Source organism: Pantoea sp. UBA6567 (genome assembly GCF_002434165.1).
Lineage (GTDB): Bacteria > Pseudomonadota > Gammaproteobacteria > Enterobacterales > Enterobacteriaceae > Pantoea > Pantoea eucrina.
The window spans coordinates 1-56,847 of record NZ_DJJN01000006.1 but is presented as its reverse complement, the minus strand read 5'-3'; the positions used below and the strand labels follow the sequence as shown (position 1 = coordinate 56,847).

Here is a 56,847-nt window from a genome sequence, read left to right as displayed (position 1 = left end):
TCGCCGGCCGGAAACAGCTTTTCATCGGGTTTTTCAGTCGGATAATCAAATGCGGGGATCTTTTTCAGGCTGTTCAGCGGCGCATCACCGCGCGCGGCAGGAGCGCTATGGCACTCTGGCATCCCCTGCTGCAGCCGTTTTACAAACGCTTTGCTGAACGGCGTGAAGACTTTGAACGTCGTATTATTGCCGGTCTGCACGCTACCCGGCGGCAGCAGCAGGCTGTCATCAAATCCCTGACAGGTAATACCCTGCTCATCCAGCTGTTTTTCGACGGCAGCGTCGCGCTCGCGCTCGTTAATTTCATACTGATAGTTGTAAAACAGCGCATCCACCCGATGCGTTTTGCAGAAGTCGCTCAGGTAATTAACCGAAGCAGCAAAATCATCGCACTGATGAAAATGCAGCGGAATGCCGCGTTCCGCCAGCGCCTGCTGCAGCTCACACAGGTTCTGATGAATAAAGGTCGCCTGTTTTGCTGACATGCTGTGCTGCCGCCACTGTTTCGGCGTGGCGATAAACAGCGCCATGACGTCAGCCTTTTTATCATGACACGCTGCAGCCAGCGCGCTGTTATCGTTAATACGCAGATCGTTGCGCAGCCAGAGCAGGTGTGTGGTCATGGGGCCTTGTCCTTATTGTCCGTAACGCAGGCGCAGTGCTTCCGGGTAGGGATCGAAATAGCGCTGCTGCGCCAGCCAGGGATGCGGATACTCAGCCATGTAGTGTTTCAGCATAGTAATAGGGGCCAGCAGCGGCTGAACGCCACAGCGATAGCGATCGATCAGCTGCGCCAGTTCCTGACGCTGAGGAGAGCTGAGTTTTGGCCGGAAATAGCCCTGTACATGCATCAGCACATTAGTATGATTGCGGCGCGATGCGCGATGCGACATTAGCTGCATCAGCCGGTTACGGTACTCAAACGCATACTCTTCCAGCGACGCCCATTTATCCATAGCGGCCACAAAGCGTCCCAGTTCGCGATAGGCATCCTGCGCGTGCGACAGCAGCAGCAGTTTGTACCGGCTGTGAAAGGCGATCAGTTTGTGCCGCGTCAGTCCGCTGCGCCACATTTCGTTGAACTCATGCAGCGCAAATACGCGCCCGGTGAAGTTTTCGCGCAGAACCGGATCGTGCAGGCGGCCATCCTCTTCCAGCGGCAGCCAGGGCATCTCCTGCTGTAAAAAAGAGGTAAAGATGCCGATGCCCGATTTGCGATTATTGTTTGTGGCAGGATCGTAAACGCGCACCCGCTCCAGACCGCAGCTGGGTGATTTGGCGCAGAGAATATAGCCGCAAAGATGGTGCAGCGATTTGACGCGCTCCGCTGACCAGCTGCGCATTTCGCTGGTGACTTCCTGATTGTCATCTTTGCTGAAACAGATATGGATCTGATCGTCGCCTTGCTTCACCAGCCTCAATGCCGGACGCGGTGTGGGCAGGCCGATAGCCATCTCAGGACAGACGGGCTCGTAGCGCACAAATTGCGCGAGTTCGTCCGTTGCAAAGGCAAAACGCTTGTGGCCGCCATCAAATCGGACGCTATCCCCGAGCAGGCAGGCACTGATGCCGACAGGAATTTTCTCGCTCATACTTGTACAACCTCCAGAATCTTGTAGAGGTTTAAGTGTAGCGCAAATGACGATGAATGGCAGGATGTAGCAGGCGCTATAAGGAAAATTTTGTCAAAAAAAGCGGCCGCTTCGGGTAAAAGCGTCCGCCTCAGTCAGAAAAACTCTGTTACCAGTAAATACCGCCAGCGATTTCGGACTGCGCCAGCCATACCGGCTTGGTACTGGTTTTGCACCAGATGCGGTGCAGGTAGCTATAAAAACGCGCACGATCGCGGCGGAATAGCATAAAAGGAAGCGCCGCAACGCCTGCAATCAGCACCAGCGTGCGCCGTATAACGATTTTTGGCAGTGAATAGCGTTTATCCATTGCGTTCCTCCTGAGCAATCTGTTGTAAAGTGTGATCTGCCGCAAATATTACTCCTGGCTGCTCACTTTTGCTACTCATCAGACCACTTATTCTGAACTTTTTTTGACCATTTTTCCGCTTCACAGAATGGCGTTACAACAGTGTGAATAACGGGTTATTTTATTGGGGTAAATCGCTGCGCGGACGCCGCTGCGGTTTATTGCTAAAGTAGAGAAAACCGTGTCGCAGGAGCCCACGTGACAACCATTTTGATTGTGGAAGATGAAAAAGAGATCCGCCGTTTTGTACGCCTGGCGTTAGAGAGCGAAGGCATAAAAATTGTCGAAGCTGAACAGCTGCAGCGTGGTCTGATTGAAGCGGCAACGCGCAAGCCCGATCTGGCGATCCTCGATCTCGGCCTGCCTGACGGTGATGGCATCGCGTTTATTCGTGAAGTACGCCAGTGGAGCACTATGCCGGTTATTGTGCTTTCAGCCCGCAGTGACGAGCAGGATAAGATCGCAGCGCTGGACGCGGGTGCGGATGATTATCTGACAAAACCGTTTGGCATTGGCGAACTGCTGGCCAGGGTGCGGGTGGCTTTACGTCGTCATCAGGGCAGTCAGCCCGATGCGCGCGTGCTGTTTGGTGAAGTCTGCGTTGACCTGGCTGCACGCCGTATCACCCGCAGCGGTCAGGAAGTGCATCTGACGCCAACCGAGTTTCGCCTGCTCAGTCTGCTGCTGAATAACGCCGGCAAGGTGCTGACGCAGCGCCAGCTGCTGAATCAGGTCTGGGGCCCCAATGCGGTGGAACACAGCCACTATCTGCGCATCTATATGGGCCACCTGCGTCAGAAGCTCGAAGAAAACCCGACGCAGCCTGCTCACCTGCTGACGGAAACCGGTATCGGCTACCGTTTTATGCCATAAAAAAAGGCCGCAGCAGCGGCCCTTTTCACGGTATCACCCTCAGGCGTTCTTCAGAACTTCGCTGACAATTTCCACCGCTTCTTTCTCAATCAGCTCGCGATGCTCAGCGCCAAGGAAGCTTTCGCAGTAAATCTTGTAAGCATCTTCAGTGCCGGACGGACGCGCGGCAAACCAGCCGTTCTCCGTCATGACTTTCAGTCCGCCAATAGATGCGCCGTTACCCGGAGCAGCCGTCAGGCGTGCGGTAATCGGATCGCCCGCCAGCGTATCAGCGCTGACCATCTCTGGTGACAGCTTTGACAGCGCGGCTTTCTGTGCCGAGGTCGCAGACGCCTGCAGACGATTGTAGCTTGGCGCACCAAAGCGCTCCGCCAGCTCATCATAGTGCTGCTGCGGATTTTTACCGGTCACCGCCGTGATTTCAGCGGCCAGCAGGCAGAGAATAATGCCATCTTTATCCGTTGACCAGGCTGAACCATCAAAACGCAGGAAGGAAGCCCCCGCGCTCTCTTCGCCGCCAAAGCCAAAGCTGCCGTCGAACAGGCCATCAACGAACCACTTAAAGCCCACCGGTACTTCTACCAGCTTGCGCCCGATATCATTAACCACGCGGTCGATCATCGCACTGGAGACCAGCGTTTTGCCCACGGCAACATCACTACCCCACTGCGGACGATGCTGGAAAAGATAGTTGATAGCGACGGCCAGGTAGTGGTTTGGATTCATCAGGCCAGCTGGCGTGACAATACCGTGACGGTCATAATCGGGATCGTTGCCGAAGGCCAGATCAAACTTGTCTTTATACGCCAGCAGACCCGCCATCGCGCACTCTGATGAACAGTCCATGCGCACCACGCCATCTTTATCCAGATGCATGAAGCGGAAGGTCTGGTCGATAGCGTCATTAACGATGGTCAGATCGAGGTTGTAATGCTCAGCGATACGCTGCCAGTAAGCCATACCTGAGCCGCCAAGCGGATCTACGCCAATTTTCAGTCCCGCTTTCTGAATCGCCGGGAAGTCGATAACCTGCGCCAGTCCTTCAACATAAGGCTGAATCAGATCCTGCTCAACAATGTGGCCGCTCTGCCACGCCTGATCCAGCGGCAGACGTTTCACATCCTGCAGACCGCCTTTGATCAACTGGTTAGCGCGATCTTCCACCACTTTTGTGACGTTGGTATCAGCCGGCCCACCGTTTGGCGGATTGTATTTAATGCCGCCATCTTCCGGTGGATTGTGTGAAGGGGTGATCACAATGCCGTCAGCCTGCGCGCCGCCGCGTTTGTTATGCTCCAGAATAGCATTGGAGATAGCGGGCGTTGGCGTGTAGCCGTTATCCTGCTGCACGATGACATCCACACCGTTCGCCGCCAGCACTTCCAGTACTGACAGAATAGCGGGCTCAGAGAGCGCGTGCGTATCTTTGCCCACGTAGCATGGACCCGTAATACCGTTCTTTTTGCGCTCTTCGGCGATCGCCTGTGCGATAGCCAGAATGTGCTCTTCATTGAAGCTGTGACGTCCCGCGCTGCCGCGGTGGCCAGATGTGCCAAATTTCACCGCATGGTCCGGGTTAGCCGCATCCGGCTTCAGGACGTAATACTGCGAGGTTAATTGTGCAACGTTAATCAAATCGCTCTGCTGGGCAGGCTGCCCGGCACGGGGGTGATTGGCCATTGGCGCTTCTCCCTGACGCTTCAGTTTAAATGGTGCCGCAAACTTTCTCTGTCAGCTCCGGAGGGAACTGCATAGCCAGCATGATGTGCTCCACCATGCTGCATTTACGGCCTGTATTGGTGTTTGTGATGACCCAGTAAGGTGTACCTGGCACATGCTTAGGTTTGGTATGCGTGCCATTTTGCAGCAGCGTATGCTCATCACCGGCAAAATAGACGCGCGTACGTCCCTGCAGCGATGCGGTAGCATCGGCAAATGCATCAGGATCGAGACGATAGAGCGTTGACAAAATCAGCATAAAGCGGTTAACCGCTTTTTTCTGCTCGGCATACTCATCTGACAGCATCAGCTCGCGCATGGCACGCACGCGGTCCTGCGGACGCGCTTCAGGCTCTGCTGCTGCTGTCGCCTCTTTTACCGGGGCCGTTACTGCTGGCGCTGCTGCAGCGCGCGAGCTGGCGGTAAATTTCAGCATGCGACGCAGTATGTCTGAGGCGCTTTCACCGATGTGCTGCGTGTGGCTGGCAATATAACGGTAGAGTTCTTCGTCAACTTCAATCGTTTTCATCTTATTCCGTACGAGTCTGGCAACTAGCAGAATCCCGCATTCTGCAACGCCCTTACCGGTAGCGGGCACGCAGAGAGCCTGGGATCTGACATATTGATTATAAAGTTAAATCCGCAATAGCTGATAGCGCTGGCAACGTTTACGGGCAAAAGTCAGAATATGCCCTAATACCTGGCGACCGCCACCCGGACAGGTAGAATCATGATACCCTAACCCACGCTCTCAACTGTAAGAACTTTAGCCATGATTTTGAATGCCCGTCTGCAAACTGCACAATCTGATTCTCACAGCGCACCGGTTTTGCTTATCCATGGCCTGTTCGGCAGCCTGGATAACCTTGGCGGGCTGGCGCGTGGCGTAGCCGATGCGCGTACTACGCTGCAGGTGGATGTGCGCAACCACGGTTTATCGGCGCGCAGCAACAGCATGAGCTATGCTGCAATGGCGCAGGATATGGTTGATACACTGGATGCGCAGCAGATCACGCAGGTTGATGTGATTGGCCACTCGATGGGGGGCAAAATCGCTATGGCACTGAGTGCGCTGGCGCCTGAACGCGTTGGCAAGCTGGTGCTGATTGATATCGCTCCCGTTGACTATCAGACGCGCCGGCACGATGAGATCTTTGCGGCGATTCGCGCGGTATCCGCCGCCGGCGTGACGCGCCGCAGTGAAGCCGCAGCGGTGATGCGACAGTTTATCCCTGAAGAGGGGATCATTCAGTTTATCCTGAAGTCCTTTGCTGAAGGAGAATGGCGGTTCAACGTGCCGGTATTATGGGATAACTACGCGACGATATCGGGCTGGGAACCTATTCCCGCCTCGGCTCATCCGGCGCTGTTTATTCGCGGCGGCGACTCTCCTTATCTGGATAATCACTATCGGGCCGCGCTGCTGGCCCAGTTTCCTGAGGCGCGGGCGCAGGTCATTGCCGGTGCCGGGCACTGGGTGCATGCAGAGAAGCCTGATGCCGTGTTACGTGCCGTGCGGCGCTTTTTTACGCTCTGAAAGCAAAAGCTTACTGCGCTATGTTTAAGATTGGCGTCACGTCTGACGCTGGAGTATGATGTCGCGCTAAAATTTTGCCACGGTGGTCAGACACTGTGGCTGGCCGATAATGTGTTTAATCGCGCGGCGCCGTTCGCGCCCACTCAGTTTCGCAAATCATGGCAAAAGAACAGACAGACCGTACCACGCTTGATCTCTTTGCAGACGAGCGACGACCGGGCCGCCCGAAAACCAGCCCGCTGTCGCGCGATGAGCAGCTGCGCATTAATAAGCGCAATCAGCTTAAACGCGATAAGGTTCGTGGGCTACGGCGCGTGGAGCTCAAAATGTCCGGCGAAGCGGTTGACGCGCTCAATACGCTGGCTGAGCAGCAAAATATCAGCCGCAGCGAGCTGATTGAGCAGATGCTGCTGACGCAGCTCAAACTCATATAATTTATGCAGACCGCACACTGGAACACAAACTCTGCGCTTTGCGCGTTCCGCGCTTTTTCAGGGTCTGCTATCATTCGCTTATCTGTATAGTCTGTTGACTTACTCTCACATTCAGGATTTAAGAGGCTACCTAACCCATGGCAATCGTAGGCATTTTCTTCGGCAGCGATACCGGCAACACTGAAAACATTGCAAAGATGATCCAGAAACAACTGGGTAAAGATGTCGCCGAAGTGCATGACATTGCTAAGAGCACGAAAGAAGATCTGGAAGCGTTTGATATTCTGCTGCTGGGTATTCCTACCTGGTATTATGGTGAGGCGCAGTGCGACTGGGATGACTTTTTCCCGACGCTGGAAGAGATTGACTTCAATGGCAAGCTGGTTGCGCTGTTTGGCTGTGGCGACCAGGAAGATTATGCCGAGTACTTCTGCGATGCGCTGGGTACGATTCGCGACATTATTGAGCCAAATGGCGCAATCATCGTGGGCCACTGGCCTGTTGAAGGTTACCACTTTGAAGCCTCTAAAGGTCTGGCCGATGAGAAGCATTTCCTCGGGCTCGCCATCGATGAAGATCGTCAGCCAGAGCTGACGAATGCGCGCGTCGAGGGCTGGGTGAAGCAGATTTTTGATGAGCTGCAGCTTAAAGAAATTATTGAGGCATAATGTGTTGCCGTTACCCGATGCAGGCACGGTTAACATCGGGTAACGGAATTGCCTATAAAAATAATAGCTACGCTTTTTTAACTTTTCCCTGCAATTCTGTAGAATACCCGCAACGGTTAACGGCTTATTCCTCTGTCAGCAGGCTGAGGCTGAGTGAACTGAGAACCCAGCACTGTATAATCCCGCCGGCGACAGCAAGAGCGTTACTCCCGCCTCTGGTGATTTCTTTAGCATTTGCCTGGTTTCTATTCGCCTGCCCCGGTTCTATAATGAGACGCAAATGAGAATGCGCGTTAACCACACATTCAAGGCTGTTAAGCCGCAAATGACTAGCAAAGTAACAGGACAATATCCGCATGACTGACAACAATTCCGCATTGAAAAAGGCTGGCCTGAAAGTCACGCTGCCCAGATTAAAGATTCTGGAAGTGCTTCAGGAACCCCAGTGCCATCACGTCAGTGCGGAAGATTTGTACAAACGCCTGATCGATATGGGCGAAGAGATTGGTCTGGCCACGGTATATCGCGTTCTGAACCAGTTTGACGACGCGGGCATTGTAACCCGTCATAACTTCGAAGGCGGCAAGTCCGTTTTTGAATTAACGCAGCAGCAGCATCACGATCATCTTATCTGCCTGGACTGCGGTAAAGTGATTGAGTTCAGCGATGAGTCGATCGAAACGCGCCAGCGCGAAATCGCGACCCGCCACGGCATTAAGCTTACTAACCATAGCCTCTATCTGTATGGTCACTGCGAAGTGGGTGACTGCCGGGAAGATGAAACGCTGCATAACGATAAATAACGTCAGCTACGCTGCAAAATAAAAAAACCGGTGCAGGCACCGGTTTTTTTGTTGCTGCAGTTCAGGCGACCAGTGTCTCCTGCAGATAGCGCCAGCGCGGATTTTCCGTTGTGCAGTCCAGCACCGCCAGCGAAATACGGCTGTGGCTCTCGCCGTTCAGTATCTGCAGTTCGCGATACTGAATGGTGACCTCTTTTTGCTGCTCAGAAATGATTGCATGTTCGCTGGTCGCGATGCGCATTCCTTCACGCTGTCCGCACAGGCGGCGAAAAAGATCTTCAACGTCATTCAGATTCAGCTGTCTGCCCTGTGGCGTAACCATCCGGAAATCAGGATGGAAATGCGACAGCAGCAGCCCCATGGTATCGTTGCTGACATCCGCATGATTAAAAATACGTTCAATGAGCTGATGTAAAACCACAACGCTATGTTTGGCTTCCTGAGCGAGGCTTGTCATTATTTTTCCCTTTTTGCTAGCCACAGACCAAGTCCGGAGTGCGCATAGCCTACCTGAAAAAAAGGATTTAACACGGTCAAATGCGTTAATTTTTTTAAAGTCAGACAAGTCGTAAACCCGCATACCAGCTCGATTTTATTTAACGCAGAATAAATGGTTGCCGGGGAGCAAAAGAGGATAATAAAAAAGGGCGAATACTCGCCCTTATATAATTTTATGATGCCGGAAGCGGTTATTATTCGCTGCCGATCTTCGCCCAGGTATCACGCAGGCCTACCGTGCGGTTAAATACCAGCGCTGATGGCTGCGAGTAGACGCTGTCCGCGCAGAAGTAGCCCTCACGCTCGAACTGGTATGGCGAGGTTGCTGCCGCTTCGCGCAGTCCTGGCTCCACAAAGCCCTGCTTGATCTGCAGCGAGTCCGGATTCAGGGTCGCGAGGAAATCCTCTGCCGCGCCCGGGTTAGGCACGCTGAACAGACGATCATAGAGGCGGAACTCAGCGGGCAGCGCATGAATTGCGGAGACCCAGTGGATCACCCCTTTTACTTTGCGGCCATCAGCCGGGTCTTTGCTCAGCGTATCCACATCGCAGGTTGCATAGATGCAGGTGATGTTGCCCGCCTCATCTTTTGCCACGCGCTCAGCGCGAATCACATAAGCGTTACGCAGGCGCACTTCTTTACCCAGTACCAGACGCTTATACTGCTTGTTAGCTTCTTCACGGAAATCTGCGCGATCGATCCACACTTCGCGGCTGAAAGGCACGTCGCGCGTTCCCATCTCCGGCCGGTTAGGATGGTTTGGCATGGTGATGATCTCATCATGCCCGGCAGGCAGGTTTTCAATCACGACTTTAAGCGGGTCGAGCACGGCCATAGCACGCGGCGCATTTTCGTTGAGGTCGTCACGAATGCATGACTCCAGCGAAGCCATCTCAACGATATTGTCCTGTTTGGTGATACCGATGCGGCGGCAGAACTCACGAATTGATGCCGCGCTGTAACCACGACGGCGCAGGCCTGAAACGGTCAGCATGCGCGGATCGTCCCAGCCTTCAACCCGCTTCTCGCTCACCAGCTGCGTCAGCTTGCGCTTCGACATCACCGCATATTCCAGATTCAGGCGCGAAAATTCATACTGCCGCGGATGCACCGGAATCGTGATGTTATCCAGCACCCAGTCATACAGGCGACGGTTATCCTGAAACTCCAGCGTACAGAGCGAATGCGTGATCCCTTCCAGCGCATCGGAGATGCAGTGCGTGAAATCGTACATCGGATAGATGCACCACTTGTTACCGGTCTGATGGTGCTCGGCAAACTTAATGCGGTAGAGCACCGGATCGCGCATCACAATAAAGCTGGAAGCCATATCGATTTTGGCACGCAGGCACGCCTTACCCTCTTCAAAGCCACCATCGCGCATTTTCCGGAACAGCGCCAGGTTCTCTTCGACGCTGCGATCGCGATACGGGCTGTTTTTGCCCGGCGCCGTCAGCGTGCCGCGATACTCGCGGATCTGCTCGGGTGACAGTTCGTCAACGTACGCCAGTCCTTTGTTGATCAGCTCGACAGCATAATTAAACAGCTGATCAAAATAGTCGGATGAGTAACGAATGTTGCCGCTCCACTCAAAGCCCAGCCATTGCACATCATTTTTGATCGACTCGACGAACTCCATATCCTCTTTAACCGGATTGGTATCATCGAAACGCAGATTGCATTCCCCCTGATAATCCTGTGCGATTCCAAAGTTCAGGCAGATCGATTTTGCATGGCCAATATGCAGATAACCATTGGGCTCTGGCGGGAAACGGGTATGCACACTACTGTGCTTACCGCTCGCCAAATCTTCGTCGATGATCTGACGAATAAAGTTCGTTGGGCGGGCTTCAGCCTCACTCATCTCAAAATCCTCAAACAATAACGGGTGATTTTACCTCGAAGTAATGGAGTATGATCCACAAAGCGCTGAAGGGAAACAACCGTTTGTTGGCGCTTTTAAAACAAAAAAGGCAGGAATCGCTTCCTGCCTTATCGGTTAGACGCCCGGGGTTAGTTTTTCACCTCATAGAGCGGCGTTTCGCCGGCAACGACCGTGCCGGTTGCCAGCAGCGTAAGACCTGCGAAGTCGTCGCTGTTGCTGACCACCACCGGACTGATCATCGAGCGCGCGTGAGCGTTCAGATAGTCCAGATCCATCTCCAGGATCGGCTCGCCAGCGGTAACGGTCGCGCCCTCTTCCACCAGCCGGGTAAAACCGCGCCCTGCCAGCGCAACGGTGTCCAGCCCCATATGCACCACTATCTCAACGCCGCTCTCTGTTTCCAGACAGAAGGCGTGATTGGTATTGAAGATTTTCACTATGGTACCGGCAATCGGTGCCACCACGCGGCTATCCGACGGCTGAATAGCCAGGCCATCACCTACCGCTTTGCTGGCGAACGCTTCATCCGGCACCTTATCCAGCGCCACTACATGACCTGATACCGGTGCCAGCAGCGTGGCAATCGCCTTATGTGTAGCCGCGGGCGCAGGCGCTGCTGCTGCCACAACCGGTTTAGCCACAGGCGCAGCGCTGGCGGCCGCCACCGGGCCTTTGGTCAATACGGACTTCATCGCAGTAGCGATACTCTCCGCCTGCGTACCCACAATAATCTGCACGCTCTGCTTATTAAGACGAATAACGCCTGAAGCGCCGATACGTTTTGCCACACCTTCGCTGACCTGTGCGGAATCTTTCACGTTCAGGCGCAGGCGCGTGATACAGGCATCAATATGCGTCAGGTTTTCAGAGCCGCCGACGGCAGCAATATAGCGACGCGCCAGCGATTCAGTCGCCGTTTCACCGCTACTTTCAGGCGTGACATTCACATCATAACCATCGGTTTCATCATCCGCTGCCAGCTCGCGGCCCGGCGTCAGCAGATTAAATTTGCGGATAGTGAAACGGAAGACGACGTAATAGATCACGAAGAAGACCAGGCCCTGCGGGATCAGCATCCACCAGTGCACCGCCAGCGGGTTACGCGACGAGAGCACCATATCTACCAGGCCGGCGCTGAAGCCAAAGCCGGCAATCCACTGCATGCTGGCCGCAATAAACACGGAAATACCGGTGAGTACCGCGTGGATCACATAGAGCACCGGGGCCACGAACATAAAGGAGAATTCCAGCGGCTCAGTGATACCGGTAAAGAATGCGGCAAAAGCGGCTGCCAGCATAATGCCGCCCACTTTTGCCCGATTCTCAGGACGCGAGCAGTGATAGATAGCCAGTGCCGCACCCGGCAGGCCAAACATCATGATCGGGAAGAAGCCTGCCTGGTAGCGACCCGTAATACCCGGAATGCCGCTGCCGTTAGCAATAGACTGCGCGCCGCCGAGGAATTTTGGAATGTCGTTAATACCCGCAACATCAAACCAGAACACGGAATTGAGCGCGTGGTGCAGGCCAACCGGGATCAGCAGTCGGTTAAAGAAGGCGTATACCCCCGCCCCGACAGAACCCAGTTTCTGGATATGTTCCCCAAAGCTTACCAGACCACCGAAGATCACCGGCCAGACGTACATCAGGATAAACGCCACGACAATCATCAGGAAGGAGACCAGAATCGGTACCAGGCGACGCCCGCTGAAGAAAGAGAGCGCTTTAGGCAGTTCGACATGGCTGAAGCGGTTATACATCTCCGCCGAAAGGATACCCACCATGATACCGACAAACTGGTTTTCAATTTTGCCAAACGCCGCAGGCACCTGCTCAAGCGGCATTTTCTGGATCATAGCGACTGCAGCAGGCGAACAGAGCGTGGTCACCACAAGAAAGCCAACAAAGCCGGTCAGGGCCGCTGCGCCATCTTTATCCTTAGACATACCGTACGCGACACCAATCGCAAACAGTACCGACATATGGTCGATAATCGCGGAGCCTGACTTTATCAGCAGTGCTGCCAGTGCGTTACCTGCCCCCCAGCTGTCGGGATCGATCCAGTAGCCTACCCCCATCAGGATAGCGGCCGCCGGCAGCGTGGCCACCGGCACCATCAGCGCACGGCCGACTTTTTGTAAATAGCCTAATATACTCACCTTGTTCTCCCCCTATGAGACTGGCGTATCCCCTGGTACGGGTTGGTTTTATTATCCCGGCACCTGGCGTGTTGATAAGACGATTCTCTGCGAGATGCAGTGTAAAGATAAATTAATTCGCCTCGCAAATTAAAACCGCTCCAGTTGTGACTTTTATCACCTTAATAGCCAATATAAGTCGCTTAATACTGGTCACTGCCACAAACTTATTTTATGATAAAAAATATCAACCGCTCTTTTTCGCTGTAGCTTGCTGATAAACGCGTTAACCTCATTCACACTTGATCACGGCTGCTACAGCATATTCTTTTTATCTGTTTAACCGAGGTGCACTATGAGACTGATTCCGCTGGCTACACCTGCTCAGGTTGGCAAATGGGCAGCCCGCCATATCGTCAACCGGATTAACGCCTTTAACCCAGGCCCTGAGCGTCCCTTTGTTCTGGGATTGCCTACGGGCGGCACGCCGCTGGAAGCTTACAAGCATCTGATTGAGATGCACAAAGCGGGCCAGGTCAGCTTTAAGCATGTTGTCACATTCAATATGGATGAGTATGTCGGTCTGCCGAAAGCGCACCCGGAAAGCTATCACAGCTTTATGTATCGCAACTTTTTCGATCACGTTGATATTCCGTCAGAAAACATCAATCTTCTGAATGGCAATGCGGAAGATATTGACGCAGAATGTCGCCAGTATGAAGAGAAGATTCGTGCGTTTGGTAAAATCCACCTGTTTATGGGTGGTGTAGGCAATGATGGCCATATTGCGTTTAATGAACCCGCCTCCTCGCTCTCATCGCGTACACGTATAAAAACGCTGACGCATGATACGCGTGTCGCTAATTCACGCTTTTTCGATGGCGATGTCAGCCAGGTCCCTAAATATGCGCTGACCGTTGGCGTGGGTACGCTGCTTGATGCCGAAGAGGTAATGATCCTGGTGACAGGCCACGTCAAAGCGCTGGCGCTTCAGGCCGCGGTAGAAGGCAACGTAAACCATATGTGGACCATCAGCTGTCTGCAGCTGCATCCAAAAGCGGTTGTGGTATGTGATGAGCCAGCGACAATGGAACTGAAAATTAAAACGGTAAAATATTTCCGCGAGCTTGAAGCGGAAAATATGCAGGGCGTCTGAGAGCACGATGTAGAAGCCTGCTGTCGTTGACAGCTGGCGCAGCCGGGAGAGAGATAATGTACGCATTAGTAAACGGTCGGATTTTTACCGGCTATGACATTCTGGACGATCACGCGGTAGTTATCGCGGACGGTATTATTGATCGGGTTTGCCCGCGCGCCATGCTGGATGCAGCGCTACCGCAACAGGATATGGCCGGCGCGTTTATCGCTCCCGGCTTTATCGACCTGCAGCTCAACGGCTGCGGCGGTGTGCAATTCAACGATTCGCCTGAAGCGCTGAGCGTGGAAACGCTGGAGATAATGCAGCGTGCTAATGAAAAGTCAGGCTGTACCAGCTTTCTTCCAACGCTGATTACCAGCAGTGATGAACTGATGAAGCAGGCGGTGGAAACCATGCGCGCCTGGCTGACAACGCGCCAGAATCAGGCGCTGGGTTTGCACCTTGAAGGTCCGTGGCTCAACCGGGAGAAAAAAGGAACGCACAATCCGGCTCTGATACGCCAGCCCGATCCCGCACTGGTCGACTACCTTTGTGCCAACGCGGATGTCATTACTAAAGTCACGCTGGCGCCTGAACAGGCAGGCAGCGAGGTTATTCGTCAGCTCAGCGCAGCCGGTATCATCGTTTCTGCCGGTCACTCTAATGCGACCTATGCCGAGGCAAAAGCCGGCTTCAGCGCCGGCATTACCTTTGCGACCCATCTTTATAATGCGATGAGTCCTTTTAGCGGCCGTGAACCTGGACTGGTCGGTGCGCTGTTTGATTCGCCTGATGTATACTGCGGCATCATTGCAGATGGCTTACATGTCAATTACGCTAACGTGCGCATGGCAAAACGTCTCAAAGGCGAACGGCTGATTCTGGTTACTGACGCGACTGCGCCGGCAGGTGCTGCGATTGATAAATTCATTTTTGCAGGTAAAACAATATACTATCGCAATGGTCTGTGCGTGGATGAGCATGGAACCCTGAGCGGTTCAGCACTGACAATGATTGAAGCAGTGCAGAACAGCGTAGAGTATTGCGGCATTGCCCTGGATGAGGCGTTACGTATGGCAACGCTTTATCCGGCAAGAGCCATGGGCGTGGAGAAACAGCTGGGCACGGTAGCAGCAGGAAAAGCCGCCAACCTCACTGTTTTTACCCGCGATTATCAAATCATCAAGACGTTCGTCAATGGAGAGAGCGTCCTCAGCGAGTAAGCATTGAATGACCACTGGCGGCCAGACTCAAATAGGAAATGTCGATCTTGTCAAACAACTCAATAGCGCAGCCGTTTATCGGTTGATCGATCAACAGGGGCCGATCTCGCGCATTCAGATTGCCGATCTCAGCCAGCTTGCGCCCGCCAGTGTCACTAAAATTACCCGTCAGCTGATTGAACGCGGTTTGATCAAAGAGGTCGAGCAGCAGGCCTCTACCGGCGGTCGCCGCGCCATCTCCATTATCACGGAAACCCGTCATTTCCATACCATCGGAGTCCGTCTCGGACGCAACGACGCCACGCTTACCCTGTTTGATCTAAGCGGCAAATCGCTGGCGCAGGAAGATTATCCGCTACCGGAGCGCACGCAGGAGACGCTGGAGAACGCGCTGTTTAACGCTATCAGCGCGTTTATCAACGTGCATCAGCGGAAAATTCATGAGCTGATCGCTATTGCCGTGATCCTGCCCGGGCTGGTCGATCCGGTTAAAGGGATTATCCGCTATATGCCGCACATTGCCGTCAGCCACTGGCCGCTGGTTGCCAGCCTGCAGCAGCGGTTCAGCGTGACCAGCTTTGTAGGGCATGATATCCGCAGTCTGGCGCTGGCTGAGCACTACTTCGGTGCAAGCCGCGACTGCGCTGACTCGATTCTGGTGCGGCTGCATCGTGGAACCGGTGCCGGCATTATTGCTAACGGACAGATTTTTCTCGGCAGTAACGGTAACGTGGGTGAAATTGGCCATATCCAGGTCGATCCGTTAGGCGAACGCTGCCACTGCGGCAACTTCGGCTGTCTGGAAACCATCGCCGCAAATGGCGCGATTGAAAACCGCGTACGCCATCTGCTGAATCAGGGATATCCAAGTACGCTGTCGCTGGATAACTGCCTGATGCCACAAATCTGTCACGCTGCTAATCAGGGCGACGCGCTGGCGTGTGAAGTGATTGAGTATGTGGGGCGTTATCTCGGCAAAGCGATTGCCATTGCAATCAACCTTTTTAACCCGCAAAAGGTGGTGCTGGCGGGCGAAATCACCGACGCCGACAAAGTGTTGTTTCCCGCCATCGAGAGCTGTATCAATACGCAGGTGCTGCGTGAGTTTCGTAAAAACCTGCCGGTGGTGCGCTCACAGCTGGATCATCGCTCCGCGATTGGGGCGTTTGCGCTGGCAAAACGCGCTATGCTGAATGGCATTCTGCTGCAGCATCTGCTGGAAGATTAATTGTAACCTGCCTGAGCAGGCCTGACGGGATCTTGTATGACCATTAAAAGCGTAATCTGTGATATCGATGGCGTGTTGATGCATGACAACACGGCCGTGAAAGGGGCTAATGAATTTCTGCAGCGTATCCTGGAAAAAGGCATGCCGCTGGTCGTGCTGACTAACTATCCGTCGCAGACTGCTCAGGATCTGGCCAACCGTTTCTCCAACGCCGGCGTCGACATTCCTGACTCGGTGTTTTATACCTCAGCCATGGCCACCGCTGATTTCCTGCGGCGTCAGGAGGGGAAAAAAGCGTATGTGATCGGAGAAGGTGCGCTGGTTCATGAACTCTACAACGCCGGCTTTACCATTACTGACGTCAATCCTGATTTTGTTATCGTCGGTGAAACCCGCTCGTTTAACTGGGATATGATGCATAAAGCCGCGTTTTTTGTGGCTAACGGCGCGCGCTTTATTGCGACCAATCCGGATACCCACGCGCGTGGATTTATTCCCGCCTGCGGCGCCCTCTGTGCCGGTATCGAAACCATTTCGGGCCGTAAGCCTTTTTATGTTGGCAAGCCCAGCCCCTACATTATGCGGGCGGCGCTGAACAAAATGCATGCGCACTCTGAAGAGACAGTGATCGTGGGTGATAACCTGCGCACCGATATTCTGGCGGGCTTCCAGGCGGGACTGGAAACTATTCTGGTGCTCTCTGGTGTTTCCACCCTGAGCGATATCGACGCAATGCCATTCCGACCCGACTGGATTTTCCCTTCCGTCGCCGATATCGATCTGTTCTGACCGGCGCCGTGCACCTGCTGACGCCCTGCCCACCTGCCGGTGTGCGGGGCGTTACTGTTTTTGGCGCCTGATGATAAAAAGAGCTAAACCGGCAAATTATTAGATATCATCTAAAAAAATAGCCTTTATTTTGGTGTATATTCAATTTATTCACCTGTGCAACACTCTATTTATCATAAAAACGTTATTTTGCTTGCGCAACCACCATCAATTAGCGCATTTTCTTATACATCACGCAGCGCAGGCTGCCGGACAAATGCAAAATAACATCGCCACAGGGTGAGATCAGGAGTCAGTTATGTGTTCGATTTTTGGTGTGCTGGATCTGAAAAGCGATCCTGTTGAACTGCGCAAGAAAGCGCTGGAGTCTTCCCGTCTGATGCGTCACCGCGGCCCGGACTGGTCCGGGGTGTTTGCAGATGATAAGGCTATCCTGGTGCATGAGCGCCTCTCAATCGTTGACGTTAACAACGGCGCGCAGCCGCTGTATAACGCTGACCACACCCACGTACTGGCCGTGAACGGCGAAATTTATAACCATCAGGCGCTGCGCGCTGAGCTGAGCGATCGTTATGCGTTTCAGACCGGCTCCGACTGCGAAGTGATTCTGGCGCTCTATCAGGAAAAAGGCGTCGATTTCCTTGATGACCTGCAGGGTATGTTCGCTTTCATCCTGTGGGACAGCGTTAAACAGCAGTACCTGATTGGTCGCGATCATATCGGTATCATTCCGCTCTATATGGGCAATGATGAGCACGGTAACCTTTACGTGGCGTCTGAAATGAAAGCGCTGGTTCCGGTCTGCCGCTCTATTAAAGAATTCCCGCCGGGAAGCTTCCTCTCCAGCACTGATGGTGAAATCCGTCGTTACTGGCAGCGCGACTGGATGGATTTTGCAGCGGTTGCGCAGAACACCACCGATGCTGCAGGCCTGAAACATGCGCTGGAAGAGTCAGTAAAAAGCCATCTGATGTCTGATGTCCCTTACGGCGTGCTGCTCTCAGGCGGACTGGACTCTTCAATCATTTCGGCCGTTACCAAGCGTTTTGCGGCTAAACGGGTGGAAGATGCTGATAAGAGCGACGCCTGGTGGCCACAGCTGCACTCGTTTGCTGTGGGCCTGGAGGGTTCACCCGATCTGAAAGCTGCGCAGGCGGTCGCCGATCATCTCGGTACCGTACACCACGAAATTCATTTCACGGTACAGGAAGGCCTGGACGCGATCCGTGACGTGATTTACCACATCGAAACGTATGATGTCACCACGATTCGCGCCTCAACGCCGATGTATCTGATGTCACGCAAAATCAAGGCGATGGGTATCAAGATGGTGCTTTCTGGTGAGGGCGCAGATGAAGTATTTGGCGGCTATCTCTACTTCCATAAAGCACCAAACGCCCGTGAGTTCCATGAGGAGAACGTGCGTAAGCTGCTGGCGCTGCATATGTTTGACTGCGCGCGTGCGAACAAAGCGATGTCAGCCTGGGGCGTAGAGGCACGCGTGCCGTTCCTGGATAAAAAATTCCTGGATGTGGCAATGCGCATCAACCCGGAAGATAAACTGTGCGGCAGCAACGGGAAGATGGAAAAGCACATTCTGCGTGAATGCTTCTCATCGTATCTGCCGGAGAGCGTGGCGTGGCGTCAAAAAGAGCAATTTTCTGATGGGGTCGGTTACAGCTGGATCGATACGCTGAAAGAAGTGGCGGCGAAGCAGGTCAGCGATCAGCAGCTGGCAACCGCACATTTCCGCTTCCCGCACAACACGCCTGGCTCAAAAGAAGCGTATCTCTATCGCGAAATCTTTGAGGAGCTGTTCCCGCTGCCGAGCGCAGCAGAGTGCGTGCCTGGCGGACCTTCTGTGGCCTGCTCTTCTGCTAAAGCGATTGAGTGGGATGAGGCGTTCAAATCCATGGACGATCCTTCCGGCCGTGCCGTTGGCGTACATCAGTCCGCTTACAAATAAGCGCATCGCCGGATAGAGTAAGGGACCCGCTGCGGTCCCTTTTTAGTTGCAACTGACGCGGATGTGATCGAAAATTGCTGAATAAAGCGCCAGCCTGGTTACAAGCCAGACAAACAGGCGCCGCAAGGTAAAAAACGGCAAAAAAACTGTTGACGCTACAAAGCTCAATACGCATAATGCGCCCCGCAACGCCGTTGAAGGTAACGCGAAAAAAGATGGCTACGTAGCTCAGTCGGTTAGAGCACATCACTCATAATGATGGGGTCACAGGTTCGATTCCCGTCGTAGCCACCATCTTTTTTGCGGGAGTGGCGAAATTGGTAGACGCACCAGATTTAGGTTCTGGCGCCGCAAGGTGTGCGAGTTCAAGTCTCGCCTCCCGCACCATTTCAGTCTTCGGCAGCCGGATGGGGTATCGCCAAGCGGTAAGGCACCGGTTTTTGATACCGGCATTCCCTGGTTCGAATCCAGGTACCCCAGCCAATCCGATATGTTTTCGTGGATACGCGTTAACAGATGGGATATCGCCAAGCGGTAAGGCACCGGTTTTTGATACCGGCATTCCCTGGTTCGAATCCAGGTATCCCAGCCAGCATCGGGAAAAGCAGTAAAGCAGTATTATGGCTACGTAGCTCAGTCGGTTAGAGCACATCACTCATAATGATGGGGTCACAGGTTCGATTCCCGTCGTAGCCACCAGATAATTGGGGTGTCGCCAAGCGGTAAGGCACTGGTTTCTGATACCAGCATTCCGGGGTTCGAATCCCTGCACCCCAGCCATACAAAGACAATTTGATCAAACACCTATTGGGGTGTCGCCAAGCGGTAAGGCACTGGTTTCTGATACCAGCATTCCGGGGTTCGAATCCCTGCACCCCAGCCAAATTGCACAACAGGCCCGCTTTTGCGGGATTTGTTGTTTCTGACGTTCTGAAACGGCAGGGCTTTCTGCCAGCGCGCCGCGCCAGCAGTAAGCGTGGGTGAGGTCAGAGTCCCAGCGCGTAGCGCAGCGCACGACGCTTCAGGCCGCCGGCACGCTCTGCCGCCATCAACCCCAGATTACGCGCCAGGCGCAGCGGCGGCAGTGAGTTGCTGAACGCAAAATAGAACAGATCCATGCCACCCTGCATCAGCAGATTATCGCGATAGCGTTCACGCTGATAGCGCTGCAGCACCGCCATTCCTGACCACGTCTGCGCCTGACTGCGCGCCTCAGTCAGCACGGTAATCAGCGCATCCACGTCGCGATAGCCCAGGTTAACGCCCTGCCCCGCCAGCGGATTAATCGTATGCGCAGCATCGCCCACCAGCGCCAGCCCCGGCATGACGTAGCGCGTGGCATGACGCCGGACCAGGGGAAACGACGCCGCGCTCTTTATCTGAAAACGGCCGAGACGAGCCGGGAAATTCAGCTTTACCTCTTTCTCCAGCTGGCTCAGCGGCAGCGCCTGCAGCTGACGGATACGCGCGGGTGCGTCATACCACACCAGCGATGCATGCTGGTCAAAAAGCGGCAGAAAAGCTCGCGGCCCCTGCGGCGTAAACTGCTGCCAGGTAGCATCACCCGCCGGATGCTCACACTCGGTACTGATAAGCATGCAGGATTGCGCATAGTTCCAGCCGTGCACGCCAATGCCTGCCAGCTGCCGCACCCGCGAGTTAGCGCCATCCGCGCCAACCACCAGCCGGGCATCAAGCGGTGCGCCCTGGTCCAGGGTGATGTGCCAGCCGCCGCTATGCGGCTGCAGATCCTGCAGCGTTGCCGGGCACAGCAGCGCGACGCCATCCTGCTGCATCTGCTCCCACAGCGCCCGCTGCAACACGCGGTTTTCTACCATATAGCCAAGCACCGGCAGCCCCAGCGATGCTGCATCAAACGTGACGTGCGCGCTCTGCCACTCCCAGGTTTCCAGTTTGCGATAGGGCGCACTGCGCATCGTCTCTACGCGCGCCCAGGCGCCCAGCTGCTGCAGTAACGCAACTGAAGAAGCACCAATCGCGGAGATGCGGATATCAGGCTCGCAGCTGCTATCAAACGGCTCAGGTTCTGCACGCTCAATGACAGCGACGCGGAACTGCTGCTGCGCCAGCCCGCACGCCAGCGCCGCCCCCACCATGCCACCTCCGACGATGACCACGTCATACTGTCTCTCCTGCATCAATCCTCACCTTTCCTGTTGCCCTGACGCCCCACGGCGTTTGCTGATAAACAAAGTGTACCGGAAATCATCCGGAAGGGGGCTGAGCCGCTGCCACATCTTTTTGTGTCCGCGCTGCCTGCAGCAGCCTGGCTGTCACGCTGGTGCGCGAAGTATGACAGGTACGCTGGTCACATCCCCCCCAAAGCATTACACTATGCCCCCTGCACTTCCCTGCTCAGATTCAATGGCTGGTTCAATGACCAAAAAACTGCATATCAAAACCTGGGGCTGTCAGATGAATGAGTATGATTCATCCAAGATGGCTGACCTGCTGAACAGCACGCACGGCTACACTCTGACGGAGGAAGCCGAAGACGCAGATGTTCTGCTGCTTAATACCTGCTCTATCCGTGAGAAAGCGCAGGAGAAAGTCTTTCACCTGTTAGGGCGCTGGAAAAAGCTCAAAGCGGCCAATCCCGATCTTATCATCGGCGTGGGCGGCTGCGTGGCGTCGCAGGAAGGCGATAAACTGCGCCAGCGTGCACAGTGTGTTGATATCGTCTTTGGACCACAGACGCTGCATCGCCTGCCGGAAATGATCAATCAGGTACGGGGGAATAAAAGCCCGGTAGTTGACGTCAGCTTCCCGGAAATTGAAAAATTTGACCGTCTGCCGGAACCGCGCGCTGAAGGCCCGACGGCTTTTGTCTCCATCATGGAAGGCTGCAATAAATATTGCACTTTCTGCGTGGTGCCGTATACCCGCGGCGAAGAAGTCAGCCGTCCCTGCGACGATATCCTGCTGGAAATCGCCCAGCTGGCCGCTCAGGGTGTGCGCGAGGTTAACCTGCTGGGTCAGAACGTCAACGCCTATCGCGGCGCGACCTTTGATGACCAGATCTGCACGTTTGCTGAGCTGCTGCGCCTCGTCGCCGCCATTGATGGTATCGACCGCATCCGCTTTACCACCAGCCATCCGATTGAGTTCACCGATGACATCATTGATGTCTATCGTGATACGCCAGAGCTGGTGAGCTTCCTGCATCTGCCGGTCCAGAGCGGCGCTGACCGTATTCTGACGCTGATGAAGCGGGCGCACACTGCGCTGGAGTACAAAGCGATTATTCGCAAGCTGCGCGCAGCACGTCCTGATATCGAAATCAGCTCTGATTTTATCATCGGTTTCCCGGGTGAAACTCAGCACGACTTCGAACAGACCATGAAGCTGATCCACGACGTTAACTTTGACACCAGCTACAGCTTTATCTACTCCGCCCGTCCGGGTACGCCTGCGGCTGACCTGCCAGACGACGTGCCGGAAGAGGAGAAAAAGCAGCGCCTTTATATTCTGCAGGATCGTATCCAGCAGCAGGCGATGGCGATCAGCCGCCGTATGGTGGGTACCGTTCAGCGTATTCTGGTTGAGGGTACATCACGTAAAAATGTGATGGAACTGACCGGCCGTACTGAAAATAACCGCGTGGTAAACTTTGAAGGCTCGGTGAACATGATTGGCAAATTTGTCGATGTTGAAATCGTTGATGTCTATGCCAACTCACTGCGCGGCGTGGTCGTACGCACTGAAGATCGCATGGGACTGCGCGTGGCGCAGAGTCCGGCGGCCGTCATTGCCCGTACCCGCAAAGAGGATGAAACCGGCGTCGGCCTGTATCAACCCTGACAGTTAATCACTGTGCGGCAGCACGCAGCGTGCTGCCGCCTGTTTCATCCGCCACCCCTTGCATTCTGCAGCGGTCGCCCAAATATCTTTCCCTGCGCTTGCGTCCTGGTGCTGTCCCATAAATAATTTTGTCATACGCTTATGACGCGCACGCGCGGCATCCATACACCTTTTCAACTGGCCCTGTGTGACCCAAAGGATTCAATTGAATATCGAAACTCGTGAAATCGCCCTGGAACCCGCCGATAACCAGCGTCTGATGAGCCTGTGCGGTCCGTTTGATGACAATGTGAAGCAGCTGGAACGCCGTCTGGGCATCGAAATCAACCGCCGCGACAACCATTTCAAACTGGCGGGCCGCGCGCTCAGCGTGGAGGCCGCCGCGCATATTCTGCGTACGCTGTACGTGGATACTGCCCCGGTACGCGGCCATATTCCGGATATCGAACCGGATCACATCCATCTGGCCATTAAAGAGAGCCGGGTGCTGGAGCAGACCGCTGAAAGTGTGCCGGAGTATGGCAAAGCGGTAAACATTAAAACCAAACGCGGTGTGATTAAGCCGCGCACGCCGAATCAGGCGCAGTACATCGCCAACATCCTCGACCACGATATCACCTTTGGTATCGGCCCGGCGGGTACCGGTAAAACCTATCTTGCGGTTGCCGCCGCGGTTGATGCGCTGGAGCGCCAGGAGATTCGTCGTATCCTGCTGACCCGCCCGGCGGTAGAAGCGGGTGAAAAACTGGGCTTTCTGCCTGGCGATCTGAGCCAGAAGGTTGATCCCTATCTGCGCCCGCTTTATGACGCGCTGTTTGAGATGCTCGGCTTTGAACGGGTTGAGAAGCTGATGGAGCGCAACGTGATTGAGGTCGCACCGCTCGCCTATATGCGCGGTCGTACGCTGAATGATGCGTTTGTGATCCTTGATGAAAGCCAGAACACCACCATTGAACAGATGAAGATGTTCCTGACGCGCATCGGCTTTAACTCCAAAGCGGTGATCACCGGTGACGTGACGCAGATTGACCTGCCGCGCAGCACCAAGTCGGGTCTGCGCCACGCGATTGAAGTGCTGGCTGACGTCGAAGAGATCAGCTTTAACTTCTTCCACAGCGAAGATGTGGTACGCCATCCGGTAGTGGCACGTATTGTGAACGCTTATGAAGCCTGGGAAGAGGCGGATCAGAAGCGTCGTGATAAACTGGCGGAAGAGCGTAAACGGGAGTCGCTGGCCGCACAGGCTGTGCACTCCACACCACCACAGGAGCCGTCATGAGTACGGTAGTACTGGATTTACAGCAGGCCTGCGCCGACGCGCACGGCCTGCCGGAAGAAACCGCTTTTCAGCGCTGGCTGGAAGCGGCCGTTACCCCCTTTCAGCCAGAAAGTGAGGTCACGATTCGCCTGGTTGATGAAGCGGAGAGTCACGAGCTAAACCTGACTTATCGCGGCAAAGACAAGCCGACCAACGTGCTCTCTTTTCCTTTTGAAGCGCCGCCAGGAATTGAGCTGCCGCTGCTGGGTGATTTAATTATCTGTCGCCAGGTGGTTGAGCAGGAAGCGGCTGAACAGGGTAAAAGCACTGAAGCACACTGGGCACACATGGTCGTACACGGCACGCTGCATCTGCTGGGCTATGACCATATTGAAGACAGTGAAGCCGAAGAGATGGAGGCGCTGGAGACTGAGATAATGCTTGCTCTTGGTTATCCTGACCCGTACATTTCGGAGAAAGAAGACGCCTGAGCCGTGGGTTCAGGCTACTGTGCTGCCGGCGGGACGCGGGCAGCTATCCTTATCTAACAGCGAGATCGTAATTAAAACGCCATGAGCGACGACCATTCTCAAAACAACGACGCCCCCAGTAGTAAAAAGGGCTTCTTTTCCCTGCTGCTTAGCCAGCTGTTTCACGGTGAACCTAAAAATCGTGATGAACTGCTGGGTCTGATCCGTGATTCTGAACAAAAAGAGCTGATTGACCAGGATACCCGCGACATGCTGGAAGGGGTGCTCGACATCGCCGAACAGCGCGTACGCGATATCATGATCCCACGCTCACAGATGATCACCCTGAAGCGCAATCAGAGTCTGGAAGAGTGCCTGGCCGTGATTATTGAATCTGCGCACTCCCGTTTTCCGGTCATCAGCGAAGATAAAGATCACGTTGAAGGCATTCTGATGGCGAAAGATCTGCTGCCGTTTATGAGCAGCAGCGCTGAGCCCTTCAGTATGGAAAAGGTGCTGCGTCCTGCGGTAGTGGTGCCGGAAAGCAAGCGCGTTGACCGCATGCTGAAAGAGTTCCGCTCGCAGCGCTATCATATGGCGATTGTTATTGATGAATTTGGTGGCGTATCTGGCCTGGTGACCATCGAAGATATTCTGGAGCTGATTGTCGGCGAAATCGAAGATGAGTATGACGACGAAGAAGATCGCGACATCCGTCAGCTGAATCGCCATACCTACACGTTACGCGCGCTGACGCCGATTGAAGATTTCAACGAGGCGTTCGGCACCGATTTCAGCGATGACGAAGTGGATACGATTGGCGGTCTGGTTATGCAGGGCTTTGGCCACCTTCCGGCTCGCGGCGAGAGTATCACTATTGATGGCTACCACTTCAAAGTCGCTATGGCGGACAGCCGTCGTATTATTCAGGTGCATGTGAAAATTCCGGAAGATTCTCCACAACCGCAACTCGAAGACGAATAACTTTATGGCATCTGCCTCTCTTTTTTCCCGCCAGCGGGTGCGTCTGCTGCTGGCGCTGATAGCGGGTGCCACCGGCACCCTCGCCTTTTCTCCTTACGATTTCTGGCCTGCGGCGCTTATCTCCCTGGCGGGTTTGCAGGTATTACTGCTAAACCGTCGTCCTGCCCAGGCTGCAGCGCTTGGCTTTACATGGGGCTTTGGCCTGTTTGGCAGCGGCATTAACTGGGTCTATGTCAGCATCGCTACCTTTGGCGGTATGCCCGGGCCGGTAAACGTCTTTCTGGTGCTGCTGCTGGCAGCATATCTGGCGCTCTATCCGCTGCTGTTTGCCGTGGTGCTCAACCGCTTCTGGCCGCGCGCTACTCTATGGCGGCTGGCGCTGGCGGCGCCGGCGTTATGGCAAATCAGTGAGTTTCTGCGCGGCTGGGTCCTGACGGGTTTCCCCTGGCTGCAGTTTGGCTACAGCCAGATTGACGGTCCGCTGAAAGGTATTGCGCCGCTTGCGGGCGTAGAGACCATTACCTTCCTGCTGATGATGATTGCCGGCCTGCTGGTCTTTGCCCTGCATCAGCGCAGTCTGAAAAGCCTGATTGTTGCCGCAGCCCTGCTGCTGCTGCCGTGGCCGCTGCGTATGCTGCACTGGTATCAGCCGCTGCCGGCACGCAGTGTGGACGTGGCGATGGTACAGGGTAATATCCCGCAATCGATGAAGTGGGATCCGCAGCAGCTGCGCGACACGCTGCGCGTCTATACCAGCTACAGTCAGCCCTATATCGGCAGTGCGCCGCTGATTATCTGGCCTGAATCAGCTATTACCGATCTTGAAAGTAACCAGCAGCCCTTTTTACAGGCGCTGGACGCGGAACTGCGCGCGCGCGGCAGCAGTTTGATCACCGGCATTGTTGACTCACGCGTTGAGGGTGATAACCGCTATCACGACTATAACTCCGTCATCGTGCTCGGTGGCAAACAGCCTTATAACTACCAGAGCCGTAACCGCTATCAGAAAAATCACCTGGTGCCGTTCGGCGAGTTTGTGCCGCTGGAGAGCCTGCTTCGTCCGCTGGCGCCGTTCTTCGATCTGCCCATGTCCTCTTTCAGCCGCGGTGCTTACATCCAGCCACAGCTGAACGTGGCGGGTTATAACCTCACCAGCGCCATCTGCTATGAAATCGTTCTGGGCGAACAGGTACGTGCCAACTTCCGGCCAGATACCAACTTCCTGCTGACGGTTTCAAATGATGCCTGGTTCGGCCACTCGATCGGTCCGTGGCAGCATTTTCAGATGGCGCGCATGCGTGCGCTTGAACTGGGACGCCCGCTGCTGCGCTCGACAAACAATGGCGTTACGGCCGTGGTCAACGCCGACGGCGACGTTGAAAAGATGATCCCGCAGTTTACCCGCCGGGTACTGGAGGCGCGCGTAACGCCTGCTGCAGGCGAAACGCCCTATGCGCGCAGCGGTATCTGGCCGGTCTGGTTACTGACGCTGGCAGCGATCACCGCCGCCATTGCACGCCGGCGCGTCTGACGCTCGCGTCTCCCTGAAAGCGAAGCCACGGCTTCGCTTTTTTTTTCTTTCCGCTGAAACATTCTCCTGCAATGCTGCGTAATGTGGCACGAAGCTTGCTGTTAACCATAACGACAGCGGCGAATCCCGGCAGCAGGCTTGCTGTCATGAATTTCACGCACTGTTAACGGGCATGATTGCGCACTGAAACAGCGCAAGGCAGCTATATTGCCTTGTAATGGTGCGGAGCGGCTCGCAAAAAACAAACTTTTTTGTTTCATTGCGTTAACATTTCGCTATGTTAGTCCCCTATCCTGCGCGCAGTTGCGCTAAAGGATTATTAAAAAAGCAGCAGGACACACAGACATAACATCACGCTCTGCGCAGTTTTATTCTGCGCGACATTCACACGAAGGAGTTGGAACATGCAAATGCGCAAAGTGGCCTTATCACTTCTGCTGTTGGGAGCAGCAGCGGGCGCGGCTCAGGCAGAAGATTTCACCGGCACGCTGAAAAAGATTAACGACAGCGGCGTTATTGTCGTCGGCCATCGTGAGTCATCCGTTCCCTTTTCTTATTATGACAACCAGCAAAAAGTCGTCGGCTATTCGCAGGACTACTCCAGCGCCATTGTGGCAGCGATCAAAACCAGACTGAATAAACCCGATCTGCAGATCAAGATGCTGCCAATTACCTCGCAGAACCGTATTCCTCTGCTGCAGAACGGCACTTACGATTTTGAATGTGGTTCCACGACAAACAACGTTGAGCGTCAGCAGCAGGCGGCCTTCTCTGACACCATCTTCATCATCGGCACCCGCTTACTGGTGAAAAAAGGCGGTGACATTAAAGATTTCACCGATCTGAAAGGCAAAACGGTTGTGGTCACCTCCGGTACCACCTCTGAAATTCTGCTGCGCAAGCTGAATGATGAGAAAAAGCTCGATATGCGCATTATCAGCGCTAAAGATCATGGCGATTCGTTCCGCACGCTGGAAACCGGACGTGCCGTCGCCTTTATGATGGATGATGCCCTGCTGGCCGGTGAGCGCGCCAAGGCGAAAAAGCCTGATAACTGGGAGATTACGGGTACCGCGCAATCCAAAGAGGCTTACGGCTGCATGCTGCGTAAAGACGATCCACAGTTCAAACAGCTGCTGGATGAAACCATTGCTAAGGCACAGACCTCCGGTGAAGCGACCAAATGGTTTGATAAATGGTTTAAACAGCCTATTCCGCCAAAAAACCTCAATCTGAATTTTGAACTCTCCTCCGATATGCAGGCCCTGTTTAAATCACCTAACGACAAGGCGCTGTAACGTAACAACGATAACAAGGGCGGCCAGGCTGCCCTCCTGATTGCTGAACATGCGGTACGGACAGACAGACTGCTGCGGGTCGTTCCCCTGCGGCAGGAAAAAAGAGACCGCTCAACAATCTTATGGGTAGCCTGGCTACCCTTTTTTACCGGAGCTCGTTATGGGTATCGACTGGAACTGGGGCATCTTTTTACAGCAGGCTCCGTTCGGCAATACGACCTACCTTGGCTGGCTGTGGTCCGGATTTCAGGTGACCGTCGCGGTCTCCTGCTGCGCCTGGATTATCGCCTTCCTGGTGGGATCGCTGTTTGGCATTCTGCGTACCGTACCGAATCGCCTGCTGGCTGCGATTGGCACCTGCTATGTAGAGCTGTTTCGTAATATCCCGCTGATTGTGCAGTTTTTCTTCTGGTATCTGGTGGCGCCGGAACTGGTTGGTGAGAAGCTCGGCATGTGGTTTAAGGCGGAGCTTGATCCAAACATTCAGTTCTTCCTCTCCTCCATGATCTGTCTCGGACTTTTTACCGCAGCGCGCGTCTGCGAGCAGGTGCGGGCGGCGATTCAGTCGCTGCCGCGCGGACAGAAAAATGCCGGACTGGCTATGGGGCTGACGCTGCCACAAACCTATCGTTATGTGCTGCTGCCTAACGCCTACCGGGTGATTGTGCCGCCGATGACCTCGGAAATGCTGAACCTGGTCAAGAACTCCGCCATCGCCTCCACGATTGGCCTGGTCGACCTGGCTGCCCAGGCGGGCAAGCTGCTCGACTACTCGGCGCACGCCTATGAGTCCTTTACTGCGATTACGCTCGCCTATGTCGGCATCAATCTGGTGATTATGCTGGTCATGGGTCTGGTAGAACGCAAAATTCGCCTGCCCGGCAACCTGGGAGGGAAATAATGTACGATTTTGACTGGAGCTCTATTCCGCCCAGCCTGCCCTACCTGCTTAATGGCATGGTGATTACGCTTAAAATTACCGCCGTCGCGGTGGTGTTCGGCATTATCTGGGGCACCATTCTGGCCGTTATGCGCCTCTCAACGTTTGCCCCGGTACGCTGGTTTGCAAAACTCTACGTCAACCTGTTCCGTTCAGTCCCTTTGGTGATGGTACTGCTGTGGTTCTATCTGGTTGTGCCGAGTTTTCTGCAGCAGGTGCTGGGCCTGTCGCCGCAGACGGATATTCGTCTTATCTCTGCCATGGTGGCCTTTGCGCTGTTTGAGGCTGCTTATTATTCGGAGATTATTCGCGCCGGTATCCAGAGCATCTCTCGCGGACAATCAAATGCCGCACTGGCGCTCGGCATGACGCAGTGGCAATCAATGAAGCTGATTATTCTGCCGCAGGCGTTTCGCGCCATGGTGCCACTGCTGCTTACTCAGGGCATTGTGCTGTTCCAGGATACCTCACTGGTCTATGTACTGAGCCTGGCTGATTTTTTCCGCACCGCCTCTACCATTGGCGAGCGCGATGGTACCCAGGTAGAAATGGTTCTGTTTGCCGGTCTGGTCTATTTCGCGATCAGCCTGAGCGCGTCGTTGCTGGTTAGCTATCTGAAAAGAAAAAGGACAGTTTAAATGATTAGCCTGAAAAATGTTTCTAAGTGGTATGGGCACTTTCAGGTGCTGACCGACTGCTCAACCGAGGTAAAAAAAGGAGAAGTGGTGGTGGTCTGCGGGCCCTCGGGCTCGGGCAAATCCACGCTGATTAAAACCGTCAACGGACTGGAGCCGGTTCAGCAGGGCAGCATTCAGGTCAACGGCACTGAAGTGAACAATAAAAAGACTAATCTGGCCAAACTGCGCAGTCAGGTCGGCATGGTGTTTCAGCACTTTGAGCTGTTTCCTCATCTGAGCATTATCGATAACCTGGTGCTGGCGCAGGTAAAAGTACTGAAGCGCGATAAAACGGCGGCGCGAGATAAAGGACAAGCCCTGCTGAAGCGCGTGGGGCTCTCTGCCCACGCGGAGAAGTTTCCGGGGCAGCTTTCAGGAGGCCAGCAACAGCGTGTGGCCATCGCCCGTGCGCTCTGCATGGACCCGATCGCCATGCTGTTTGATGAGCCCACCTCCGCGCTCGATCCGGAGATGATCAATGAAGTGCTGGATGTCATGGTTGAACTGGCAAACGAAGGCATGACGATGATGGTGGTGACGCACGAAATGGGCTTTGCGCGTAAGGTGGCTAATCGCGTTATCTTTATGGATGAAGGAAAAATTGTCGAAGATACCCGCAAAGATGACTTCTTTAATAATCCGCAGTCCGGGCGCGCGAAAGAGTTCCTGGCAAAAATTCTGCACTAACCGCTGAACCATGCGCGCCGCCTGCACACACGCAGCGGCGCGCTGTTAACGCAATCTGTCAGGGTTCAAACGGCTGGCGCTGAAACTGATCGTGATTGCACTCAGGGCAGCGCGTCAGGCTTTCAGGCGTATAGATAGCGCGCGTAAAGCCGCAGTTTTCGCACACCAGATTACCCAGCCCCACCACCTCACCGCTCTGATAAACGCCGTGATGATGCAGGTCTTTAAACACCTCACGCCACTCCAGCTGACTCTTATCTGTGATATCCGCCAGCTCTTTCCACAGGCTCTCACGGATCACACGTAAAAAGACCGAATCTTCCAGCGCGCTCTCCGCTTCGGGATAGCTGCGGGAGAATTCGTAAAGATCGCGTCGCACCGCCCGCATTACTTCATCCACTTCAGAAGATGAGAGACTCTCGTCGGTCAGCAGATCCTGACGCGCTTCCGCGACCAGCGCGTCGATATCGCGTTCACCGTGCTCCAGTCGCTGGGTTAACGTTGCTACCGTGGTTCGATACGCCTGCGCCACGTTATTCATTTTATTCTCCTTTCTGCTGTGAGGGCTGCTGTAAGTTTAGCCGCTTTATCGCAAAAGCTCTGACGGTCATCGCGGAAATTGCAAAAGCGCGGAAGCCGCAACGCATTCCGCAGAAAAGCGGCGGAGAGGGACGGTGAAATGTTGTTGAGGGCGGGGCTTATGGGTATGCTATGCGGATCATAAGTAGACAAACCCGGCCTGTCCGATGCGGCGGTCAAGCCATCAGGCGACGATGTCAGCGGCTCTGCTGCTGCAACAGACGGTCCGGGAAAACGATTTTTACTAAGGATCACAGGCAGCCATGCAAGAGCAATACCGCCCGGAAGAGATAGAATCCCGCGTCCAGCAGCACTGGGACGAAAATGAAACCTTCAAAGTCACCGAGCAGGAAGGCAAAGAGAAATATTACTGCCTGTCGATGCTGCCCTATCCTTCTGGCCGCCTGCACATGGGCCACGTGCGTAACTACACCATTGGCGATGTTATTGCCCGCTATCAGCGCATGCTGGGCAAAAACGTCCTGCAGCCGATTGGCTGGGACGCTTTCGGTCTGCCCGCTGAAGGCGCTGCGGTAAAAAATAATACTGCGCCGGCGCCATGGACCTACGACAACATCAACTACATGAAGAACCAGCTGAAGCTGCTGGGCTTTGGCTACGACTGGAGCCGTGAACTGGCGACCTGTCAGCCAGAGTACTATCGCTGGGAACAGTGGTTCTTCACCAAACTTTACGAAAAAGGCCTGGTGTACAAAAAGACCTCGGCGGTGAACTGGTGCCCGAACGATCAGACCGTGCTGGCTAATGAGCAGGTAATCGATGGCTGCTGCTGGCGCTGCGACACCAAAGTTGAGCGCAAAGAGATCCCGCAGTGGTTTATCAAAATCACCGACTACGCTGAAGAACTGCTTAACGACCTCGACAAGCTGGATGAGTGGCCGGAGCAGGTTAAAACCATGCAGCGCAACTGGATCGGCCGTTCAGAAGGGGTTGAAATCACCTTTGACGTTGCGCACAGCGACGAAAAGGTCACGGTTTACACCACCCGTCCCGACACCTTTATGGGCGCGACCTACGTCGCCGTGGCGGCGGGTCATCCGCTGGCGCGACAGGCTGCCGCAGGCAATCCGGTGCTGGCCGATTTCATTGCCGAGTGCAGTACGACTAAAGTCGCAGAAGCGGATATGGCCACGATGGAGAAAAAAGGCATGGCGACCGGCCTGTCTGCTATCCATCCGCTGACCGGTGAAGCCATTCCGGTATGGGTCGCGAACTTTGTACTGATGGAATATGGCACCGGTGCGGTGATGGCGGTACCTGGTCATGACCAGCGCGACTGGGAGTTTGCGACTAAATATGGCCTGAACATCAAGCCTGTTATCCGCAACCTTGATGGCACAGAACCCGATCTGAGCAGCGGTGCCATGACCGAAAAAGGCACGCTGTTTAATTCCGGTGAGTTTGACGGTCTGGATCACCAGGCGGGCTTTAACGCAATCGCCGACGCGCTGACGGCAAAAGGCGTTGGCGTACGCAAAGTTAACTACCGTCTGCGCGACTGGGGCGTTTCGCGTCAGCGCTACTGGGGTGCACCTATTCCGATGGTCACGCTGGAAGATGGCACGGTCGTCCCTGCGCCAGAAGATCAGCTGCCGGTTATCCTGCCGGAAGATGTGGTCATGGATGGTATCACCAGCCCGATCAAAGCGGACCCGGAGTGGGCTAAAACTACCGTGAATGGTCAGCCAGCACTGCGCGAAACTGATACCTTTGACACCTTTATGGAATCTTCCTGGTACTACGCGCGCTATACCTGCGCTAACTACAACGAAGGCATGCTGGATCCGGCGGCGGCCAACTACTGGCTGCCGGTAGACCAGTACGTAGGCGGTATCGAACACGCCATAATGCACCTGATGTACTTCCGCTTCTATCACAAGCTGCTGCGTGACGCGGGCCTGGTTAACTCCGATGAGCCAGCAAAACGCCTGCTGTGTCAGGGCATGGTGCTGGCGGACGCGTTCTACTATGTTGGCGTTAACGGCGAGCGCAACTGGGTCTCTCCGGTTGATGTTACCGTTGAGCGCGATGATAAAGGACGTATTACCAAAGCAGTGGACAATCAGGGCCGCGACGTTATCTACGCCGGCATGAGCAAAATGTCGAAGTCGAAAAACAACGGCATCGATCCACAGCTGATGGTTGAGCGTTACGGCGCCGATACCGTACGCCTGTTTATGATGTTTGCATCGCCGGCAGATATGACCCTGGAGTGGCAGGAGTCTGGTGTGGAAGGCGCTAACCGCTTCCTGAAACGCGTCTGGAAACTGGCTTACGATCACGTAGCGAAAGGCGCAACTGTCGCGCTGGATGTCAGCGCACTGAATGATGAACAGAAAGCGCTGCGTCGCGATCTGCATAAAACCATTGCGAAAGTCGCAGATGACATTGGTCGTCGCCAGACCTTTAACACCGCTATCGCTGCTATCATGGAGCTGATGAACAAGCTGCTGCGCGCGCCGCAGGAGAGCGAACAGGATCGCGCACTGATGCAGGAAGCGCTGGTCGCCGTTACGCGCCTGCTCTATCCGTTCACGCCGCACGCCAGCTATGTCCTGTGGCAGGCGCTGGGTGGCGAAGGCAGCATTGATAATGCGCCGTGGCCGGTAGCGGATGAAGCCGCAATGGTCGACGATTCAATGCTGGTTGTCGTTCAGGTTAACGGTAAAGTACGCGGTAAAGTCACCGTGGCAGCAGATGCCACTCAGGAGCAGGTGCAGGCGCGAGCCGCACAGGAGCCACTGGTGGCAAAATATCTGGACGGCGTCACCCTGCGAAAAGTGATTTATGTCCCTGGCAAACTGCTTAACCTGGTCGTGGGTTAAGTTCAGGAGGAACTGTGCGACAACTAGTTATCAGGCTGTTTGTCCTGTTTGCGGTGCTGGTCACCGCAGGCTGTGGATTTCATCCGCGCGGCACCACTCAGGTGCCACCGGAGATGAAAACGCTGATTGTACAGAGTGGCGATCCTTACGGCCCGCTGGCGCGCACCGTGCGTCAGCAGCTGCGCATCAACGATGTAAACATCATTGAGGACAGCAAAGAGGCCAGCGCAACCTACCCGACGCTGCGTCTGGGAGGCGTGCGGCAGGCGCGTGACACGGCTTCAGTGTTTATCAGCGGTACCACGGCAGAATATTCGCTGGTGATGACGCTGACCGCACAGGTCGTGCTGCCCGGCAAAGGGATTTACCCTATCAGCACCACGGTCTACCGCTCGTTCTTCGACAACCCTAACGCCGCACTGGCAAAGGATGCGGAACAGGATATGATCCTGCAGGAGATGCGTCAGCGTGGAGCAGAGCAGCTGGTGCGTAAACTGCTGACGGTCCATGCCGCGCAGCTCAATAATAAAGAGACGCTGCCGGAGCCGGAGATCATCGCCCCGGGTTCTGATTCACCGGAAGTGCCCTCCTCTTCCGCCACCAGTCTGCAATGATCAGGATTTATCCTGAGCAACTGCGCGCGCAGCTTCGTGAGGGGCTGCGCGCCTGCTATTTTCTCGCCGGTAATGAACCCCTGCTGATCCAGGAGAGTGCGGATGCTATCCGCGCTGCTGCCGGCAGTCAGGGATTTGAAGAGCACTTTTCGGTCACGCTGGATGCCCAGACTGACTGGCAGGCGCTTTTTGCCAGCTGTCAGGCGCTGAGCCTGTTCACCCTGCGCCAGACGCTGACGCTGACGCTGCCGGAAAACGGCCCGAATGCTGCGATGGCTGAGCAGCTGGTTACCCTCTCTGCCCTGCTGCATAGCGATATCCTGCTGGTGCTGCGTATGACAAAGCTGACCAAAGCGCAGGAAAACAGCGCCTGGTACAAAGCACTGAGTCCGCAGGCGGTGCTGGTGCCGTGTCAGACGCCGGAACAGGCACAGCTGCCGCGCTGGGTCGCCGCGCGGGCCAAAGCGATGCAGCTCAGCGTCGATGAGGCAGCGGTTCAGCTGCTGTGCTACTGCTATGAAGGCAATCTGCTGGCACTGGCTCAGGCGCTGGAGCGGCTGTCGCTGCTCTGGCCTGACGGCAAACTGACGCTGCCGCGCGTGGAAGCCGCAGTCAATGATGCGGCCCATTTTACGCCATTTCACTGGGTGGATGCGCTGCTGGCGGGGAAAGGCAAGCGGGCGCTGCATATCCTCCATCAGCTGCAGAAAGAGGAGAGCGAACCGGTGATCCTGCTGCGCACCCTGCAGCGCGATCTGCTGACGCTGCTGCATCTGCAGCGCAATCAGGCTAAGCAGCCTCTGCGCACGCTGATGGATCAGCAGCGCATCTGGCAAAACCGGCGCGCGCTCTTCACCGGGGCGCTGCAGCGGCTGGACGCCGAACGACTGCATCAGGCGGTACACCTGCTGGCTGAGCTGGAGCTCACTATGAAGCAGGATTATGGCCAGAACCTCTGGCCGCAGCTGGAAACGCTCTCGCTGCTGCTCTGTCAGCGTCACTTTCCGTCAGGATTACATTATGTCTGAACTCTGCGCCCTGTTTGGCGGCACGTTTGATCCGGTGCATTATGGTCATCTGCGTCCGGCAGAGGCGCTGGCGCAGCAGGTCGGACTGAAAAAAGTCACGCTGATGCCCAACAATGTTCCACCCCACCGGCCACAGCCGGAAGCGAGTGCCGCACAGCGGGTGGCGATGCTGCAGTGTGCGATTGCCGACCGGCCGCTGTTTGATATCGACACGCGCGAACTGCAGCGTCAGACCCCCTCCTGGACGGTGACCACGCTGGAAGCACTGCGCCAGGAGCGCGGCACGCGGCAGCCGCTGGGCTTTATCATCGGTCAGGATTCGCTGCTGTCGCTGCATAAATGGCATCGCTGGCAGGAACTGCTGTCACTCTCCCATCTGCTGGTTTGCAAACGGCCGGGCTATGCGACGGAAATGGGTTCGCCTGAGATGCAGCGGTGGCTGGAGCAGCATCAGACGCAGGACAGTGCGGCGCTGCATCAGGCACCGGCAGGCCATATCTGGCTGGCGGAGACGCCGCTTTATGCGATTTCTGCCACCGAGATCCGCCAGCGGCGCCATCAGGGAGAATCCTGCAGCACGCTGCTGCCGCCAGCGGTGATCGACTATATCGATCGCGCTGGCCTCTATCTGGATGCTCCGCCCGCCGGCGCGGGTAAATAACCCGGATATATATCTCCTCCGGTTGTAGCATGCTATACTGCGCCGCTTAATTTTTGGCTGCATTTCCGGGCATTCAGCCAGCCCGCATTACCTGTTTTTAAGGGGAACCTTTTGCAAGGCAAAGCACTCCAAGAGTTCGTTATTGATAAGATTGATGATCTGAAAGGCCAGGATATCATTGCGATTGATGTCCAGGGCAAATCCAGCATCACCGATTACATGATCATCTGCACCGGCACCTCAACCCGCCACGTCTCCGCTATTGCCGATCACGTTATGCAGGAGTCCCGCGTAGCTGGCCTGACTCCGCTGGGCGTGGAAGGTAAAGCAGCGGCAGACTGGGTTGTCGTCGATCTCGGTGACGTCATTGTGCATGTAATGCAGGAAGAGAGCCGTCAGCTTTATGAGCTGGAAAAGCTCTGGAGCTAAGCAGTGAAACTGCAACTTGTAGCCGTTGGCACCAAAATGCCCGACTGGGTTCAGACCGGTTTTATGGAGTATCTGCGGCGCTTTCCGAAAGATATGCCGTTTGAGCTGACTGAAGTTCCGGCCGGGAAACGCGGCAAAAACGCTGACATCAAACGCATTCTGGAAAAAGAAGGTGAAGCGATGCTGGCGGCAACAGGCAAAGGCAACCGTATTGTCACGCTCGACATTCCCGGACAGCCGTGGGAGACCCCGCAGCTGGCGCAGCAGCTGGAGCGCTGGAAGCTGGATGGTCGTGATGTCAGCCTGCTGATTGGTGGTCCTGAAGGCCTGGCTCCGGCGTGTAAAGCCGCTGCTGAACAGAGCTGGTCGCTGTCGGCGCTGACGCTGCCTCATCCGCTGGTACGCGTGCTGGTTGCTGAGAGCCTATACCGCGCCTGGAGTATCACCACGAATCACCCTTATCATCGTGAATAAACGCCCGACAACCTCCAGATAAAAACGCAGCGGATGAAACTACAGAGCAACGCTTTTCGCGATTACACTGCCGAACAAAAACTGTTTGTCCGCCGCGCCCTTGTGGCGTTCATCGGCATTCTGCTGCTCTCCTGCGTGCTGGTTTTCAACCTCTATCATCTGCAGATCCTGCGCTTTGATGATTACAGCACCCGCTCGAATGAAAACCGTATCAAGCTGGTGCCGGTCGCCCCGAGTCGCGGCATCATCTACGATCGCAACGGCGTTCCGCTGGCGCTGAACCGCACGATTTACCAGGCTGAACTGGTGCCGGAAAAAGTTGACGACCTTAAGCAGACGCTGCAGGCGCTGCGACCAGTGCTGGATCTGACTGACGACGATATCGACGCTTTTGAAAAAGAGCGCAAGCGCTCGCGTCGCTTTACCTCTATTCCGGTAAAAACCGGCCTGAATGAAGTACAGGTCGCACGTTTTGCCGTAAATCAATACCGCTTTCCCGGCGTGGAAGTTAAAGGCTACCAGCGCCGCTATTATCCTTATGGTCAGACGCTGACCCACGTTGTGGGATACGTATCGAAAATCAACGATCGTGACGTAAAACGCCTTGATGAAGAGGGCAAGTGGCCTAACTATGCCGCCACGCATGATATTGGCAAGCTCGGTATCGAAAACTACTACGAAGATGTGCTGCATGGCAAAACCGGCTATGAAGAGGTTGAGGTCAATAACCGCGGACGCGTGATACGCCAGCTGCATGAGCAATCCCCGCAGGCGGGCCGCGATATCTGGCTGACCGTTGACCTGCGGCTGCAGCAGTACATTGAAACGCTGCTGACCGGCAGCCGGGCGGCGGTAGTCGTCAGCGATCCGCGCACCGGTGAGATCCTGGCGCTGGTCTCCACGCCAAGCTACGACCCCAACCTGTTTGTCGATGGGATCTCCAGTAAAGATTACAAGGCGCTGCTCAGTGATGAAAACCGGCCGCTCTATAACCGTGCGCTGCAGGCTGCCTATCCGCCCGCCTCAACGGTAAAACCTTACGTAGCGGTATCAGCGCTGAGCGCGGGGGTCATTAACCGTAATACCAGCCTGTTTGATCCTGGCTGGTGGCAGCTGCCCGGTTCTGAAAAGCGTTATCGCGACTGGAAAAAGTGGGGCCACGGCCGTCTTAACGTGACCAAATCGCTGGAAGAGTCAGCCGATACGTTCTTCTATCAGGTCGCCTACGATATGGGCATCGATCGCCTCTCCGAGTGGATGACTAAATTTGGCTATGGTCATCGCACCGGTATTGACCTGCCGCAGGAGAGCGCCGGTAACATGCCGACGCGCGACTGGAAAATGAAGCGTTTCAAAAAGCCCTGGTATCAGGGTGACACCATTCCGGTCGGCATCGGACAGGGTTACTGGACCGCTACGCCGGTACAGATGAACAAAGCGATGATGATCCTGATTAATGACGGCGTGATCAAAGTGCCGCATCTGCTGCGCGCTACGCGTGAGGGCAGCGCCATGGTGCCTTATCGTCAGCCGCCTGATGCGCCGATTGGCGATATTCACTCCGGGTACTGGGAAATTGCCAAAGATGGCATGTATGGCGTCGCCAACCGGCCTAACGGGACTGCGCACAAAAGCTTTGCTGATGCGCCCTATAAGATTGCTGCCAAATCAGGTACCGCACAGGTATTTGGTCTGAAAGAGAATGAGACCTATAACGCGCATAAAATTGCCGAGCGCCTGCGCGATCACAAACTTATGACCGCGTTTGCGCCGTACGACAAACCGCGGGTGGCCGTGACCATCATTCTGGAGAACGGCGGTGCCGGTCCGGCGGTGGGAACCGTGATGCGCCAGATCCTCGATCACATAATGCTGGGTGACAATAATACGGTGCTGCCTGAAGCCGCCCCGACGCCGCCCGGCTACGAAGGTGAATAATCATGTCGATGAACGATAGTCCGCAGAAAAGGACGATCTGGACGCGTATCCATATCGACCCGCTGTTTATGTTAATTATTCTCGCGCTGCTGACCTACAGCGCCATTGTGATCTGGAGCGCTAGCGGGCAGGATCCGGGCATGATGGAGCGTAAGCTGGGTCAGATTGCCATGGGCACGGTGATTATGCTGGTCATGGCGCAGGTTCCGCCGCGCGTTTATGAGAGCTGGGCGCCCTATCTCTATATTGTCTGCGTGATTTTGCTGATAGCCGTTGACGCCTTTGGTCATATCAGTAAAGGCGCACAGCGCTGGCTGGATCTTGGATTCGTCCGCTTTCAGCCGTCAGAGATCGCCAAAATTGCCGTGCCGCTGATGGTCGCGCGCTTTATTAACCGCGACGTCTGTCCGCCCACGCTGAAAAATACCGGCATTGCGCTGGTGCTGATCTTTATGCCCACGCTGCTGGTGGCCGCACAGCCCGACCTCGGCACCTCTATTCTGATCGCCGCTTCCGGCCTGTTTGTGCTCTTCCTGTCCGGTATGAGCTGGAAACTGATTGGCGTTGCGGTGCTGCTGGTTGCGGCCTTTATTCCGGTACTGTGGTTTTTCCTGATGCATGACTACCAGCGCGATCGCGTGATGATGCTGCTCGATCCCGAAAGCGACCCGCTCGGCGCGGGGTATCACATTATTCAGTCCAAAATAGCTATCGGTTCAGGTGGGCTGCGCGGTAAAGGCTGGCTGCACGGCACGCAGTCACAGCTGGAGTTTCTGCCGGAGCGCCATACCGACTTTATCTTTGCCGTGCTGGCAGAGGAGCTGGGCCTGGTCGGCGTGCTGCTGCTGCTGCTGCTCTATCTGCTGCTGATTATGCGTGGCCTGATCATCGCCGCACGGGCGCAAACCACGTTTGGTCGCGTGATGTCAGGCGGATTAATGCTGATTCTGTTTGTTTATGTTTTCGTTAATATCGGCATGGTAAGTGGTATCTTACCGGTGGTTGGCGTACCGCTGCCGCTGGTCAGTTACGGCGGGTCGGCGCTAATCGTGTTAATGGCGGGGTTCGGCATTGTCATGTCGATCCATACTCATCGAAAAATGTTGTCTAAAAGCGTTTAAGAGGCTGCACATGCGTAAGGACTGGCTTGGGGTTGCACTGGCGTCACTGGTATTAAGTGCCTGTACCACACAGGAACCGCAAACAAATACGCCGCCGCCACAGCCGGCGTATAACGGTCCGGTAGTGGAGATCCCGGGCGTTGAGCCGCGCTATGAACCGATTAATCCGGCTACCAGCCAGGATTACAGCGTGAATGGCAAAACCTGGCGCGTGGTCAAAAATCCATCTGACTTCAGCGAAGTGGGCCTGGCAACCTGGTATGGCGATGAGGCTAAAGGCAACCGTACCGCTATCGGTGAAACTTACGATCCTGATGCACTGACCGCTGCGCACCCTACCCTGCCGCTGCCGAGCTACGTACGCGTTACCAATATGGCGAACGGCCGGCAGATTGTGGTGCGCGTTAACGATCGCGGTCCCTACATGCCCGGGCGCATTATCGATCTGTCACGCGCCGCCGGCGATCGTCTGAACATTTCTAATAACACCCGTGTGCGGGTCGATTTTATCAACGTTGCGCCTGATGGCTCACTCTCCGGCCCTGGTACAATTGGCACCAGGGTGGCGAAGCAGAGCTATGCGCTGCCTGCCCGTCCCGATCTCAGCGGCGGCAATGTGATGAACGGCGGCAGTGCGCCACAGCCGACAGAATCAGACGTACGCGAGGTTGATAACCGTTCGCTGCAGGGCGACGACAGCCTGGGTGCGCCGGTACAGAGCAGCGGCTTTCTGGGCGCGCCGCAGCCGTTAGCATCCGGCGTGCTGGAGGGCAGCGAGCCGTCGCCGGCCCCTGCGCCAGCACCCGCGGTAGCGGCACCTGCTGCTACCGCCGCCGCGGCCAGCGCGGGCGCACCGGCCAGCGGCAGCTTTGTTGTTCAGGCTGGCGCGCTGAACGATGCGGGTCGCGCGCAGCAGCTGGCCAGCACGCTCGGTAAGCGCTTCGGCGTGCCGGGTAAGGTTGAGACCAGCGGTAATGTCTATCGTGTTCAGCTTGGCAGCTTTGCCCGTCGGGCTGACGCCGCAGCGCTGCAGGAGCGCCTCAGTACCGAAGCGCAGATTAACGCCTTTATTACCACAGCCCGTCCCTGATAGTGACGGACAGTAACATTTACGGCTAAAACTGACCGGCAATGCGGGATGCTGCCCGATCCCGCATTTGCTATAGTAAGGCACTTTTTTCACCCTAACCCCACGGATGTTGTAGTCCTTAACATGAATACGCTGAAACCTTCTCGTTTGCTGAAACGCCTGACAGTGGGATCACTGGTCGCCCTCTCTCTCAGCCATGTTGCCTTTGCTGATGATATCAATCTCAAAACTATGATTCCGGGCGTGCCGGACATTGATGCTGAGGCTTATGTACTAATCGACTATAACTCCGGTAAGGTGCTGGCCGAAAAAAACGCCGATGCGCGCCGCGATCCCGCCAGCCTGACGAAAATGATGACCAGCTACGTCATTGGTCAGGCGGTTAAAGCCGGTAAAATCCATCAGGATGACATTGTTACCGTGGGTAAAGACGCCTGGGCTACCGGCAACCCGGTATTCAGAGGCTCATCGCTGATGTTCCTTAAGCCAGGCGATCGCGTGCCGGTCTCCCAGCTGACACGCGGCATCGTGCTGCAGTCCGGTAACGACGCCTGTGTCGCAATGGCGGATTATGTGGCTGGCAGTCAGGACGCGTTTGTTAACCTGATGAATAACTATGTCGGGGCGCTAGGTCTGAAAAACACCCATTTCCAGACGGTACATGGGCTGGATGCTGACGGCCAGTACAGCTCCGCGCGCGATATGGCGCTGATTGGTCAGGCGCTGATCCGCGACGTGCCGGATGAGTATGCTATCTATCGTGAAAAAGAGTTCACCTTTAACAATATTCGTCAGATGAACCGCAACGGCCTGTTGTGGGACAGCAGTCTGGCGGTGGACGGCATCAAGACCGGCCATACTGAAGCCGCGGGCTACAATCTGGTGGCGTCTGCCACCGAAGGCCAGATGCGCCTGATCTCCGCCGTAATGGGCGGTCACACCTTTAAAGGACGCGAGACCGAAAGCAAAAAGCTGCTGACCTGGGGCTTCCGCTTCTTTGAAACCGTGGCACCCCTGAAAGCGGGTAAAGAGTTTGCTTCTGAACCGGTCTGGTTCGGTAATACCGATCGCGTTCAGCTGGGCGTGGAGAAAGATGCCTATCTGACTATCCCGCGCGGCCGGATGAAAGATCTGAAAGCGAGCTATGTGCTGAACAACACCGAACTGCACGCGCCGCTGAAGAAAAACCAGGTGGTTGGCAGCATTAACTTCCAGCTGGATGGTAAAACGGTTGAACAGCGTCCGCTGGTTGTACTGAATGAAGTTGAGGAAGGCGGTTTCTTTGGCCGTATCATCGACTACATCAAACTGATGTTCCATCACTGGTTTGGCTGATTTACGGTTGAAAAACCACCAGCTCGCCCATAAATAAGATATGATCAAGGCTCTCGCCCAGGCGGGAGCCTGTTTTTTTAAGCACCGGAGCCAATATGAAAACCAAACTGAATGAACTGCTCGAATTCCCTACCCCGTTTACCTATAAAGTTATGGGACTGGCGCAGCCAGAGCTGGTTGATCAAGTGGTTGAAGTGGTGCAGCGGCATGCGCCTGGCGACTATACACCTGATGTAAAGCCCAGCAGCAAAGGCAACTATCACTCTGTATCCATTACTATTAACGCGACCCATATTGAGCAGGTTGAAACGCTCTATGAAGAGCTGGGTAACATCGATATCGTGCGCATGGTACTGTAACACCGGCGCTGGCAAAGCCCGCTTTGCCAGCGTTATACTCAGGCTTTCCCTCTTTACCGGACCTCCGCTGTGTCTGCAAATACGCTTCTTGTACGCAACCTCGGCCTGCGCGACTGGCAGCCCGTCTCCGATGCCATGCATCACTTCACCGATACCCGCAATGCGGAAACGCCCGATGAGCTCTGGCTGGTTGAGCACGCGCCGGTCTTTACGCAGGGACAGGCTGGTAAAGCTGAACATCTGCTGATGCCGGGCGATATCCCGGTGGTGCAGAGCGATCGCGGCGGTCAGGTGACGTATCACGGCCCGGGGCAGCAGATCATGTACGTGCTGGTGGATATTAAGCGGCGCAGGCTGGGCGTGCGCGAGCTGGTTACGGCGCTGGAAGAGACCGTCATTGCCACCCTGGCAGAGTACGGCGTGACGGCGCGCGCGCGTGCAGATGCGCCCGGCGTCTATGTGGGTGATGACAAAATCTGTTCACTCGGACTGCGCATCCGTAAAGGCTGTTCATTCCACGGGCTGGCGCTGAATATCGCGATGGATCTGGCTCCGTTTCTGCGTATCAATCCATGCGGCTATGCCGGGATGCAGATGACGCAGCTGAGCCGGTTCCGGCCTGACGCTATGCCAGCTGATGTGCGTCCGCGTCTGGTGGCACACTTCGCGCGTCTGACAGGATTTGACGAGATGGCGTGGCAGGATGAAAGCGCGGACTGACCTTGTCTGTGCGTGCGTATTTACAAAATTGTAACCTTTCTCACCGCATAGCGGCTGCTTCTGCAGCGGCGAGATGATATAATTTTTGCAAATTTTTCAAAAAAAGTTGAAAGCCTGGTTCTCAGTTTGAGTGAGGAAGCTTTCAAATCGCAATCCCGATCGGAACCTGCAGATTTATGAGTAAACCAATTCAGATGGAACGCGGCGTCAAGTATCGCGATGCCGACAAAATGGCGCTGATTCCGGTGAAAACCGTGGTCACCGAGCGCGACGAAATTCTGCGTAAGCCGGAGTGGATGAAGATCAAGCTGCCGGCTGACTCCAGCCGCATCCAGGGCATCAAAGCTGCGATGCGCAAAAATGGCCTGCACTCTGTTTGCGAAGAAGCGTCCTGCCCTAACCTGGCAGAGTGTTTTAACCACGGCACCGCCACCTTTATGATCCTTGGCGCCATCTGTACCCGCCGCTGCCCGTTCTGCGACGTGGCGCACGGTCGTCCTAACGCCCCTGATGCGAACGAGCCGCTGAAGCTGGCGCAGACCATTGCCGATATGGCGCTGCGGTACGTGGTTATCACCTCTGTCGATCGTGACGATCTGCGTGACGGCGGCGCACAGCACTTTGCTGACTGCATTACGGCTATTCGTGAGAAGAGTCCCAGCATCAAAATTGAAACGCTGGTCCCTGATTTCCGCGGGCGTATGGATCGTGCGCTGGAGATCCTCACCGCCACGCCGCCTGACGTGTTTAACCACAACCTGGAAAACGTGCCGCGCGTTTACCGTCAGGTGCGTCCCGGCGCTAACTATGAGTGGTCACTTAAGCTGCTGGAGCGCTTTAAAGAGGCGCATCCTGATATTCCGACCAAATCGGGCCTGATGGTGGGCCTGGGCGAAACCAACGCGGAGATCGTGGAAGTGATGCGCGATTTGCGCCGCCACGGTGTGACCATGCTGACGCTGGGACAATATCTGCAGCCGAGCCGCCATCATCTGCCGGTACAGCGCTATGTCAGCCCGGCGGAATTTGATGAGATGAAAGAAGAAGCGATGGCGATGGGCTTCACTCACGCCGCCTGCGGCCCGTTTGTGCGCTCTTCTTACCATGCGGATATGCAGGCTAAAGGACTGGAAGTAAAATAATCCTCTGCTGACATCCTCCTGATACAAAAAAACCAGCCTCTGTGAGTCTGGTTTTTTTTCATCACAACTTGTTACAGTTGTGCGGCCCGGGCACGCCTTTACTCTTTATGGCTGACGCGCTCTGCCGGGATCTCATCTGCACTGCTCTTTGCAACGGTGCTGTCGTCGTCTTTCATGGCTTTTTTAAAGCCCTTGATCGCCGATCCTAAATCACCGCCCAGCGAACGCAGCTTATTGGTACCAAATAACAGAACAATAAGTGCACCGATAATCAGCAGCTTGGCAATACTGATACCTTCCATACTCTACCTTCAGCTCTCACGTATAACGGACAGCCTTTATTAACGCGCACTCTGCGCCGGCACTCAACAGAATTCTGTAACAGAGTAAGATCGGATCGGTCACTCCTGACGCAGCTGCGGCGTGGCAAAGCGACGGTTCTCCAGCACCGGCAAAATGCGGCGTGCGTAAGCGAGTCGCTCCGCCTCAAGATCGGCGAAGATCAGCGTGGCAGATTCAGCAGCCTGCGCGATCGTCACCCCCAGCGGATCGATCGTCATGCTGTTGCCAATATTACGCGGCCCGCATTCACCAGTGGCGACCAGATAACAGGTGTTTTCCAGCGCCCGGGTCGCCGTCAGTAACGCCCAGTGACGCTCTTTCTGCGGCCCTCTGACCCACGCAGCGGGCAGCACCAGTACCTCTGCCCCGTCAAGCGCCAGGCGTCGCGCCAGCTCAGGAAAACGGATATCGTAGCAGGTCATCAGCCCGACCTTCATGCCGGCGACCTCAATCAGCGGCGGGATAGTGCTGCCTGCCGTAACGCGCTGTGATTCCTGCATCGCAAAGGCGTCATAGAGATGCAGCTTGGCGTAGTGCGCAATGATCCTGCCATTACGCAGGGCGATCAGCACATTTTGCGTTTTTCCTGCGGCAGCCGGTACGTGCACGCTCATAATCGTGGTGAGGCTGTTCTCTGTGCTCTCAGCCAGCAGCGCGCTGACAAACGGCCCATCAAGTGGCTGGGCCGCCTGCAGAATACGATCGGGATGCTCTCTGTCCTGCATCAGTACCGCTTCCGGCAGCAACAGCAGATCGGCTCCTCCTGTCCGCGCACGCTGCATCAAATCGCGACAGGTGACGATATTCTCCTGCCATTCGCTGCTGACGGCGAACTGCCCCATTGCCGCTCTCATTGTCTCTCCTCCGATACCGGTGCGCTAACAGAGATCTTTTGTATGGTAGCGCGGTGACTCCACATAGCCTTCACGTGCGTAAAACTGATTAGCTTTAAGCCGCGAAGCGTGACAGTGCACCTCCATACGATCGCAACCTCGCTGCCGCGCCAGCTGTTCAGCGTGGGACAGCAGCTGCTGGCCGCTGCCTTTACTGCGTTCACCTTCAGCAATGCAAAAGTAGCTGATGCGGGCAAAATCACCTGCCAGCGCCAGCTGCGGAATAAAATGCAGCGACAAAAATCCCAGTACCTGCGTTCCGTGTTCAGCCACCAGCAGGATCTCATCCTGATGAGTACAAAGCTGCGCCAGCCGCGCTTCAATAAAGTGCTCAGTGCCACTATAGCCAAGCTCAGCCAGCAGCGCGCTCAGGGCGAAACAGTCATCAGGCCGCGCCTCACGTATATGCATAGTGCTTCTCCTTGTATCGGGCTGATGTTTATATAGCCTGTGAACGGGAAAAGCTGCAAGCGGCAGTGGTTAAAACTCTGGTTTGTGAAGCATTAAGCGCACTCTGTGGCGTCATATTTCTGTCATCTGAGCTTAAGGCTGACTTAATCTTGCTTTGGCATGCTGAGGGAAATCACATCTGAGGCGAGTAGAATGAAAAACTGGATCCCACGTTCTTCGGAAGAGATGCTGGCACTGACTTTTGCTGCGGTAGTGGTAGCCGCCTGGCTGATCACCTGGTGGCAGAACTGAAAAAAGAATAAAAAAAACCCGCCATCAGGCGGGTTTTTAAAATTCTGACTGTTAACTTACAGAGCGGTAACGTTAGCAGCAGATGGGCCTTTAGCGCCGTCGGTGATTTCAAACTCTACACGCTGACCTTCAGCCAGAGTTTTGAAGCCGTTGCTCTGGATAGCAGAGAAGTGTACGAATACATCTTTGCTGCCATCTTCTGGAGTAATGAAACCGAATCCTTTGGACTCATTAAACCACTTAACGTTACCTTTGATCTTGGACATCTATATTACCTTTACATGAAAAATGGACACTAAACTGTGTCGTCATCTAGTACAGCAATTGCAGTGGCATTTGTCCAGTCCGAATTGATGAAAAAGTGATAAATATCGGATTTTTGTCTTTGCATCACACTTTTGCACTTATGTGCTCGCTTAAAACTGGAATCTGAGCCAGGCAAAATAGACGTTGCCGTTGTTATAAGTACCGGGAATGTAAGTCATTTGAAACGTGGCGGGTCCGTAGCCTACGGATGCCAGCGGCAGCACCAGCGGCACCGGAATATATTTCCAGTTATCGCGCGCGGTGAAGCCAGCCGTATAGCCAGCTCCCAGATGAAAACGCTGATCCTGCAGCGGACGCCACGTCGCTTCCCAGCCATAGCCGGCAATCGGTTCCCACTTGTTGAAGGAGTCTTTAAACGCCATCACGTAGAGCCCGTTCCAGTTACCCTTATCGTCCCAGCGCGAGATGCCGCCCCCTGCCCCCCACGGCCGTTCGTTATATTTTCTGATGTGCGCATCATCATACGTCCAGCGGTTGTGCCAGGTGATGGCAGGCACATAAAGATCGTAATGCTGCGGCGCAGACCAGGTCTGAGCCACATTATCGCTGAAACTATTCCATCCCGCTTTAAGCGCGGCGCCTGCCGTAGCGGCTGAGGCAGAAAATGAGACCAGTAAGGTCAACACGCAGCCCGACATGGCTGCTGAAACGTGTCGATTCACGGATAAAACCCTGTTATTACAAAATTTAATAGCGTGCAGAACCTCTGTAGCCAGCTCTGCAAAAGTGATTGCTGCATTTTTGCGTCTGAAATTGCCAAAAGTAGCGGTAATCCTTTTCAGATATAGCCTGAAATAACGCGCATGCAAGGGCCTATTGTACCTGCGAAGGCCGTTACGAATAAAACCGCAGTTAAACGAATCAGAAAAAGTGCTTTTGTGACATAAAGTGCAGTTTTGAAAATCGGCTAAAAGCAAAAAAATGTTATTTATCATAAAATAACGTAAATTTTGTCTGCCACCATACAGATAAACAGAATTAATCATTTGAAGCCAGGGTCTGATTGCGATATTTCTTATTTTCCGGGAGGGAACAGGGAGAGAAACGGTGACGATTTGTTGCAGCCAGTGCGGCAGTAAAAAATTCTTTTATACGTGCCAGCGGAGTGAAGCTTCAGAGCCGGCAGCTCATCACGGCGCACGCTGTGCCGTATGCAGAAAGCCGCTAAACAGTTCGGATGTTAAACCGCCTGAAATAGCCGTCAGAGAGGCTATTGTACGTTATGCGCGATAACAATTTCAGGCACCCGCAGGTGCCTGAACACGTCAGAAAATCAGCTTGAATACACCAGTAATAGTCAGCAGCCCGACAATAAAGACAATCGCAATGATCCACAGAAATATTTTCATTATTCGCTCCTTCAGTTTGAAAATTTATGCATCCGCCGATGAGTATAGCTGAATATCCTGAACGCGCCGCACGCTGCCGATACGCGTTTCGCTTCGCCGGCCAGGTGAATAAGCCCGTGCTATTTCTGCGAGCAGGGTCGCAGCTCAGCCATTAACTGGCCCTGAAGGCGCTCTTTACAGATTTCGACGCGCTAAACTTAAAGCGCCTGTGACGGGCCTTAATGGTTATCTCTGTTAGCGAAACGAGGAGAAATTATGAGTACGATTAATACCAGCATGGGACGTTATAGCCTGAAGGCGAAGGAGGTCGGCAGCCATATTAAAGGGAGTATCGCTATTAACGACGAAGGCGGTACGCAGCTGACCATGCAGGAGTTTGATGAACACTATCTGGATGATGTGGTAAACAATGTCATCTACCCGGTAACGGGGGGCAATCGTGAAATTACCCGTGCACTGCACGAGCAGATGGTGAAAGCGGGTTTTAAGCAGCCACATTAAGGCTGTCGGGCCACAATTCTGTGGCCCGTTATAAGCATTACAGCGCAGCAGAAAGCAGCAGACAGCCTGCCAGACCGCATACGGAAATAATCGTCTCCAGCGCCGACCACGATCGGATAGTCTCACCGATGGTGAGATTAAAATACTCTTTAAACAGCCAGAAGCCGGGATCGTTAACGTGCGAGAAGATAACGCTGCCGGAGCCTACTGCTATCACCATCAGCTCAGGGCTGGCACCACTGGTCACGATCAGCGGTGCAACAATCCCTCCCGCCGTAATGGCGGCAACCGTGGCTGAACCCAGCGCAATACGCAGGATCGCCGCAATCGACCAGGCCATAAAAATCGGCGACAGGTTGGTCGCATGCATCATGCCCGCAATATATTTATCCACGCCGCTGTCTACCAGCACCTGTTTAAAGGCTCCGCCACCGCCAATAATCAGCAGCATCATTGCAATGATCTTGATGGAGTCGGTGATGGTGCCCATCACCTCATCCATGCTGCGTCCGCGATTCAGACCGAAGGTAAAAATAGCGATAAGAACGGCGATCAGCGTTGCCATAATCGGGTCGCCAAAGAATTCAGCGTAAGGCAGCAGTACGTGTCCTTTCGGCAGCAGCATCTCAGCCACCGCACGCAATGCCATCAGGATCACTGGCACCAGCGCGGTCCAGACGCTGACGCCAAATCCTGGCATCTCTGCTTCTGTAAAGGTTTTGGGATTCCACAGCCCTTCCGGAATTGGCTTATCGATGCCTTTCAGAAAACGCGCATACACCGGGCCAGCCAGAATCACGGTAGGGATCCCCAGCAGCGTGCCGTAAAGCAGCGTTTTACCCATATCAGCGTTAAACAGCGTCGCGATCGCGGTCGGACCCGGATGCGGCGGCAGAAAACCGTGCGTTACCGAGAGCGCGGCTGCCATGGGAACGCCGACGTAAAGCAGCGGCACGCGCGCTGAGGCAGCGATACTGAATACCAGCGGCAGCATCAGTACAAACCCTACCTCATAAAACAGCGCAAAGCCCACGGTAAAACCGGTCAGCACCAGCGCCCACTGGATATGCTTCTCACCAAATTTTGCAATCAGGGTGGTGGCGATACGCTGCGCGCCGCCGCAGTCAGCCAGCAGCTTACCCAGCATGGCTCCAAAGCCCATAATCAGCGCCAGGCTGCCAAGTGTCCCGCCTACGCCGGTTTTGATTGAGCCGATCACTTTATTGACCGGCATGCCCTGCATCATGCCCACCGCCAGCGCCACCAGAATCAGCGCGATAAAGCCGTTAAGTTTGAAGCGAATCATCAGCAGCAGCAGTAGCGCTACGCCGATGGCCACATAGAGTAATGGCATGGTTATTCTCCACTTTTTACGCGCGGCGTCAGTTGCCAGCGGGTTGCGTTGTACTACCGGATCGGCCAGATGCGGCCGGATGTTGCGAAATGCGTCATACTGTTACCGGTATCATGTTAAGGGCAACACCGGGCCGGTAACATCAGAGCGGCGGGCTGAATTTCGTTTTTGCGAAGGCGATCAACTTTTGCTCATTAAGCTACCGGCGTTTATACCTGCGTCAGCAGCGCTTTTCGCTACACTGGCTGTCTGAAATCATTTGAAAGGATAGACAGGTGAGTGAGAACCTGATTGCACTTTACAGTAACCAGCGAACCCTGTGCGGACGCGGCAGCATTCGCACTCTGCCCGCGCTGCTGGCTGAGGAGCCGCAGCCTGCGCTGCTGTTTTGCGGCCGCTCATTTCTCAATAGCGAGACGTGGCAGCAGCTGAAGGGTGAGCTGCAACACGCTATCCAGGACTATGAAATCGTCAGTCATGAGGCTTCTCCGGAAGAGATTGACGTCTGGGTAGCGCGCTGGCGCGGACGGGTTAAGCGGGTAGTGGCGATTGGCGGCGGCAGCGTGCTGGATGCGGCAAAAGCGTTCTGCGCCATGATAGAGCATCCGCTGCCGACGGCGCGCTACCTGGAAAAAGTGGGGGATACACCGGTGCAGGGCGACACGCTGCCGCTGATCGCCATCCCCACTACCGCCGGCACCGGCAGTGAAGTTACGCAAAACGCTGTGGTCACCGATCAGCAGCACATCAAAATTAAAGCGTCGCTGCGCCATCCGAACTTTGTTCCTCCCGTCGCGATTCTCGATCCCGACCTGCTGCGCGGCGCACCTGATAGCGTCCTCGCTACCTGCGCAATTGACGCCTTTACGCATCTGTTTGAAGCGTATCTGTCAAAGAAAGGCAACGTATTTACTCAGCAGATGGCGCTCAGCGGCCTGCGACTCTTTTTTCAGGCCTGGCCTTACCTGAACCGCGCTGACCGGCAGGGTGACGAGGCGCGTGAGGCAATGATGATGGCGTCCTGGCTGGGCGGCCTCTGCCTGAGCAGCGCCGGCCTGGGCGTGATCCATGGCATCGCAGGCGAGTTGGGGGCGATCAAAGCGATTCACCATGGTGAAGCCTGCGGCCGCCTGCTGTTTCCGTTTCTGGATCAGCTGGCAGAAAGCGACCACCCTGAACAGCAGCGCCTGATGAGCACGTTTGCGGCGCAGCTGATGCCCGGCGCCTCCGCGCCTGCCCCGCTGGCGCTGAAAGCCTGGCTGCAGCAGCACGCTATTGTGCCGTTCTGGCAGGAGGGACCTGCGATCTCTGCCACAGAGGTGGACTGGATTGTCGCACGCGCCAACAGTAAAAATAGCTGGGTAACCTATAATAGCGCGCAGATGACCGACATGCTTGTTCAGGCGTGGCGCGTGCTCTGAGCCTGCCGGCGCGCTCTGCTCAGGCGAACGGGCCCTCACCCGCCAGCATCTGCTCAATGACCTGCAGCACGCCAGCATGATTATTATCCGCGGTAACATAGCGTGCCGCGGCTTTCACCCGCGCCGGCGCGTTCTGCATCGCAAAGCTAAATCCCGACTGCGTCAGCATTTCCAGATCGTTGCCACCATCGCCGAATGCCAGGACTTCGCTGCTCTCAATTCCCCAGCGCTGCTGCAGCAGACGCAGTCCGTTGGCCTTGTGGAGGCCAGGCACAATCAAATCTACTGAGCCGTGGCCGCTGGAGGTGGCCGCAGCCGATCCCTGGTGCAGCCGCTCAATGTCTGCCATTAAAACCGGCACATAGTCATCAGAGAGGTTCAGGGCAAATTTAAACAGTCGATCGTCGGCAATCTCATCCAGCGTCTCAATGGGCCGCAGGCGGTGACAATAATGCCGCATCTTCTGCAGCCACTGCGCGTCCGCACCGGCAAAGTAGTAGGCGCTGTTGCGACCACAGATAAGAAAGCGCAGGCCGGGATAGTTACCCTGCTGCAGCGTATCCAGTACGGCATGCACCGCCTCACGGCTGAACGCGCCGCAGAAAAGCTCCTCTTCACTATCGAGGATCCACGCACCGTTCTCCGCAACAAACGCGATCTCATGGGCTATTTCCGGAAAAAAGGATTTCAGCTGGTAATACTGATTGCCGCTGGCGACGACAAACCGGATACCGCGCTGTTTCATCATTTGGTAGCAGGCCATGAACCGCGGACGGTCATACTGCTTACGGTCATCCAGAAAGGTGCCATCCATATCCACTGCTACCATTTTTACTGCGGCCATCATCACTCCTTAGCACATGTGTATTAGCGGTAGCTCACAGAATAGCCTGGCAAAGGGTAAAAGCAGAAGGATAGCGGGAGGCGTGGTTCCTCCCGGCAAGAGATTAATCGAAGGCGCCGTTGAGTAATATGGCGGTGATGATGCCGGTTGCAGCCGCTACCAGCACATAATTGCCGTCGATAAAGGCCCAGTGCTCACCGCGCGGCGGTGCGGTAAGGCCGCGATCGCGCCAGTTATCCACGCGGTATCCGGCACCGCGATAGGCGGGTGGCATCGGCTGGCCGCGCCGGAACTCATGCCCCTGCCAGGCAAAGCGGTCAGCGTGATGATGCCCTTCCGGCCCGCCCCGCTCGCCGTGACGCTCATTATCTGGTCCACGGCGATCGGCTTCCCGCCCGGATGCGTGCTGGCTTTCATGTGTATTCCAGCGGGGACCGCCAGGATCTTCTGCCTGACTCAGCGCAGAAAATAGCGTGCTGCATGCAATAAGGGTAATAGCGATCTGCGTTTTAATTTTTTTCATCATGGTCTCCATCACAGCAGCAATAAGTGCGCTGCCGGCAGAGACTATTAACCAGTCACGCAGCAAATAATAGTTCTTTCATTCTTAAAAACCTCATTATTACAGTAAATTACACTGCCTTAGCGCTTTCTTAACGAAGATGTCCGGCCGGATACAAATAAGTACCGCAGAGAAAAAAACATAAAAAAACCCGACCGCAGGGATCGGGTAAATAAAAATGTTTCATTATTCAGAAACAGGGAAACCCTGCAAATCAGAGGGTAAAACTGAAGCACACAACGCCACATCACCAGCATTGCGCGCGCAGAATAACACTTCACCGCTAAAACAATAAATAAAATTAATCGGATTTAGGAATATTACTTAACGCTGCCAGGCAGATTAACGCTGCTTATAAATAAGGTCAGTGCTCTGACCTCACGCCAGTGACGGAATTAAAATCTTATAAAAAACATAAAATTAAAATAATTACCTTTTGGGGCTGGCAACAGGAAAATAACTGCCCTTTCTGATCTCTGGTTTCACTGCGGATAACATTATAAGTAGCACAATTAATTATCTGCTGGTCACTCATTGCGCGCGCCGGAATTACGGCTGCCGGATGTGCCGCAGCAGAGAAGCCGGATGCCGCGCCAGCGCTGCGGCAGGTCGTATCGGGCGACGGACCAGCTCGCCGCTGCAGTTCGGACAGCGCTGCAGCAGAACATGCTCAGCGCAGGTTGCGCAGAATGTGCATTCAAATGAGCAGATACGTGCCTCCGCGCTTTCCGGCGGTAAATCGGTATCGCACCACTCACAGTTAGGTCGCAGTTCAAGCATAGGATTCTCCGGTTTAGCGCAGGCTCAGGACAGATTTTTATCCGTTACTGCATTCAATCATGTGAAACAGATTACATTCTGCGCCAGCCGTTCTATAGTTCTTTCGCTACGTTTATTTGCGAGGCTATGGAATGCGTGTTAAAGGCTTAAATATCGGTTTCTTTATTCTTATCCTGGCGATTGTCACCATCGCCTTTTTTGATGTGCTGTCACCTTATTTCTCTGCCATTCTCTGGGCGGCTATCCTGGCGGTGATTTTTGCCCCGCTGAAGGTGCTGCTGCGGCGTAAAATGGGCGACCGTAACGGGCTTGCCTCTTTTGTCACGCTGATGATTATCTGTCTGATTGTATTTACGCCGCTGGCGATCATCACCTCATCGCTGGTGGTGGAGATCAATACCGTTTACGTCAAGCTGCAGAATAATTCAGCGCAGTTTCCGACAGTGTTTGCTGAGCTGCTGCAGCATCTGCCGGGCTGGGCGCAGCGCTATCTGGCCGACCACGATCTCAACAACTCTGCCCAGATTCAGCAAAAGCTCTCTGAGTTCGCGCTGAAAGGTGGTCAGTATATGGCGGGCAGCGTGCTGCTGATTGGTAAAGGCACGTTTACCTTTACCGTGAGCTTTGGCGTGATGCTCTATTTACTGTTCTTCCTGCTGAAAGATGGTGCCTGGCTGGTGGGGCTAATCCTCGAAGCGCTGCCGCTCTCCACCTATGTGAAGCATCATCTGCTGATGAAGTTTGCTGCGGTGTCGCGCGCGACGGTGAAAGGAACCGTGGTAGTGGCAATTGTTCAGGGTGTACTGGGCGGCTTTGCTTTCTGGATCACTGACATCGACGGCAGCCTGCTGTGGGGTGCGCTGATGGCGTTTCTGTCGCTTATCCCGGCGGTCGGATCCGCTATCGTCTGGGTACCGGCAGCGATCTTTTTCTTTGCCACCGGCGCGCTGTGGAAAGGCCTCTTCCTGGTCGGCTTCTTTGTGGTGATTGTCGGCCTGGTAGATAACATTCTGCGCCCGCTGCTGGTGGGCAAAGACACCAAGATGCCGGACTATATGATCCTGATCGCCACGCTGGGCGGCATGGAAATCTACGGCATCAACGGCTTTGTGATTGGCCCGCTGATTGCCGCTCTGTTCATCGCCTGCTGGAATCTCCTCTCCGGTCGCGATAACCGCGATAACGCCGAAGAGATTGATGAAGAGTTTATTGAAGAGGGCAAAACGCGCGAGTAGCGCTATGCGCTGAGCTGACTAAAACACCGCCTGCGGGCGGTGTTTTTATGACGGCGGCTGCGAACAAAGTAAATCTTATAACAGATCCAGACTCTGGCCCGATTTCTGCTGGCGCAAACTGCCGGATAAGCCAGTACCAGGGCTGATACTCTTTCAGATGTTGAAGGCTGTTCAGCCGCCGCGTTCCCCACTGCCTTCACTGCCACACTCTTCAGCCCAGACCCACCAGCCAGAGATGCAACGATAGCCTTTTCCGGCCAGCGCGGCCGGTTCCGTCTCGCCCGCTATCTACCCGCGAGACCCGCCGCGTAAGCCGTCACCGCCCCCACCACCGCGTGCGCCATCAGGTTCGCCTGCACGTTTACCGAACCGTCCGCGTTCAGCGTCTGTTTATGAAGAACCTCTGCCAGGTACGGTGCCGCCGCGCCCGTTACCGCCTGCGCCAGGCTGCCCCCCGTCACGAACGTCCAGGTCTTGACCCAACACGAAACCTCTCGGATGGGAATAAAGGTTGTATTATAATTTCATTATTATAAATAAATAATTTTGGTGACAATGCCGTAACATCATAGACATTTTCAGCGATCAGCTTAATATTCGTCCTAAATATCGGTATACCAGCATCATCTGCCAAGACAAATACGTCTTGATTTTTTACTATGCTTACGTTTAATACATCATACAAATTATCATAATCACTATGTTCTATCTCATTCCATACAACCCCCCCTAGGGCAATAGGGTATTTATTAAGTAAGTCAATAGCTTTATTCTCCTCATCGCCGATAACCAAATGAAAATCAGAAAACAATGCTTCTCTACACTCATCAAATAAAGTCATTATTTCTACCTATTTAATTGTTTCAATATAGTTTCAAAAACCTTTTCATTACCTTCAAAAGGTATGACTGTTTTAACTGCTTTACCAGGTCCTTTACCTTTCGAATAATCCCATGTATTAATGTGAGTCCCTTTCTCTGGGTCATAATCAACACGCCAACCTAACTTGCCATTACTGGATTGACGACCAATAACTTTCCCATTGCCAGCACTCACTTCTAACCGACCAATAACAGGCTTTGAATCAAGACCTAAATCACCGACCATATTTATGGCTTTATTTCTAGCTATTTCCCAATTCTTTTCAGCTTTAAGCACCGTTTCAATACGGTTTCCGACTCCCGGAACTTTCTTACCCGGCAATATAATCCCGGCCAGCATCCCGCCCGTCGCTTCCAGTGCAAGCTGATTCCCGTCCGCTGCCTGTTTTACCGTGTCTGCCACTGCCGACCAGGTTTCACTTTTCAGCAGCGCTTTCACGCTGTCGGCTACCGCCTGGTTCTTCCCGGTCAGGTCGCTTAACGCTTTACTACAGTAGCTGTCTCCGGTTGCACAGGCCGCCAGCGCCATTGCAGCATCCGCTACGTAATCCACGCCACCTAATGCCGACTCACTGGTATTTGCTATAGTACCAATGATGGTGTTTGCGATGGCAGAGGTCGTACCATTACCCAGCTTGTCCCTGACCTGTTCTTTCAGCGATTCAGCTGCCTGTTTCACCGTGGCACGCGCCTGGTCACCGGACAGCGAGTTATTCTCAACCGCATTCCTCCCCGTCTGCGCGCCCGCCACCGCGCCCGCCGTGCTGTCGCCC

At 54.8% G+C, this 56,847-nt stretch carries 56 protein-coding genes, 7 tRNA genes and 1 pseudogene (1 of these 64 only partly in view); 42 read left to right on the top strand and 22 right to left on the bottom strand.

What is annotated here, in order from left to right; all coding sequences use genetic code 11:
* From phrB to B4M48_RS06240, 3 genes are all read right to left on the bottom strand, one after another.
* Window positions 1-623: the start of a deoxyribodipyrimidine photo-lyase gene (gene phrB, locus B4M48_RS06250; RefSeq protein WP_039383198.1), read on the bottom strand. Its footprint begins 805 nt before the window's first position; 623 of the gene's 1,428 nt are visible here — the first part of the coding sequence; it begins with the start codon at window positions 621-623; the stop codon falls past the left edge of the window.
* A 12-nt stretch (window positions 624-635) separates the two neighbouring features.
* Entirely contained in the window at window positions 636-1,592 is a 957-nt protein-coding gene (locus B4M48_RS06245; protein WP_039383196.1) for a YbgA family protein, read from the bottom strand.
* 148 nt (window positions 1,593-1,740) lie between these two features.
* The gene (locus B4M48_RS06240; protein ID WP_071668988.1) at window positions 1,741-1,941 is read right to left on the bottom strand and encodes a YbfA family protein; all 201 of its coding nucleotides are present in this window, start codon (window positions 1,939-1,941) and stop codon (window positions 1,741-1,743) included.
* 237 nt (window positions 1,942-2,178) lie between these two features.
* Here B4M48_RS06240 and kdpE point away from each other — a divergent pair, with 237 nt between their 5' ends.
* Window positions 2,179-2,853 (top strand): two-component system response regulator KdpE, encoded by a 675-nt coding sequence (gene kdpE, locus B4M48_RS06235; RefSeq protein WP_288656246.1) that lies wholly within the window; start codon window positions 2,179-2,181, stop codon window positions 2,851-2,853.
* 39 nt (window positions 2,854-2,892) lie between these two features.
* Here kdpE and pgm read toward each other — a convergent pair whose 3' ends face one another.
* Together pgm and seqA are read right to left on the bottom strand one after the other, a co-directional pair.
* On the bottom strand, window positions 2,893-4,533 hold the full coding sequence (pgm, locus tag B4M48_RS06230; RefSeq protein ID WP_039383189.1) for a phosphoglucomutase (alpha-D-glucose-1,6-bisphosphate-dependent): 1,641 nt from the start codon (window positions 4,531-4,533) through the stop codon (window positions 2,893-2,895).
* A gap of 25 nt (window positions 4,534-4,558) precedes the next feature.
* The gene (gene seqA / locus B4M48_RS06225; RefSeq protein ID WP_039383187.1) at window positions 4,559-5,101 is read right to left on the bottom strand and encodes a replication initiation negative regulator SeqA; all 543 of its coding nucleotides are present in this window, start codon (window positions 5,099-5,101) and stop codon (window positions 4,559-4,561) included.
* 243 nt (window positions 5,102-5,344) lie between these two features.
* On the opposite strand from seqA, the gene ybfF reads away from it, so the two are divergent.
* The 4 genes from ybfF to fur all read left to right on the top strand — a co-directional run bounded on the left by ybfF (window position 5,345) and on the right by fur (window position 8,014).
* The gene (gene ybfF, locus B4M48_RS06220) at window positions 5,345-6,109 is read left to right on the top strand and encodes an esterase (protein ID WP_039383185.1); all 765 of its coding nucleotides are present in this window, start codon (window positions 5,345-5,347) and stop codon (window positions 6,107-6,109) included.
* A 158-nt stretch (window positions 6,110-6,267) separates the two neighbouring features.
* A complete protein-coding gene (gene ybfE, locus B4M48_RS06215; RefSeq protein WP_039383184.1) occupies window positions 6,268-6,543 on the top strand; it encodes a LexA regulated protein in 276 nt (91 codons plus the stop codon).
* Window positions 6,544-6,680: 137 nt separating this feature from the next.
* Window positions 6,681-7,211 carry a flavodoxin FldA gene (gene fldA, locus B4M48_RS06210; RefSeq protein WP_039383182.1) on the top strand — a complete coding sequence of 177 codons (531 nt, stop codon included), beginning with the start codon at window positions 6,681-6,683 and terminating at the stop codon, window positions 7,209-7,211.
* A 356-nt stretch (window positions 7,212-7,567) separates the two neighbouring features.
* On the top strand, window positions 7,568-8,014 hold the full coding sequence (gene fur, locus B4M48_RS06205) for a ferric iron uptake transcriptional regulator (RefSeq protein WP_039383181.1): 447 nt from the start codon (window positions 7,568-7,570) through the stop codon (window positions 8,012-8,014).
* 61 nt (window positions 8,015-8,075) lie between these two features.
* Here the strand turns inward: fur and B4M48_RS06200 are convergent, their stop codons facing one another.
* The 3 genes from B4M48_RS06200 to nagE form a co-directional block, all read right to left on the bottom strand.
* The gene (locus tag B4M48_RS06200) at window positions 8,076-8,471 is read right to left on the bottom strand and encodes a hypothetical protein (protein ID WP_039383180.1); all 396 of its coding nucleotides are present in this window, start codon (window positions 8,469-8,471) and stop codon (window positions 8,076-8,078) included.
* Window positions 8,472-8,706: 235 nt separating this feature from the next.
* Window positions 8,707-10,377, bottom strand: a complete 1,671-nt coding sequence (gene glnS, locus B4M48_RS06195; protein WP_039383178.1) for a glutamine--tRNA ligase — start codon at window positions 10,375-10,377, stop codon at window positions 8,707-8,709.
* A 149-nt stretch (window positions 10,378-10,526) separates the two neighbouring features.
* Window positions 10,527-12,551: an N-acetylglucosamine-specific PTS transporter subunit IIBC gene (gene nagE, locus B4M48_RS06190; RefSeq protein WP_039385758.1), complete on the bottom strand. Its 2,025-nt coding sequence runs from the start codon at window positions 12,549-12,551 to the stop codon at window positions 10,527-10,529.
* Window positions 12,552-12,891: 340 nt separating this feature from the next.
* On the opposite strand from nagE, the gene nagB reads away from it, so the two are divergent.
* The 12 genes from nagB (at window position 12,892) to B4M48_RS06130 (ending at window position 19,763) form a co-directional block, all read left to right on the top strand.
* Complete coding sequence (gene nagB / locus B4M48_RS06185) at window positions 12,892-13,692, top strand: glucosamine-6-phosphate deaminase (protein ID WP_071668986.1); 801 nt, start codon at window positions 12,892-12,894, stop codon at window positions 13,690-13,692.
* Between the two features lie 56 nt (window positions 13,693-13,748).
* Window positions 13,749-14,897 carry an N-acetylglucosamine-6-phosphate deacetylase gene (nagA, locus tag B4M48_RS06180; protein ID WP_039383172.1) on the top strand — a complete coding sequence of 383 codons (1,149 nt, stop codon included), beginning with the start codon at window positions 13,749-13,751 and terminating at the stop codon, window positions 14,895-14,897.
* A 7-nt stretch (window positions 14,898-14,904) separates the two neighbouring features.
* Entirely contained in the window at window positions 14,905-16,125 is a 1,221-nt protein-coding gene (gene nagC / locus B4M48_RS06175; protein ID WP_039383170.1) for a DNA-binding transcriptional regulator NagC, read from the top strand.
* Between the two features lie 36 nt (window positions 16,126-16,161).
* Complete coding sequence (locus B4M48_RS06170; protein WP_039383168.1) at window positions 16,162-16,914, top strand: HAD-IIA family hydrolase; 753 nt, start codon at window positions 16,162-16,164, stop codon at window positions 16,912-16,914.
* Window positions 16,915-17,212: 298 nt separating this feature from the next.
* On the top strand, window positions 17,213-18,880 hold the full coding sequence (asnB, locus tag B4M48_RS06165) for an asparagine synthase B (RefSeq protein WP_039383166.1): 1,668 nt from the start codon (window positions 17,213-17,215) through the stop codon (window positions 18,878-18,880).
* A 217-nt stretch (window positions 18,881-19,097) separates the two neighbouring features.
* Window positions 19,098-19,174 (top strand) — tRNA-Met (locus B4M48_RS06160).
* Window positions 19,175-19,182: 8 nt separating this feature from the next.
* Window positions 19,183-19,267 (top strand) — tRNA-Leu (locus B4M48_RS06155).
* A 21-nt stretch (window positions 19,268-19,288) separates the two neighbouring features.
* Window positions 19,289-19,363: transfer RNA gene (locus tag B4M48_RS06150), tRNA-Gln, on the top strand.
* A gap of 34 nt (window positions 19,364-19,397) precedes the next feature.
* Window positions 19,398-19,472, top strand: a tRNA-Gln gene (locus B4M48_RS06145).
* A gap of 30 nt (window positions 19,473-19,502) precedes the next feature.
* Window positions 19,503-19,579, top strand: a tRNA-Met gene (locus B4M48_RS06140).
* A gap of 6 nt (window positions 19,580-19,585) precedes the next feature.
* Window positions 19,586-19,660 (top strand) — tRNA-Gln (locus B4M48_RS06135).
* A 28-nt stretch (window positions 19,661-19,688) separates the two neighbouring features.
* Window positions 19,689-19,763, top strand: a tRNA-Gln gene (locus B4M48_RS06130).
* Window positions 19,764-19,866: 103 nt separating this feature from the next.
* Here B4M48_RS06130 and ubiF read toward each other — a convergent pair.
* Window positions 19,867-21,039, bottom strand: coding sequence for a 3-demethoxyubiquinol 3-hydroxylase (gene ubiF / locus B4M48_RS06125; protein WP_039383164.1), 1,173 nt, complete (start codon window positions 21,037-21,039; stop codon window positions 19,867-19,869).
* 238 nt (window positions 21,040-21,277) lie between these two features.
* On the opposite strand from ubiF, the gene miaB reads away from it, so the two are divergent.
* The 9 genes from miaB (at window position 21,278) to B4M48_RS06080 (ending at window position 30,547) form a co-directional block, all read left to right on the top strand.
* Window positions 21,278-22,702, top strand: a complete 1,425-nt coding sequence (gene miaB, locus B4M48_RS06120) for a tRNA (N6-isopentenyl adenosine(37)-C2)-methylthiotransferase MiaB (RefSeq protein WP_071668984.1) — start codon at window positions 21,278-21,280, stop codon at window positions 22,700-22,702.
* A 205-nt stretch (window positions 22,703-22,907) separates the two neighbouring features.
* Complete coding sequence (locus B4M48_RS06115; protein WP_288656243.1) at window positions 22,908-23,981, top strand: PhoH family protein; 1,074 nt, start codon at window positions 22,908-22,910, stop codon at window positions 23,979-23,981.
* A complete protein-coding gene (gene ybeY, locus B4M48_RS06110; protein ID WP_071668982.1) occupies window positions 23,978-24,451 on the top strand; it encodes an rRNA maturation RNase YbeY in 474 nt (157 codons plus the stop codon). Before B4M48_RS06115 ends, ybeY begins: the two co-directional genes overlap by 4 nt.
* 81 nt (window positions 24,452-24,532) lie before the next feature.
* A complete protein-coding gene (corC, locus tag B4M48_RS06105) occupies window positions 24,533-25,414 on the top strand; it encodes a CNNM family magnesium/cobalt transport protein CorC (RefSeq protein WP_039383156.1) in 882 nt (293 codons plus the stop codon).
* A 4-nt stretch (window positions 25,415-25,418) separates the two neighbouring features.
* On the top strand, window positions 25,419-26,945 hold the full coding sequence (gene lnt, locus B4M48_RS06100; protein ID WP_039383154.1) for an apolipoprotein N-acyltransferase: 1,527 nt from the start codon (window positions 25,419-25,421) through the stop codon (window positions 26,943-26,945).
* 404 nt (window positions 26,946-27,349) lie between these two features.
* The gene (locus B4M48_RS06095) at window positions 27,350-28,243 is read left to right on the top strand and encodes a glutamate/aspartate ABC transporter substrate-binding protein (RefSeq protein ID WP_039383153.1); all 894 of its coding nucleotides are present in this window, start codon (window positions 27,350-27,352) and stop codon (window positions 28,241-28,243) included.
* 160 nt (window positions 28,244-28,403) lie between these two features.
* Window positions 28,404-29,144, top strand: a complete 741-nt coding sequence (locus B4M48_RS06090) for an amino acid ABC transporter permease (RefSeq protein ID WP_039383152.1) — start codon at window positions 28,404-28,406, stop codon at window positions 29,142-29,144.
* Window positions 29,144-29,821 carry a glutamate/aspartate ABC transporter permease GltK gene (gene gltK, locus B4M48_RS06085; RefSeq protein WP_039383151.1) on the top strand — a complete coding sequence of 226 codons (678 nt, stop codon included), beginning with the start codon at window positions 29,144-29,146 and terminating at the stop codon, window positions 29,819-29,821. Before B4M48_RS06090 ends, gltK begins: the two co-directional genes overlap by 1 nt.
* Window positions 29,822-30,547 (top strand): amino acid ABC transporter ATP-binding protein, encoded by a 726-nt coding sequence (locus tag B4M48_RS06080; RefSeq protein WP_039383149.1) that lies wholly within the window; start codon window positions 29,822-29,824, stop codon window positions 30,545-30,547.
* Window positions 30,548-30,605: 58 nt separating this feature from the next.
* Here the strand turns inward: B4M48_RS06080 and B4M48_RS06075 are convergent, their stop codons facing one another.
* On the bottom strand, window positions 30,606-31,088 hold the full coding sequence (locus tag B4M48_RS06075) for a zinc ribbon-containing protein (RefSeq protein WP_039383147.1): 483 nt from the start codon (window positions 31,086-31,088) through the stop codon (window positions 30,606-30,608).
* 301 nt (window positions 31,089-31,389) lie between these two features.
* Here B4M48_RS06075 and leuS point away from each other — a divergent pair, with 301 nt between their 5' ends.
* The 13 genes from leuS (at window position 31,390) to lipA (ending at window position 44,883) form a co-directional block, all read left to right on the top strand.
* Window positions 31,390-33,972: a leucine--tRNA ligase gene (leuS, locus tag B4M48_RS06070; protein ID WP_071668981.1), complete on the top strand. Its 2,583-nt coding sequence runs from the start codon at window positions 31,390-31,392 to the stop codon at window positions 33,970-33,972.
* A 14-nt stretch (window positions 33,973-33,986) separates the two neighbouring features.
* Window positions 33,987-34,586, top strand: coding sequence for an LPS assembly lipoprotein LptE (gene lptE, locus B4M48_RS06065; RefSeq protein ID WP_039383142.1), 600 nt, complete (start codon window positions 33,987-33,989; stop codon window positions 34,584-34,586).
* Entirely contained in the window at window positions 34,583-35,614 is a 1,032-nt protein-coding gene (gene holA / locus B4M48_RS06060) for a DNA polymerase III subunit delta (RefSeq protein ID WP_039383140.1), read from the top strand. The genes lptE and holA overlap by 4 nt, the downstream gene beginning before the upstream one ends.
* The gene (gene nadD, locus B4M48_RS06055) at window positions 35,607-36,275 is read left to right on the top strand and encodes a nicotinate-nucleotide adenylyltransferase (protein ID WP_071668980.1); all 669 of its coding nucleotides are present in this window, start codon (window positions 35,607-35,609) and stop codon (window positions 36,273-36,275) included. The genes holA and nadD overlap by 8 nt, the downstream gene beginning before the upstream one ends.
* A gap of 111 nt (window positions 36,276-36,386) precedes the next feature.
* Entirely contained in the window at window positions 36,387-36,704 is a 318-nt protein-coding gene (rsfS, locus tag B4M48_RS06050) for a ribosome silencing factor (RefSeq protein WP_071668979.1), read from the top strand.
* A 3-nt stretch (window positions 36,705-36,707) separates the two neighbouring features.
* Complete coding sequence (gene rlmH / locus B4M48_RS06045) at window positions 36,708-37,178, top strand: 23S rRNA (pseudouridine(1915)-N(3))-methyltransferase RlmH (protein WP_071668978.1); 471 nt, start codon at window positions 36,708-36,710, stop codon at window positions 37,176-37,178.
* Between the two features lie 33 nt (window positions 37,179-37,211).
* Complete coding sequence (gene mrdA, locus B4M48_RS06040) at window positions 37,212-39,116, top strand: peptidoglycan DD-transpeptidase MrdA (protein ID WP_071668977.1); 1,905 nt, start codon at window positions 37,212-37,214, stop codon at window positions 39,114-39,116.
* Between the two features lie 8 nt (window positions 39,117-39,124).
* The gene (mrdB, locus tag B4M48_RS06035) at window positions 39,125-40,237 is read left to right on the top strand and encodes a peptidoglycan glycosyltransferase MrdB (RefSeq protein WP_039385756.1); all 1,113 of its coding nucleotides are present in this window, start codon (window positions 39,125-39,127) and stop codon (window positions 40,235-40,237) included.
* A gap of 10 nt (window positions 40,238-40,247) precedes the next feature.
* Complete coding sequence (rlpA, locus tag B4M48_RS06030) at window positions 40,248-41,327, top strand: endolytic peptidoglycan transglycosylase RlpA (RefSeq protein WP_039383129.1); 1,080 nt, start codon at window positions 40,248-40,250, stop codon at window positions 41,325-41,327.
* Between the two features lie 123 nt (window positions 41,328-41,450).
* The gene (gene dacA / locus B4M48_RS06025) at window positions 41,451-42,662 is read left to right on the top strand and encodes a D-alanyl-D-alanine carboxypeptidase DacA (protein WP_039383127.1); all 1,212 of its coding nucleotides are present in this window, start codon (window positions 41,451-41,453) and stop codon (window positions 42,660-42,662) included.
* Between the two features lie 95 nt (window positions 42,663-42,757).
* Window positions 42,758-43,021, top strand: coding sequence for a DUF493 family protein YbeD (gene ybeD, locus B4M48_RS06020; RefSeq protein ID WP_039383125.1), 264 nt, complete (start codon window positions 42,758-42,760; stop codon window positions 43,019-43,021).
* 69 nt (window positions 43,022-43,090) lie between these two features.
* Window positions 43,091-43,741: a lipoyl(octanoyl) transferase LipB gene (gene lipB, locus B4M48_RS06015; protein ID WP_071668976.1), complete on the top strand. Its 651-nt coding sequence runs from the start codon at window positions 43,091-43,093 to the stop codon at window positions 43,739-43,741.
* 176 nt (window positions 43,742-43,917) lie between these two features.
* Complete coding sequence (gene lipA, locus B4M48_RS06010; RefSeq protein ID WP_039383121.1) at window positions 43,918-44,883, top strand: lipoyl synthase; 966 nt, start codon at window positions 43,918-43,920, stop codon at window positions 44,881-44,883.
* Between the two features lie 98 nt (window positions 44,884-44,981).
* Here lipA and tatE read toward each other — a convergent pair whose 3' ends face one another.
* The 5 genes from tatE to pagP all read right to left on the bottom strand — a co-directional run bounded on the left by tatE (window position 44,982) and on the right by pagP (window position 47,785).
* Window positions 44,982-45,185, bottom strand: a complete 204-nt coding sequence (gene tatE / locus B4M48_RS06005; protein ID WP_039383119.1) for a twin-arginine translocase subunit TatE — start codon at window positions 45,183-45,185, stop codon at window positions 44,982-44,984.
* Window positions 45,186-45,284: 99 nt separating this feature from the next.
* Window positions 45,285-46,079, bottom strand: a complete 795-nt coding sequence (locus tag B4M48_RS06000) for a deaminated glutathione amidase (RefSeq protein WP_288656240.1) — start codon at window positions 46,077-46,079, stop codon at window positions 45,285-45,287.
* Window positions 46,080-46,103: 24 nt separating this feature from the next.
* Window positions 46,104-46,529: a GNAT family N-acetyltransferase gene (locus B4M48_RS05995; RefSeq protein ID WP_094112225.1), complete on the bottom strand. Its 426-nt coding sequence runs from the start codon at window positions 46,527-46,529 to the stop codon at window positions 46,104-46,106.
* A gap of 347 nt (window positions 46,530-46,876) precedes the next feature.
* Complete coding sequence (gene cspE / locus B4M48_RS05990; RefSeq protein WP_010615627.1) at window positions 46,877-47,086, bottom strand: transcription antiterminator/RNA stability regulator CspE; 210 nt, start codon at window positions 47,084-47,086, stop codon at window positions 46,877-46,879.
* A gap of 150 nt (window positions 47,087-47,236) precedes the next feature.
* Window positions 47,237-47,785, bottom strand: a complete 549-nt coding sequence (pagP, locus tag B4M48_RS05985) for a lipid IV(A) palmitoyltransferase PagP (RefSeq protein ID WP_083429514.1) — start codon at window positions 47,783-47,785, stop codon at window positions 47,237-47,239.
* A gap of 966 nt (window positions 47,786-48,751) precedes the next feature.
* On the opposite strand from pagP, the gene B4M48_RS05980 reads away from it, so the two are divergent.
* A complete protein-coding gene (locus B4M48_RS05980; protein ID WP_288656238.1) occupies window positions 48,752-48,997 on the top strand; it encodes a hypothetical protein in 246 nt (81 codons plus the stop codon).
* A 37-nt stretch (window positions 48,998-49,034) separates the two neighbouring features.
* Here B4M48_RS05980 and gntT read toward each other — a convergent pair whose 3' ends face one another.
* Window positions 49,035-50,351, bottom strand: coding sequence for a gluconate transporter (gene gntT, locus B4M48_RS05975; protein ID WP_039383106.1), 1,317 nt, complete (start codon window positions 50,349-50,351; stop codon window positions 49,035-49,037).
* Window positions 50,352-50,626: 275 nt separating this feature from the next.
* On the opposite strand from gntT, the gene B4M48_RS05970 reads away from it, so the two are divergent.
* Window positions 50,627-51,772 (top strand): iron-containing alcohol dehydrogenase, encoded by a 1,146-nt coding sequence (locus tag B4M48_RS05970; RefSeq protein ID WP_288656237.1) that lies wholly within the window; start codon window positions 50,627-50,629, stop codon window positions 51,770-51,772.
* Between the two features lie 19 nt (window positions 51,773-51,791).
* Here the strand turns inward: B4M48_RS05970 and B4M48_RS05965 are convergent, their stop codons facing one another.
* The 3 genes from B4M48_RS05965 to B4M48_RS05955 form a co-directional block, all read right to left on the bottom strand.
* The gene (locus B4M48_RS05965; protein WP_071668971.1) at window positions 51,792-52,616 is read right to left on the bottom strand and encodes a Cof-type HAD-IIB family hydrolase; all 825 of its coding nucleotides are present in this window, start codon (window positions 52,614-52,616) and stop codon (window positions 51,792-51,794) included.
* Window positions 52,617-52,719: 103 nt separating this feature from the next.
* Window positions 52,720-53,139 carry an RcnB family protein gene (locus tag B4M48_RS05960; RefSeq protein ID WP_286876768.1) on the bottom strand — a complete coding sequence of 140 codons (420 nt, stop codon included), beginning with the start codon at window positions 53,137-53,139 and terminating at the stop codon, window positions 52,720-52,722.
* Between the two features lie 588 nt (window positions 53,140-53,727).
* Window positions 53,728-53,958, bottom strand: a complete 231-nt coding sequence (locus B4M48_RS05955) for a DUF1272 domain-containing protein (RefSeq protein WP_039383097.1) — start codon at window positions 53,956-53,958, stop codon at window positions 53,728-53,730.
* Between the two features lie 131 nt (window positions 53,959-54,089).
* Here B4M48_RS05955 and B4M48_RS05950 point away from each other — a divergent pair, with 131 nt between their 5' ends.
* On the top strand, window positions 54,090-55,193 hold the full coding sequence (locus tag B4M48_RS05950) for an AI-2E family transporter (RefSeq protein ID WP_071668968.1): 1,104 nt from the start codon (window positions 54,090-54,092) through the stop codon (window positions 55,191-55,193).
* Between the two features lie 299 nt (window positions 55,194-55,492).
* On the opposite strand, the pseudogene B4M48_RS05945 reads toward B4M48_RS05950, so the two are convergent.
* From B4M48_RS05945 to B4M48_RS05935, 3 genes and pseudogenes are all read right to left on the bottom strand, one after another.
* Window positions 55,493-55,654 (bottom strand): annotated as a pseudogene (locus tag B4M48_RS05945) (filamentous hemagglutinin); the annotation flags it as partial.
* Entirely contained in the window at window positions 55,651-56,034 is a 384-nt protein-coding gene (locus tag B4M48_RS05940; protein ID WP_071668967.1) for a hypothetical protein, read from the bottom strand. The gene B4M48_RS05940 and the pseudogene B4M48_RS05945, both read right to left, overlap by 4 nt.
* 5 nt (window positions 56,035-56,039) lie before the next feature.
* The coding region (locus B4M48_RS05935) for a VENN motif pre-toxin domain-containing protein (protein ID WP_288656232.1) at window positions 56,040-56,847 on the bottom strand (808 nt) is incomplete at its 5' end.

Bases quoted from the DNA above. Each gene is read 5' to 3' on its own strand.
- B4M48_RS06245 (WP_039383196.1), bottom strand. From the start codon at position 1,592: ATGAGCGAGAAAATTCCTGTCGGCATCAGTGCCTGCCTGCTCGGGGAT.
- B4M48_RS06240 (WP_071668988.1), bottom strand. From the start codon at position 1,941: ATGGATAAACGCTATTCACTGCCAAAAATCGTTATACGGCGCACGCTG.
- pgm (WP_039383189.1), bottom strand. From the start codon at position 4,533: ATGGCCAATCACCCCCGTGCCGGGCAGCCTGCCCAGCAGAGCGATTTG.
- seqA (WP_039383187.1), bottom strand. From the start codon at position 5,101: ATGAAAACGATTGAAGTTGACGAAGAACTCTACCGTTATATTGCCAGC.
- ybfF (WP_039383185.1), top strand. From the start codon at position 5,345: ATGATTTTGAATGCCCGTCTGCAAACTGCACAATCTGATTCTCACAGC.
- ybfE (WP_039383184.1), top strand. From the start codon at position 6,268: ATGGCAAAAGAACAGACAGACCGTACCACGCTTGATCTCTTTGCAGAC.
- fldA (WP_039383182.1), top strand. From the start codon at position 6,681: ATGGCAATCGTAGGCATTTTCTTCGGCAGCGATACCGGCAACACTGAA.
- fur (WP_039383181.1), top strand. From the start codon at position 7,568: ATGACTGACAACAATTCCGCATTGAAAAAGGCTGGCCTGAAAGTCACG.
- B4M48_RS06200 (WP_039383180.1), bottom strand. From the start codon at position 8,471: ATGACAAGCCTCGCTCAGGAAGCCAAACATAGCGTTGTGGTTTTACAT.
- glnS (WP_039383178.1), bottom strand. From the start codon at position 10,377: ATGAGTGAGGCTGAAGCCCGCCCAACGAACTTTATTCGTCAGATCATC.
- nagB (WP_071668986.1), top strand. From the start codon at position 12,892: ATGAGACTGATTCCGCTGGCTACACCTGCTCAGGTTGGCAAATGGGCA.
- nagA (WP_039383172.1), top strand. From the start codon at position 13,749: ATGTACGCATTAGTAAACGGTCGGATTTTTACCGGCTATGACATTCTG.
- nagC (WP_039383170.1), top strand. From the start codon at position 14,905: ATGACCACTGGCGGCCAGACTCAAATAGGAAATGTCGATCTTGTCAAA.
- B4M48_RS06170 (WP_039383168.1), top strand. From the start codon at position 16,162: ATGACCATTAAAAGCGTAATCTGTGATATCGATGGCGTGTTGATGCAT.
- asnB (WP_039383166.1), top strand. From the start codon at position 17,213: ATGTGTTCGATTTTTGGTGTGCTGGATCTGAAAAGCGATCCTGTTGAA.
- ubiF (WP_039383164.1), bottom strand. From the start codon at position 21,039: ATGCAGGAGAGACAGTATGACGTGGTCATCGTCGGAGGTGGCATGGTG.
- miaB (WP_071668984.1), top strand. From the start codon at position 21,278: ATGACCAAAAAACTGCATATCAAAACCTGGGGCTGTCAGATGAATGAG.
- ybeY (WP_071668982.1), top strand. From the start codon at position 23,978: ATGAGTACGGTAGTACTGGATTTACAGCAGGCCTGCGCCGACGCGCAC.
- corC (WP_039383156.1), top strand. From the start codon at position 24,533: ATGAGCGACGACCATTCTCAAAACAACGACGCCCCCAGTAGTAAAAAG.
- lnt (WP_039383154.1), top strand. From the start codon at position 25,419: ATGGCATCTGCCTCTCTTTTTTCCCGCCAGCGGGTGCGTCTGCTGCTG.
- B4M48_RS06095 (WP_039383153.1), top strand. From the start codon at position 27,350: ATGCAAATGCGCAAAGTGGCCTTATCACTTCTGCTGTTGGGAGCAGCA.
- B4M48_RS06090 (WP_039383152.1), top strand. From the start codon at position 28,404: ATGGGTATCGACTGGAACTGGGGCATCTTTTTACAGCAGGCTCCGTTC.
- gltK (WP_039383151.1), top strand. From the start codon at position 29,144: ATGTACGATTTTGACTGGAGCTCTATTCCGCCCAGCCTGCCCTACCTG.
- B4M48_RS06080 (WP_039383149.1), top strand. From the start codon at position 29,822: ATGATTAGCCTGAAAAATGTTTCTAAGTGGTATGGGCACTTTCAGGTG.
- B4M48_RS06075 (WP_039383147.1), bottom strand. From the start codon at position 31,088: ATGAATAACGTGGCGCAGGCGTATCGAACCACGGTAGCAACGTTAACC.
- leuS (WP_071668981.1), top strand. From the start codon at position 31,390: ATGCAAGAGCAATACCGCCCGGAAGAGATAGAATCCCGCGTCCAGCAG.
- holA (WP_039383140.1), top strand. From the start codon at position 34,583: ATGATCAGGATTTATCCTGAGCAACTGCGCGCGCAGCTTCGTGAGGGG.
- nadD (WP_071668980.1), top strand. From the start codon at position 35,607: ATGTCTGAACTCTGCGCCCTGTTTGGCGGCACGTTTGATCCGGTGCAT.
- mrdA (WP_071668977.1), top strand. From the start codon at position 37,212: ATGAAACTACAGAGCAACGCTTTTCGCGATTACACTGCCGAACAAAAA.
- mrdB (WP_039385756.1), top strand. From the start codon at position 39,125: ATGAACGATAGTCCGCAGAAAAGGACGATCTGGACGCGTATCCATATC.
- rlpA (WP_039383129.1), top strand. From the start codon at position 40,248: ATGCGTAAGGACTGGCTTGGGGTTGCACTGGCGTCACTGGTATTAAGT.
- dacA (WP_039383127.1), top strand. From the start codon at position 41,451: ATGAATACGCTGAAACCTTCTCGTTTGCTGAAACGCCTGACAGTGGGA.
- ybeD (WP_039383125.1), top strand. From the start codon at position 42,758: ATGAAAACCAAACTGAATGAACTGCTCGAATTCCCTACCCCGTTTACC.
- lipA (WP_039383121.1), top strand. From the start codon at position 43,918: ATGAGTAAACCAATTCAGATGGAACGCGGCGTCAAGTATCGCGATGCC.
- tatE (WP_039383119.1), bottom strand. From the start codon at position 45,185: ATGGAAGGTATCAGTATTGCCAAGCTGCTGATTATCGGTGCACTTATT.
- B4M48_RS06000 (WP_288656240.1), bottom strand. From the start codon at position 46,079: ATGAGAGCGGCAATGGGGCAGTTCGCCGTCAGCAGCGAATGGCAGGAG.
- B4M48_RS05995 (WP_094112225.1), bottom strand. From the start codon at position 46,529: ATGCATATACGTGAGGCGCGGCCTGATGACTGTTTCGCCCTGAGCGCG.
- cspE (WP_010615627.1), bottom strand. From the start codon at position 47,086: ATGTCCAAGATCAAAGGTAACGTTAAGTGGTTTAATGAGTCCAAAGGA.
- pagP (WP_083429514.1), bottom strand. From the start codon at position 47,785: ATGTCGGGCTGCGTGTTGACCTTACTGGTCTCATTTTCTGCCTCAGCC.
- B4M48_RS05980 (WP_288656238.1), top strand. From the start codon at position 48,752: ATGAGTACGATTAATACCAGCATGGGACGTTATAGCCTGAAGGCGAAG.
- gntT (WP_039383106.1), bottom strand. From the start codon at position 50,351: ATGCCATTACTCTATGTGGCCATCGGCGTAGCGCTACTGCTGCTGCTG.
- B4M48_RS05965 (WP_071668971.1), bottom strand. From the start codon at position 52,616: ATGGCCGCAGTAAAAATGGTAGCAGTGGATATGGATGGCACCTTTCTG.
- B4M48_RS05960 (WP_286876768.1), bottom strand. From the start codon at position 53,139: ATGAAAAAAATTAAAACGCAGATCGCTATTACCCTTATTGCATGCAGC.
- B4M48_RS05955 (WP_039383097.1), bottom strand. From the start codon at position 53,958: ATGCTTGAACTGCGACCTAACTGTGAGTGGTGCGATACCGATTTACCG.
- B4M48_RS05950 (WP_071668968.1), top strand. From the start codon at position 54,090: ATGCGTGTTAAAGGCTTAAATATCGGTTTCTTTATTCTTATCCTGGCG.
- B4M48_RS05940 (WP_071668967.1), bottom strand. From the start codon at position 56,034: ATGACTTTATTTGATGAGTGTAGAGAAGCATTGTTTTCTGATTTTCAT.